This is a genomic window from Caldimonas hydrothermalis (assembly GCF_056746695.1).
This window is the reverse complement of record NZ_JBWQXA010000002.1, coordinates 1-54,580: the sequence shown is the minus strand read 5'-3', so window position 1 is coordinate 54,580 and position 54,580 is coordinate 1. Positions and strand designations below refer to the sequence as shown.

At 67.9% G+C, this 54,580-nt stretch carries 58 protein-coding genes (1 of these 58 cut by a window edge); 20 read left to right on the top strand and 38 right to left on the bottom strand.

Translation table 11 applies throughout. The annotated features are described in order from the left end of the window. Together AC1ECW_RS03545 and AC1ECW_RS03540 are read left to right on the top strand one after the other, a co-directional pair. Positions 1-263: the end of an NADP-dependent malic enzyme gene (locus AC1ECW_RS03545; RefSeq protein ID WP_409707650.1), read on the top strand. 2,038 nt of this gene lie to the left of the window's left edge; only the last 263 of its 2,301 coding nucleotides appear in the window; the start codon falls outside the window, past its left edge; the stop codon is at positions 261-263. A 68-nt stretch (positions 264-331) separates the two neighbouring features. Next, entirely contained in the window at positions 332-1,969 is a 1,638-nt protein-coding gene (locus AC1ECW_RS03540) for an MFS transporter (protein ID WP_409707647.1), read from the top strand. 45 nt (positions 1,970-2,014) lie between these two features. Here AC1ECW_RS03540 and AC1ECW_RS03535 read toward each other — a convergent pair whose 3' ends face one another. Both AC1ECW_RS03535 and AC1ECW_RS03530 read right to left on the bottom strand, forming a co-directional pair. Beyond that, positions 2,015-3,160, bottom strand: coding sequence for an ABC transporter substrate-binding protein (locus AC1ECW_RS03535; RefSeq protein WP_481201320.1), 1,146 nt, complete (start codon positions 3,158-3,160; stop codon positions 2,015-2,017). 167 nt (positions 3,161-3,327) lie between these two features. Further along, a complete protein-coding gene (locus tag AC1ECW_RS03530; protein ID WP_409707644.1) occupies positions 3,328-4,077 on the bottom strand; it encodes a Nif3-like dinuclear metal center hexameric protein in 750 nt (249 codons plus the stop codon). A gap of 108 nt (positions 4,078-4,185) precedes the next feature. Between AC1ECW_RS03530 and AC1ECW_RS03525 the strand changes: the two genes are divergently transcribed. Beyond that, positions 4,186-5,340 carry a trypsin-like peptidase domain-containing protein gene (locus tag AC1ECW_RS03525; RefSeq protein ID WP_409707641.1) on the top strand — a complete coding sequence of 385 codons (1,155 nt, stop codon included), beginning with the start codon at positions 4,186-4,188 and terminating at the stop codon, positions 5,338-5,340. A 10-nt stretch (positions 5,341-5,350) separates the two neighbouring features. On the opposite strand, the gene AC1ECW_RS03520 is transcribed toward AC1ECW_RS03525, so the two are convergent. The 19 genes from AC1ECW_RS03520 to AC1ECW_RS03430 form a co-directional block, all read right to left on the bottom strand. Then, complete coding sequence (locus AC1ECW_RS03520) at positions 5,351-6,520, bottom strand: carbohydrate porin (RefSeq protein WP_481201218.1); 1,170 nt, start codon at positions 6,518-6,520, stop codon at positions 5,351-5,353. A 235-nt stretch (positions 6,521-6,755) separates the two neighbouring features. Continuing rightward, on the bottom strand, positions 6,756-7,553 hold the full coding sequence (gene tatC, locus AC1ECW_RS03515) for a twin-arginine translocase subunit TatC (RefSeq protein WP_481201217.1): 798 nt from the start codon (positions 7,551-7,553) through the stop codon (positions 6,756-6,758). Further along, on the bottom strand, positions 7,550-8,038 hold the full coding sequence (gene tatB / locus AC1ECW_RS03510) for a Sec-independent protein translocase protein TatB (protein WP_409708370.1): 489 nt from the start codon (positions 8,036-8,038) through the stop codon (positions 7,550-7,552). The genes tatC and tatB overlap by 4 nt, the downstream gene beginning before the upstream one ends. A gap of 34 nt (positions 8,039-8,072) precedes the next feature. Next, positions 8,073-8,312, bottom strand: a complete 240-nt coding sequence (tatA, locus tag AC1ECW_RS03505; RefSeq protein WP_409708367.1) for a Sec-independent protein translocase subunit TatA — start codon at positions 8,310-8,312, stop codon at positions 8,073-8,075. Positions 8,313-8,376: 64 nt separating this feature from the next. Next, complete coding sequence (locus AC1ECW_RS03500) at positions 8,377-8,724, bottom strand: histidine triad nucleotide-binding protein (RefSeq protein ID WP_409708364.1); 348 nt, start codon at positions 8,722-8,724, stop codon at positions 8,377-8,379. 4 nt (positions 8,725-8,728) lie between these two features. Then, the gene (locus AC1ECW_RS03495; protein WP_409708361.1) at positions 8,729-9,151 is read right to left on the bottom strand and encodes a DUF4870 family protein; all 423 of its coding nucleotides are present in this window, start codon (positions 9,149-9,151) and stop codon (positions 8,729-8,731) included. Next, positions 9,148-9,522: a phosphoribosyl-ATP diphosphatase gene (locus AC1ECW_RS03490; RefSeq protein ID WP_481201216.1), complete on the bottom strand. Its 375-nt coding sequence runs from the start codon at positions 9,520-9,522 to the stop codon at positions 9,148-9,150. Before AC1ECW_RS03490 ends, AC1ECW_RS03495 begins: the two co-directional genes overlap by 4 nt. Next, positions 9,519-9,908 carry a phosphoribosyl-AMP cyclohydrolase gene (gene hisI / locus AC1ECW_RS03485; RefSeq protein WP_409708355.1) on the bottom strand — a complete coding sequence of 130 codons (390 nt, stop codon included), beginning with the start codon at positions 9,906-9,908 and terminating at the stop codon, positions 9,519-9,521. Before hisI ends, AC1ECW_RS03490 begins: the two co-directional genes overlap by 4 nt. A 41-nt stretch (positions 9,909-9,949) precedes the next feature. Continuing rightward, complete coding sequence (gene hisF, locus AC1ECW_RS03480) at positions 9,950-10,711, bottom strand: imidazole glycerol phosphate synthase subunit HisF (RefSeq protein WP_409708352.1); 762 nt, start codon at positions 10,709-10,711, stop codon at positions 9,950-9,952. Between the two features lie 9 nt (positions 10,712-10,720). Further along, a complete protein-coding gene (hisA, locus tag AC1ECW_RS03475) occupies positions 10,721-11,467 on the bottom strand; it encodes a 1-(5-phosphoribosyl)-5-[(5-phosphoribosylamino)methylideneamino]imidazole-4-carboxamide isomerase (RefSeq protein WP_409708349.1) in 747 nt (248 codons plus the stop codon). A gap of 94 nt (positions 11,468-11,561) precedes the next feature. Then, positions 11,562-12,206 (bottom strand): imidazole glycerol phosphate synthase subunit HisH, encoded by a 645-nt coding sequence (gene hisH, locus AC1ECW_RS03470; protein WP_409708346.1) that lies wholly within the window; start codon positions 12,204-12,206, stop codon positions 11,562-11,564. An 11-nt stretch (positions 12,207-12,217) separates the two neighbouring features. After that, the gene (gene hisB, locus AC1ECW_RS03465) at positions 12,218-12,823 is read right to left on the bottom strand and encodes an imidazoleglycerol-phosphate dehydratase HisB (RefSeq protein ID WP_409708343.1); all 606 of its coding nucleotides are present in this window, start codon (positions 12,821-12,823) and stop codon (positions 12,218-12,220) included. A gap of 3 nt (positions 12,824-12,826) precedes the next feature. Further along, entirely contained in the window at positions 12,827-13,903 is a 1,077-nt protein-coding gene (gene hisC / locus AC1ECW_RS03460) for a histidinol-phosphate transaminase (protein WP_409708340.1), read from the bottom strand. Next, the gene (gene hisD, locus AC1ECW_RS03455) at positions 13,900-15,222 is read right to left on the bottom strand and encodes a histidinol dehydrogenase (RefSeq protein WP_481201215.1); all 1,323 of its coding nucleotides are present in this window, start codon (positions 15,220-15,222) and stop codon (positions 13,900-13,902) included. The genes hisC and hisD overlap by 4 nt, the downstream gene beginning before the upstream one ends. 3 nt (positions 15,223-15,225) lie before the next feature. Beyond that, positions 15,226-15,897 (bottom strand): ATP phosphoribosyltransferase, encoded by a 672-nt coding sequence (gene hisG, locus AC1ECW_RS03450; RefSeq protein WP_409709166.1) that lies wholly within the window; start codon positions 15,895-15,897, stop codon positions 15,226-15,228. Further along, positions 15,894-17,159, bottom strand: a complete 1,266-nt coding sequence (gene murA / locus AC1ECW_RS03445; RefSeq protein ID WP_409709169.1) for a UDP-N-acetylglucosamine 1-carboxyvinyltransferase — start codon at positions 17,157-17,159, stop codon at positions 15,894-15,896. Before murA ends, hisG begins: the two co-directional genes overlap by 4 nt. 107 nt (positions 17,160-17,266) lie before the next feature. Next, positions 17,267-17,530 carry a BolA family protein gene (locus tag AC1ECW_RS03440; protein ID WP_409709172.1) on the bottom strand — a complete coding sequence of 88 codons (264 nt, stop codon included), beginning with the start codon at positions 17,528-17,530 and terminating at the stop codon, positions 17,267-17,269. 24 nt (positions 17,531-17,554) lie between these two features. Beyond that, positions 17,555-18,310, bottom strand: coding sequence for an ABC transporter permease (locus tag AC1ECW_RS03435; protein ID WP_409709181.1), 756 nt, complete (start codon positions 18,308-18,310; stop codon positions 17,555-17,557). 29 nt (positions 18,311-18,339) lie between these two features. Beyond that, on the bottom strand, positions 18,340-19,293 hold the full coding sequence (locus tag AC1ECW_RS03430) for an ABC transporter ATP-binding protein (protein WP_409709175.1): 954 nt from the start codon (positions 19,291-19,293) through the stop codon (positions 18,340-18,342). Positions 19,294-19,426: 133 nt separating this feature from the next. Here AC1ECW_RS03430 and AC1ECW_RS03425 point away from each other — a divergent pair, with 133 nt between their 5' ends. Genes AC1ECW_RS03425 through AC1ECW_RS03415 form a run of 3 tightly spaced genes read left to right on the top strand, consistent with a single transcriptional unit; the run spans position 19,427 to position 21,742 of the window. Continuing rightward, positions 19,427-20,083, top strand: coding sequence for a TetR/AcrR family transcriptional regulator (locus AC1ECW_RS03425; RefSeq protein ID WP_409709178.1), 657 nt, complete (start codon positions 19,427-19,429; stop codon positions 20,081-20,083). A gap of 13 nt (positions 20,084-20,096) precedes the next feature. Next, positions 20,097-20,870 (top strand): tetratricopeptide repeat protein, encoded by a 774-nt coding sequence (locus AC1ECW_RS03420; RefSeq protein WP_409704039.1) that lies wholly within the window; start codon positions 20,097-20,099, stop codon positions 20,868-20,870. Positions 20,871-20,920: 50 nt separating this feature from the next. Further along, the gene (locus tag AC1ECW_RS03415; RefSeq protein WP_409704037.1) at positions 20,921-21,742 is read left to right on the top strand and encodes a glycosyl transferase; all 822 of its coding nucleotides are present in this window, start codon (positions 20,921-20,923) and stop codon (positions 21,740-21,742) included. Position 21,743: 1 nt separating this feature from the next. Here AC1ECW_RS03415 and AC1ECW_RS03410 read toward each other — a convergent pair whose 3' ends face one another. The 9 genes from AC1ECW_RS03410 to AC1ECW_RS03370 all read right to left on the bottom strand — a co-directional run bounded on the left by AC1ECW_RS03410 (position 21,744) and on the right by AC1ECW_RS03370 (position 31,237). Further along, on the bottom strand, positions 21,744-22,016 hold the full coding sequence (locus tag AC1ECW_RS03410) for a hypothetical protein (protein ID WP_409704035.1): 273 nt from the start codon (positions 22,014-22,016) through the stop codon (positions 21,744-21,746). Positions 22,017-22,056: 40 nt separating this feature from the next. After that, positions 22,057-22,917, bottom strand: a complete 861-nt coding sequence (locus tag AC1ECW_RS03405; RefSeq protein WP_409704033.1) for an alpha/beta fold hydrolase — start codon at positions 22,915-22,917, stop codon at positions 22,057-22,059. A gap of 24 nt (positions 22,918-22,941) precedes the next feature. Further along, positions 22,942-24,021 (bottom strand): branched-chain amino acid ABC transporter permease, encoded by a 1,080-nt coding sequence (locus tag AC1ECW_RS03400; RefSeq protein WP_409704031.1) that lies wholly within the window; start codon positions 24,019-24,021, stop codon positions 22,942-22,944. 10 nt (positions 24,022-24,031) lie between these two features. Beyond that, positions 24,032-25,078, bottom strand: coding sequence for a branched-chain amino acid ABC transporter permease (locus AC1ECW_RS03395; protein ID WP_409704029.1), 1,047 nt, complete (start codon positions 25,076-25,078; stop codon positions 24,032-24,034). Between the two features lie 14 nt (positions 25,079-25,092). Continuing rightward, positions 25,093-25,848: an ABC transporter ATP-binding protein gene (locus AC1ECW_RS03390; RefSeq protein ID WP_409704027.1), complete on the bottom strand. Its 756-nt coding sequence runs from the start codon at positions 25,846-25,848 to the stop codon at positions 25,093-25,095. Next, on the bottom strand, positions 25,845-26,603 hold the full coding sequence (locus tag AC1ECW_RS03385) for an ABC transporter ATP-binding protein (RefSeq protein ID WP_409704041.1): 759 nt from the start codon (positions 26,601-26,603) through the stop codon (positions 25,845-25,847). Before AC1ECW_RS03385 ends, AC1ECW_RS03390 begins: the two co-directional genes overlap by 4 nt. Before the next feature lie 48 nt (positions 26,604-26,651). Beyond that, positions 26,652-28,139: an extracellular catalytic domain type 2 short-chain-length polyhydroxyalkanoate depolymerase gene (locus AC1ECW_RS03380; protein WP_409704025.1), complete on the bottom strand. Its 1,488-nt coding sequence runs from the start codon at positions 28,137-28,139 to the stop codon at positions 26,652-26,654. Positions 28,140-28,260: 121 nt separating this feature from the next. Continuing rightward, positions 28,261-29,463, bottom strand: coding sequence for a substrate-binding domain-containing protein (locus tag AC1ECW_RS03375; protein ID WP_409704023.1), 1,203 nt, complete (start codon positions 29,461-29,463; stop codon positions 28,261-28,263). Between the two features lie 250 nt (positions 29,464-29,713). Beyond that, positions 29,714-31,237: a sigma-54 interaction domain-containing protein gene (locus AC1ECW_RS03370; RefSeq protein WP_409704021.1), complete on the bottom strand. Its 1,524-nt coding sequence runs from the start codon at positions 31,235-31,237 to the stop codon at positions 29,714-29,716. Between the two features lie 134 nt (positions 31,238-31,371). Between AC1ECW_RS03370 and AC1ECW_RS03365 the strand changes: the two genes are divergently transcribed. The 5 genes from AC1ECW_RS03365 (at position 31,372) to AC1ECW_RS03345 (ending at position 35,636) form a co-directional block, all read left to right on the top strand. Next, positions 31,372-31,809, top strand: coding sequence for an Hsp20/alpha crystallin family protein (locus AC1ECW_RS03365; protein WP_409704019.1), 438 nt, complete (start codon positions 31,372-31,374; stop codon positions 31,807-31,809). 17 nt (positions 31,810-31,826) lie between these two features. Then, positions 31,827-32,228 carry an Hsp20/alpha crystallin family protein gene (locus AC1ECW_RS03360; protein ID WP_409704017.1) on the top strand — a complete coding sequence of 134 codons (402 nt, stop codon included), beginning with the start codon at positions 31,827-31,829 and terminating at the stop codon, positions 32,226-32,228. A gap of 35 nt (positions 32,229-32,263) precedes the next feature. Beyond that, positions 32,264-32,770 carry an Hsp20/alpha crystallin family protein gene (locus tag AC1ECW_RS03355; protein ID WP_409704015.1) on the top strand — a complete coding sequence of 169 codons (507 nt, stop codon included), beginning with the start codon at positions 32,264-32,266 and terminating at the stop codon, positions 32,768-32,770. Positions 32,771-32,896: 126 nt separating this feature from the next. Then, entirely contained in the window at positions 32,897-34,021 is a 1,125-nt protein-coding gene (locus tag AC1ECW_RS03350) for an LLM class flavin-dependent oxidoreductase (RefSeq protein ID WP_409704013.1), read from the top strand. Between the two features lie 64 nt (positions 34,022-34,085). Beyond that, positions 34,086-35,636 (top strand): acyl CoA:acetate/3-ketoacid CoA transferase, encoded by a 1,551-nt coding sequence (locus tag AC1ECW_RS03345; protein ID WP_409704011.1) that lies wholly within the window; start codon positions 34,086-34,088, stop codon positions 35,634-35,636. 18 nt (positions 35,637-35,654) lie between these two features. On the opposite strand, the gene AC1ECW_RS03340 is transcribed toward AC1ECW_RS03345, so the two are convergent. Continuing rightward, positions 35,655-36,548: a methyltransferase domain-containing protein gene (locus AC1ECW_RS03340; RefSeq protein WP_409704009.1), complete on the bottom strand. Its 894-nt coding sequence runs from the start codon at positions 36,546-36,548 to the stop codon at positions 35,655-35,657. A gap of 212 nt (positions 36,549-36,760) precedes the next feature. Here AC1ECW_RS03340 and fusA point away from each other — a divergent pair, with 212 nt between their 5' ends. Then, positions 36,761-38,812 (top strand): elongation factor G, encoded by a 2,052-nt coding sequence (fusA, locus tag AC1ECW_RS03335; protein ID WP_481201214.1) that lies wholly within the window; start codon positions 36,761-36,763, stop codon positions 38,810-38,812. Here fusA and AC1ECW_RS03330 read toward each other — a convergent pair. Together AC1ECW_RS03330 and AC1ECW_RS03325 are read right to left on the bottom strand one after the other, a co-directional pair. Beyond that, positions 38,781-39,974 carry an MFS transporter gene (locus AC1ECW_RS03330; RefSeq protein ID WP_481201213.1) on the bottom strand — a complete coding sequence of 398 codons (1,194 nt, stop codon included), beginning with the start codon at positions 39,972-39,974 and terminating at the stop codon, positions 38,781-38,783. The two genes, fusA and AC1ECW_RS03330, sit on opposite strands and share 32 nt — an antisense overlap. A gap of 25 nt (positions 39,975-39,999) precedes the next feature. Then, positions 40,000-40,737, bottom strand: coding sequence for a hypothetical protein (locus tag AC1ECW_RS03325; protein WP_409704003.1), 738 nt, complete (start codon positions 40,735-40,737; stop codon positions 40,000-40,002). A 157-nt stretch (positions 40,738-40,894) separates the two neighbouring features. Between AC1ECW_RS03325 and AC1ECW_RS03320 the strand changes: the two genes are divergently transcribed. Then, positions 40,895-41,737, top strand: coding sequence for an HDOD domain-containing protein (locus tag AC1ECW_RS03320; RefSeq protein ID WP_409704001.1), 843 nt, complete (start codon positions 40,895-40,897; stop codon positions 41,735-41,737). A gap of 14 nt (positions 41,738-41,751) precedes the next feature. Here the strand turns inward: AC1ECW_RS03320 and AC1ECW_RS03315 are convergent, their stop codons facing one another. Both AC1ECW_RS03315 and AC1ECW_RS03310 read right to left on the bottom strand, forming a co-directional pair. Continuing rightward, complete coding sequence (locus tag AC1ECW_RS03315) at positions 41,752-43,164, bottom strand: alpha/beta hydrolase family protein (RefSeq protein ID WP_409703999.1); 1,413 nt, start codon at positions 43,162-43,164, stop codon at positions 41,752-41,754. A gap of 116 nt (positions 43,165-43,280) precedes the next feature. Next, positions 43,281-43,763 carry an Lrp/AsnC family transcriptional regulator gene (locus AC1ECW_RS03310; RefSeq protein ID WP_409703997.1) on the bottom strand — a complete coding sequence of 161 codons (483 nt, stop codon included), beginning with the start codon at positions 43,761-43,763 and terminating at the stop codon, positions 43,281-43,283. A gap of 141 nt (positions 43,764-43,904) precedes the next feature. On the opposite strand from AC1ECW_RS03310, the gene hppD reads away from it, so the two are divergent. The 4 genes from hppD to AC1ECW_RS03290 all read left to right on the top strand — a co-directional run bounded on the left by hppD (position 43,905) and on the right by AC1ECW_RS03290 (position 47,806). After that, positions 43,905-45,011, top strand: a complete 1,107-nt coding sequence (gene hppD / locus AC1ECW_RS03305; RefSeq protein ID WP_409703995.1) for a 4-hydroxyphenylpyruvate dioxygenase — start codon at positions 43,905-43,907, stop codon at positions 45,009-45,011. Between the two features lie 23 nt (positions 45,012-45,034). Further along, positions 45,035-45,934, top strand: a complete 900-nt coding sequence (phhA, locus tag AC1ECW_RS03300; RefSeq protein WP_409703993.1) for a phenylalanine 4-monooxygenase — start codon at positions 45,035-45,037, stop codon at positions 45,932-45,934. Positions 45,935-46,032: 98 nt separating this feature from the next. Then, positions 46,033-47,157, top strand: a complete 1,125-nt coding sequence (locus AC1ECW_RS03295; protein ID WP_481201212.1) for a glycosyltransferase — start codon at positions 46,033-46,035, stop codon at positions 47,155-47,157. Positions 47,158-47,170: 13 nt separating this feature from the next. Then, on the top strand, positions 47,171-47,806 hold the full coding sequence (locus tag AC1ECW_RS03290) for a class I SAM-dependent methyltransferase (RefSeq protein ID WP_409709688.1): 636 nt from the start codon (positions 47,171-47,173) through the stop codon (positions 47,804-47,806). On the opposite strand, the gene AC1ECW_RS03285 is transcribed toward AC1ECW_RS03290, so the two are convergent. From AC1ECW_RS03285 to AC1ECW_RS03275, 3 genes are read right to left on the bottom strand one after another with little or no spacing between them, the layout of a single operon-like run. Further along, complete coding sequence (locus tag AC1ECW_RS03285; protein ID WP_409709685.1) at positions 47,767-48,756, bottom strand: esterase/lipase family protein; 990 nt, start codon at positions 48,754-48,756, stop codon at positions 47,767-47,769. The genes AC1ECW_RS03290 and AC1ECW_RS03285 overlap by 40 nt on opposite strands. A gap of 13 nt (positions 48,757-48,769) precedes the next feature. Next, the gene (locus AC1ECW_RS03280) at positions 48,770-50,386 is read right to left on the bottom strand and encodes a GMC family oxidoreductase N-terminal domain-containing protein (RefSeq protein ID WP_409709682.1); all 1,617 of its coding nucleotides are present in this window, start codon (positions 50,384-50,386) and stop codon (positions 48,770-48,772) included. A 12-nt stretch (positions 50,387-50,398) separates the two neighbouring features. After that, positions 50,399-50,905 (bottom strand): hypothetical protein, encoded by a 507-nt coding sequence (locus AC1ECW_RS03275; protein ID WP_409709679.1) that lies wholly within the window; start codon positions 50,903-50,905, stop codon positions 50,399-50,401. A gap of 85 nt (positions 50,906-50,990) precedes the next feature. Between AC1ECW_RS03275 and AC1ECW_RS03270 the strand changes: the two genes are divergently transcribed. Genes AC1ECW_RS03270 through AC1ECW_RS03260 form a run of 3 tightly spaced genes read left to right on the top strand, consistent with a single transcriptional unit; the run spans position 50,991 to position 54,421 of the window. Beyond that, the gene (locus AC1ECW_RS03270; protein ID WP_481201211.1) at positions 50,991-51,731 is read left to right on the top strand and encodes a DUF8198 family protein; all 741 of its coding nucleotides are present in this window, start codon (positions 50,991-50,993) and stop codon (positions 51,729-51,731) included. Between the two features lie 49 nt (positions 51,732-51,780). After that, a complete protein-coding gene (locus tag AC1ECW_RS03265) occupies positions 51,781-53,484 on the top strand; it encodes a long-chain-fatty-acid--CoA ligase (RefSeq protein WP_409710090.1) in 1,704 nt (567 codons plus the stop codon). A gap of 19 nt (positions 53,485-53,503) precedes the next feature. Further along, complete coding sequence (locus tag AC1ECW_RS03260; protein ID WP_409710087.1) at positions 53,504-54,421, top strand: MBL fold metallo-hydrolase; 918 nt, start codon at positions 53,504-53,506, stop codon at positions 54,419-54,421. The last annotated feature ends 159 nt before the right edge of the window (positions 54,422-54,580 follow it).

Below are 54,580 nucleotides of genomic sequence, written 5' to 3'. Positions count from 1 at the left end.
CGGCCCTGAGCGAGGCGGTGCGCGAGACCTACCTGCCCGGCTCGACCCTGCGCGGCGCGGCCAATGTGCTGGTGCTGCCCAACCTGGATGCCGCCAACATCCTTTTCAACGTGCTGAAGATGACCGGCGGCCAGGGCGTGACGGTCGGCCCCATCCTGCTGGGCGCGGCCGCACCGGCGCACATCCTGACGCCCTCGGCCACCGTGAGACGCATCGTCAACATCACCGCGCTGGCCGTGGCCGACGCCAACGCGCTCGGCTGAATCTAGACTGAACGCCGCCTTCGCCGCGCGCGCACGCTCGGCGGGTTTGAGGCATCATCGAGGTTGCCTTGAACCCATCCGAGCCTTCTGCCTCCCCTGCCCCAGCGCCCGCCGCGAAAGCGGCGTCGGCCTCGGCCTGGGCCCCGCTCGCCCAGCCGGTGTTCCGCATGCTCTGGCTCACCTGGCTGGCGGCCAACACCTGCATGTGGATGAACGATGTGGCCGCCGCCTGGCTGATGACCACGCTGACGACCTCGCCGGCGCTGGTCGCCCTGGTGCAGACGGCCTCGATGCTGCCCGTCTTCCTGCTGGGGTTGCCCAGCGGGGCCCTGGCCGACATCCTCGACCGGCGGCTCTTTTTCGTCGTCACGCAGTTCTGGGTGGCCGCCGTGGCGGTGGTGACCTGCGTGCTCGTGCTGGCCCAGCTCATCACACCGGCTTTGCTGCTGGCCCTGACCTTCGCCAACGGCATCGGCTTGGCCATGCGCTGGCCGGTGTTCGCCGCCATCGTGCCCGAGCTGGTGCCGCGCCTGCAATTGCCTGCCGCCCTGGCGCTCAACGGGATTGCGATGAACGCTTCGCGCATCATCGGCCCGCTGCTGGCCGGCGCCATCATCGCCAGCCTGGGCAGCGCCTATGTCTTCGTGCTCAATGCCGTGCTGTCGGTGGCCGCGGGCTTCGTGATCCTGCGCTGGAAGCGCGAGCGCACCGTCAGCGCCCTGCCCGGCGAGCGCTTCGTCGGCGCCATCCGCGTGGGCTGGCAGTATGTGCGCCAGTCCACACGGATGCACGCCGTGCTGGTGCGCATCGCACTGTTCTTCTTGCAGTCCACCGCCGTGCTGGCCCTGCTGCCGGTGATCGCGCGCGGCCTGGACGGCGGCGGCGCGGGCACCTTCACCCTGCTGCTGGCGGCCATGGGCAGCGGCGCCGTGGTGGCGGCAGCCCAGTTGCCCAGGCTGCGCGCGCGCTACACCCGTGACCAGCTCGTCAACGGCGGTTCGGTGCTGCAGGCGGCCATGACCGTCGTCGTGGCCTTTGCGCCCCAGGCCTGGCTGGCTGTGCCGGCCATGTTCGTCAGCGGCATGGCCTGGATCACCGTGGCCAACACCCTCACAGTGGCCGCCCAGCTCGCCCTGCCCGACTGGGTGCGCGCACGCGGCATGTCGATCTACCAGATGGCCCTGATGGGCAGCGCCGGACTCTCGGCGGCGCTGTGGGGCAAGGTGGCCAGCCTCGCCAGTGTGCCCGCCAGCCTGCTGGCCGCGGCCGCCACCGGGATGCTGCTGCTCCTGTGGGCGCGGCGCATGGTGGTCGACGGCGGGGCCGAGGAAGACCTCACGCCCTCGCAGGCCTGGAAGCCCCCAGTGACCGCCACGCCGGTCGATCCCGATGCCGGGCCGGTGCTCGTCACGATCGAATACCGCATCGACCCGGCGCAGGCTGCCGCCTTCCGTGAGGTGATGCAGGAAAGCCGGCGCAGCCGCCTGCGCCAGGGCGCCCTGGCCTGGGAGCTGTTCCGCGACGTCAACGACCCGGGCCTGTACACCGAGTACTTCATCGACGAGTCCTGGGTCGAGCACTTGCGGCGCTTCGACCGCGTGACCGCCGCCGACGTGCACCTGCGTGAGCGCCGCCTGGCCTTCCACATCGGCGACCGCCCCCCGGTGGTGACGCGACGCATCGCCGAACCGGTGGATCCCCGTTGAACAACTGAAGGCCCGCCTCGGGCACTCGCGGTGCCCACGGGCTGATCATTGCACCAGCTTGCCGCCCGATCCGATCATGGCAAAGTCGACATACCGGGACCCTGTGCGCCCTTGTTGACTGAAGTCCAGCACATAGCCACCCACATCCAGGTTGCGCAGGCTGCTCAGGGTGGCACTGACCGCCTCTGGCGTCCAACGCGGTGCACGCTCCAACGCATGGACCAGCGCTTTGGCAGCGATGAATCCCTCGATCGAACGCGCCGACAAATCCGGATCTTTGGACTTTTCACGCAAGGCGAGGTACTCACGCACCACGGCACGGTCTTGGCGGTTGTGCAAGGGCAAGACCACTGAGAAAGCATAGCCCCGCGCGCGCTCAGGCCCCAGCGCTTTGAGCAAAGCGTCCGTGTCGATGATCGACATGCCATACATCGTTGCCTGACCGCCAGCCTCTGCGTAACGGCGCACAAACTCGATGGCTGCAGCCGTCGTGGCCCCCAGGAAGATCACCTGAGGATTGGCTTGCACCAGCTGGTTCACCGCAGGCATCACCTCGGTGGTGTTGCGTGGATAGGGCGCCTGCGCGACCAGGGTGATGCCATGCGCTTGTGCCGCCACCTGTGCCCCCGTACGAACATCCTGCCCCAACCCGTCATCTTGATAGAGCAAGCCGACACGGCGCACACCCATCTGGGACAACTGCCGAAACAAACGGCCGATCTCATCGTGATAGCTGGCCTTGACGACATAAATGTTCTGCGCTTTGGCCACCGAGGCTGCGCCCGATACAGCGCCCACCATGGATACTCGATGGGTGAGCAACACCCCATCCTGAACCAACGCCTCCAAATTGGTCGTGCCAACCGTACCGATCAAGGCCACCGGCGAGTCCTCGGCCATCATCGCCTTGACCTGACGCACCGTTTCGTCAGCCTTTTGCGCATCATCGCGGGTCACGAAGCGAATCCGCTGCCCCTTGACACCCCCCTGGGCGTTGACGGCTTCGAAATACAGTTTGGCTCCTGCGTGAATGGCCCGCCCCGTCACCGCCTGCGGGCCACTGAAGGGCGCCACCTGCCCCACCACGATTTGCGCTTGGCTCAGCGCGGCAAACGCGCAAGCCCCCAGCGCGACCAAGCCGCGCGCCACCCATGATGTGGTTTTCATCAAGCTCTCCCCGGTCAGGATCATCCACACGAGCCGCTCGTAGCGAGCTCGCCGCGCGGATTGTAGGGACGAACCAAGGGTAAACCCTGAATACAGGTGCGATTGACGAACATCAACGCAGATCCATGCGCGCCGCGCCAACTCGTTCACACGAGCGCGGAGGGCTTCAGGCGGCAGGTGCGCGCAGCCCCTCAGGCTGGGTTGTCGATGTCGATGAACCGGTGTTCCAGGCCGAAGCGCTCGGCCAGATGGGCCCCCAAGGCTGCCGCCCCGAAGCGTTCGGTGGCATGGTGGCCGCAGGCGAAGTAGGCCACCCCGGTCTCGCGGGCGTAGTGGGCCTGGGGCTCGGAGATCTCGCCGGTCAGGAAGGCGTCGGCCCCGGCCGCGATGGCCGCCTCGAAATAGCCCTGGGCACCGCCGGTGCACCAGGCCAGTCGCCGCAGCGGCCGGCCGTCGCCCTCCACCACCACCGGGACACGGCCCAACCGGTACTGCAGCAAGGCCGTCAGAGCGGCCACAGTGAGCGGCTGGGCCGGCACCCCCAGGAAGCCCAGGTCCTGGTCACCAAAGCGCCCCTGCACCGACAGCCTGAGCTTTTGCCCCAGTTGGGCATTGTTGCCCCATTGCGGATGGGCATCCAGCGGCAGGTGGTAGGCATACAGGTTGATCTCGTGGGCCAGCAGCACCTGCAGGCGCCGCTTCATCCAGCCCGTCACCCGGCCGTCCTGCCCGCGCCAGAACAGTCCATGATGGACGAGGATCGCGTCGGCCCCCTCGAGGGCCGCCGCTTCGATCAGGGCCAGGCTGGCCGTCACACCGCTGACCAGCTTGCGGATCTCGGCTCGGCCCTCGACTTGCAGACCGTTCGGCCCATAATCACGGAAGCGATCCGCCTCCAGCAAGGCGTGCACCTGCGCGCCGAATTCATCGCGGTGGATCATGCCTCAGGCCTCCCCCATGCCGCCCGGGACCAGGCTTGCAGCGTGCGGGCCCCGGCGGGGCCGGTGCCGGATTGCAGGCAGCTCATCGGGCGTCCTTTCACTCACTGTATGCGCAGAACCTGGCTGATTTTCTCGCAAGCCGTCACGGTCGCGGTGGCGGTGCTCTTCGTCGTGGCCACGCTCAAGCCTGAATGGCTGCGCCGCGCCCCCGGCAGCGTGATCCCGACCCTCACGATCACCGAGACGCCCATCTTGCTCAGCCAGGACCATCCCCCCGGCAGCCTGGCACCGGCGGCCAAGCGGGCCTCGCCCGCGGTGGTCAACATCGCCACCAGCAAGGCCCCAGTGGGCAACCCGCATTTCAACGATCCCTGGTTCCGCTTCTTCTTCGGCGACCCGGCGGATGACCAGCCCCAGACCGGCCTGGGCTCAGGCGTCATCGTCGCGCCCGAGGGCTACCTGCTCACCAACAACCACGTGATCGAGGGTGCCGACGACATCGAGGTCAGCCTGGTAGATGGCCGCAAGGCCAGCGCCCAGGTGGTGGGCACCGACCCCGAGACCGATCTGGCCGTGCTCAAGATCGACCTACCCGACCTGCCCGCCATCAGCTTCGGTGACGCTGCCACGCTGCAGGTGGGCGACGTAGTGCTGGCCATCGGCAATCCCTTCGGCGTGGGCCAGACCGTCACCGCGGGCATCGTCAGTGCCCTGGGACGCAACCAGTTGGGCATCAACACCTTCGAGAATTTCATCCAGACCGATGCGGCCATCAATCCCGGCAACTCCGGCGGCGCCCTGGTGGATGTGGCCGGCAACCTGATGGGGATCAACACGGCCATCTACTCGCGCTCGGGCGGCAGCATGGGCATCGGCTTCGCGATCCCGGCCACCACGGCACGCCAGGTGATGGAAAGCCTGATCCGCGACGGCCGGGTCACGCGAGGCTGGATCGGGGTGGAGCCCCAGGACCTCACGCCCGAACTCGCCCAGACCTTCAACCTGCCGATCCGCGAGGGCGTGCTGATCACCGGGGTGCTGCAAGGCGGCCCGGCGCAGGAGGCCGGTATCCGGCCCGGCGATGTGGTCGTGCAGGTGCAAGACCAGCCGGTGACCAGCACCGTGCAGTTGCTCAATGCCGTGGCAGCGCTGCGCCCCGAAAGCACGGCCACGATCACGGTGCAGCGCGCCAACGAGCGCCTCGGGCTGCAGGTGCAGGTCGCCCAGCGGCCTGCCCAGCAGCGCACCCGCGGCGCGCGCTGAAGCGCTCAGGTCACCACCACACCTCGACCTGGGCGCCAAAGCTGGTGCCCGAGGTCTTGCCGTCCCCGAGGCCCGTGACGCCGCCCGCACCGGCCGCTGCATTGGCCGCATCATTCCACTTGGCAGTGGTGACATACAGGCGCAGCTCCGGACGGGTCCAGAACCCGGGGCCGGTGCTCAGAGTGGGCGCCAGCGTGAACTTCGTGAGCTTCTGGGCCGCCCCGCCGTCGGGCTTGCGCTGGGAATGCCCCAGCTCTGCCACCATCTTGAAGTGCCGGGTCAGGGCATAAGATGCCCGGCCGCCCAGCGAGAGGCTGTTGACCTTGTCGCCGCCCTCGAGGCGATCCGTCTGCCACAGAGCCATCGCCTGCCCGCCAAAGGCGCCGCGCTGCCAGGTGATGGCATCGACGATTCGGAAACCCTTGTGGCCCGAACCTGCCAAGAGGTTGCCGAAGCCGGTGTTGAGGTTGGCCGAGCCCTGGGCGTACTGCAGCCACAGGGTGTTGCCCCCTCCCAGGCCCAGGAAGTTCTCCTGGTTGTGCTGCACCGTAAGGGCCACACCGTCCTGGCCGCCGGAGAAGCTGCCGTTGGTGTAGGTGCCCACCAGACGCAGCTTGCCACCGGCACTGATGGGCAGGTCATACCACTCGGCGCTCACGCGGTGGCCCGGCTGGTCGCCCGCGGTGCCGCTCACACCGTCGTCGGTGCGGAAGTAGGCCAGCGAAAACTTGCCCGGCCCTGCCGAGAGGCCGCGCATGCCGGCGCCCACGCCATCCTGGATCGTGAAGAAAGTGTCGACGATGTGCACGTCGGCGCGGGCGTGGTAGCGCTTGCCCACCCAGAAGCTGGCCTCGGGCGCGATGTCGAAACCCTTGCCCTCCACGAACATCTCGGCCAGGCCGAGCTTGGCGTCATTGGTGTCGGTGCCCGCGTTGTAGAGGTTGGGCGTGAACTGGATTTTGGTGTCGACATCACCGGCCTTGAAGTTTTCGCTGAGGAAGAACTCGCCATAGAAGTCGCACTCGTTGCCCAGCCGGTACTTCAGGCCCGGGCCCTGCAGGCCGTAACAGGCGCGAGCGGCATCCTTCTTCGTGGCCCCGGGGCCAGCGCGGAAATAGCCGTGGCTCTCCAGGGCCAAGGCCTGGGGCGCCGCGAAACCGGCCGCAGCGGCCAGGGCCATGCACCTCGCCAGATGGCGAACATGTTTATCCATTGTTAAGACTCCTCGTGCTTCTACTTGCTTTGGTTGGGAAACCTTCGGGCAGGATCGCCCTGGGGGCCGGCACGATTATTTAATTAATCTTAAAGTCTTAATACATGGTTAATACCGATGGGCGAACAGGCGCGCGCGAGTGCGCCGGCGCGCACTGCAGGCGGCCAGCGCAGAACGTCGTCTGAGCAGGGGGAGTGCGGCGCTACTTGGCCGCGAGGTCTTCTTCCGCGTCGGGGGCGCGGGTGTGCTTGGCAAACACCTGGGCCGCCCACAGGCCGGCCTCATAGAGCAGGCACATCGGGATGGCCAGGGCGAGCTGCGAGATCACGTCGGGCGGCGTGACGACGGCCGCGATGATGAAGGCCAGCACGATGAAGTAGCTGCGGAAGCTGCGCAGCTTGTCGATGCTGACCACCCCCATGCGCACCAGCACCACCACGACGATGGGCACCTCGAAGGTCAGGCCGAAGGCCAGGAACATGGTCAGCACGAAGCTGAGATAGGCCTCGATGTCGGGCGCGGCCGTGATGCTCTTGGGTGCAAAGCTCTGGATGAAGCTGAAGACCTGGCCGAAGACGAAGAAGTAGCAGAAGGCCACCCCGAGCAGGAAGAGGATGGTGCTGGAGATCACCAGCGGCAGCACCAGCCTCTTCTCGTGCGAGTACAGTCCCGGCGCGACAAAGGCCCAGACCTGGTAGAGCACATAGGGCAGTGCGATCAGGAAGGCCGTCATCATCGTGATCTTCAGCGGCACGATGAAGGGCGAGATCACGTTGGTGGCGATCATCGTCGAGCCCTGCGGCAGGTGGGCCACCAGGGGCGCGGCCAGCAGGTCGTACAGGCCCGAGGGGCTGGGCCACAAGAACAGCAGGCCGAAGACGATGCCCACCGCGATCAGCGACCGGATCAGGCGGTCACGCAACTCGATCAGGTGGGAGACGAAGGGCTGCTCGGTGCCGTCCAGTTCGTCCGGACGGTCTTGCTTGGGATCCTGGCTCACGGACGGGCCTTGGAGGAGACTCTGGGGGGGCGAAAACGCGCCACCCGCGCGGCCCCGGACTGCACCCTGGAGCGCACACCGTGGCGCTGGCGGTACCACTGAGGCACGGCACTGCGCTTGATGCGCCAGTTCTTGCGAGGAGGCTTGTACACCGGCGGCGGCTCCCAGGAGCCACCGGAGGACGAGGGCAGGCCCGCGGTGACCTCAGACCAGGCCTTGTCGAAGTCGCTGGAGACGGCGTTGACCTCCTGCGAGACCGTCTGCTCGACGTTGCGGGCGGCGTCTTCGAACTGCGTCTTCATCTTCTTGAGCTCTTCGAGCTCGATGGAGCGGTTGACCTCGGCCTTGACGTCGGCCACGTAGCGCTGCGCCTTGCCCAGCAGGTGGCCCACCGTGCGGGCGACCTTGGGCAGCCGCTCGGGGCCGATGACGATGAGCGCCACCGCCCCGATCAGGGCCAGCTTGTCGAAGCCGAAGTCGATCATGGACGCACCGTCAGAGGCCGGCAGGCGCCGGCCTTCAGGACTTGGTCTTGGCTTCGACGTCGATCGTGGTACCGGCGCCCTGGGTCTTCTCGGCGGTGACCTGCTGCGCCGGTGCGGCGGTCTCGCCGCTGCTGGAGCCGTCGCGCATGCCATCCTTGAAGCCCTTGACGGCGCTGCCGAGGTCCGAGCCGATGTTCTTGAGCTTCTTGGTGCCAAACACCAGCACGACGATCAACAGCACGACCAACCAGTGCCAGATGCTGAAGGTACCCATGATGTACTCCTAGAAGGAAAATCGATTCTACGGCTTTGTTGCCCCCCCTCACGGGGCCGGTGCCTCATCCGACGCGCCAGGGGCGTGGCCCTCCGATGACATGGACATGGAGGTGATACACCTCCTGACCGCCGTCCGCACCGGTGTTGATCAGGGTTTTGAAGCCATTGCCCGCCCCTTGTTCCAGGGCCAGGCGTGGTGCCAGCGTGAGCATGCGCCCCAGCAGGGCCTGGTGCTCGGGCCCCACCTCCCACAGCGAGGGCACATGCAGCTTGGGGATGATCAGGAAATGGACAGGCGCGTGCGGCCGGATGTCGTGGAAGGCCAGCACTTCCTCGTCTTCGTAGACCTTCTTCGAGGGAATCTGGCCGGCAACGATCTTGCAGAAGATGCAGTTCGGGTCGTGGCTCATGAGGTCAGGTCGGCAAAGGCATGGGTTTGCGGTCGTTCAGGGCCAGCCAGCCGCGCACCACGCGGTAGAGGAACCAGATCGAGATCACACACCAGGCGATCCAGCCCGGCACGATGAGCAGGAACCACAGCGGCAGCGTGAGGAGGTACAGGCCGGCCGCCCACAGCACGCTGCGGATGCGCCAGCGGAAGTGGGACTCGTGCCAGGTGCCGGCCGCATCGTTGCGCTTGATCAGGTCGAGGATGAAGGCCGCCACCAGCAGCAGCACGCTGGGCTGGAAGGACGGGATCACCGCCCCCACGGCAACGATGGCATGCAGGGCGTAGCTGATGTGGCCGATGGTGCGCAGCGAGTCCTCGCCGCGTCCGCCCGGGCCGAAAATCTCGCTCACCGGCGAGTGTTCACGGGGGTCGGACGGGGCGCTCATGCACCGGACTCCCGTCGTTCACGGGCCGTTCGGGCGGCAAACTCCTCCAGCCCGGACAGGCCCTCGCGGCGCTGCAACTCGGCCAGCACGTCCGACGGCTTGAGCCCGAACTGCGCCAGCGCGACCATCGAGTGGAACCACAGGTCGGCCACCTCGTAGACGATCTTGCGCCGGTCCCCGTCCTTGGCAGCCATCACGGTCTCGGTGGCTTCCTCGCCCACCTTCTTCAGGATGGCGTCAGTGCCCTTGTGGAAGAGCCGGGCCACGTAGGAGGTCTGAGGATCGCCGCCCTTGCGCGACTCGATGACCTCGGCCAGGCGGGCCAGAACGTCCTGGGACAAAGGGGCGGGCGGGGCATCCATCCGACTCATCCGTAGATGCGCTGCGGGTCTTTCAGGACCGGATCGACCGTGACCCACTGCCCGTCGCGCAGAACCTGGAAGAAACACGAATGCCGGCCGGTATGGCAGGCGATGCCCGGCTCGTGGCCGAGCTGCGTGACGCTGAGCAGCACCACATCGGCGTCGCAATCCAGGCGGATCTCGTGCACCTTCTGGATGTGGCCGGACTCCTCCCCCTTGTGCCACAGGCGGCCCCTCGAGCGGCTCCAGTAGACGGCCTCGCCGCGGCGGGCCGTCTCAGCCAGCGCCTCGCGGTTCATGTAGGCGAACATCAGGACGTCCTTGGTGTGCGCCTCCTGGGCAATCACCGGCACCAGGCCGTCCGCGTCCCATTTCACATCGTCGAGCCAGCTCATCGGCACAGTGTAGCAACCATGGGTGACAACCCCATGCGGCCTCAAGCCCGCACCGGGATTCCCCTCGACGCCATCAGGGCCTTGGCCTGCCCGACGGTGTATTCGCCGTAGTGGAAGATGCTGGCGGCCAGCACGGCGTCAGCCCCGCCCTTCTGGATGCCGTCGGCCAGGTGCTCGAGGCTGCCCACACCGCCGGAGGCGATCACCGGCACGCTCACCGCGTCGCTGACCGCCCGAGTGAGCGCCAGGTCGAAGCCGCTCTTGGTGCCGTCACGGTCCATGCTGGTGAGCAGGATCTCGCCGGCCCCGTGCTCGGCCATCTGCCGGGCCCAGGCCACGGCATCCAGGCCGGTGTTCTTGCGCCCGCCATGGGTGTAGACATCCCAGCCGCTGCCGTCGCCGCGGGCCTTGGCGTCGATGGCCACCACGATGCACTGTGCGCCGTACTTGGCCGAGGCCTCGCGGATGACCTGCGGGTTGGCCACCGCCGCCGAGTTGAAGCTCACCTTGTCGGCCCCGGCGTTGAGCAGGCGGCGCACATCGTCCACCGTGCGCACGCCACCGCCCACGGTCAGCGGGATGAAGACCTGGGAGGCCACCGCCTCGATGATGGGCAGGATCAGGTCGCGCCCGTCACTGGTGGCGGTGATGTCCAGAAACGTGAGCTCGTCGGCGCCCTGGTCGTTGTAGCGCGCGGCAATCTCGACCGGATCGCCGGCATCGCGCAGCTCGACGAAGTTGACGCCCTTGACGACACGGCCGCCGGTGACGTCCAGGCAGGGGATGATGCGTTTGGCGAGCATGGATCTGCGTCAGGCGCCGCCGTTGAGCTCGTCGGCGCGCTTCTGGGCCTGGGCGAAGTCCAGCGCGCCGGTGTAGATGGCGCGGCCGCAGATCACGCCCTCGACCCCCTCGTCCTCCACCGCACACAGCTTCTCGATGTCGGCCAGGCCGCTCAAACCGCCCGAGGCGATCACCGGGATGCTCAGGGCCTGGGCCAACTTCACGGTGGCGTCGATGTTGATGCCGGTGAGCATGCCGTCGCGGCCGATGTCGGTGTAGATCACGGCCTCGACACCGTAGTCCTCGAATTTCTTGGCGAGGTCGATCACTTCGTGGCCCGAGAGCTTGGACCAGCCGTCGGTGGCCACCTTGCCGTCCTTGGCGTCCAGGCCCACGATGATGTGGCCGCCAAAAGCGCTGCAGGCGTCTTTCAGGAAGCCCGGATTCTTCACCGCGGCCGTGCCGATGATGATGTAGCTCAGGCCATCGTCGAGGTAGCGCTCGATGGTGTCGAGGTCGCGGATGCCCCCGCCGAGCTGCACGGGGATTTCGTCGCCCACTTCGGCCAGGATGGCCTTGATCGCCGACTCGTTCACCGGCTTGCCGGCGAAGGCCCCGTTGAGATCGACCAGGTGCAGGCGGCGCGCCCCGGCATCAACCCAGCGGCGCGCCATCGCAGCCGGGTCTTCGCCGAAGGTGGTGGAGTCGTTCATGTCGCCCTGCTTGAGGCGCACGCACTGGCCGTCTTTGAGATCGATGGCGGGGATCAGCAACATAGCCGAAGTCGAGTGGGTGGGATGGAGGCGGGATGGCGGAAGGCTCGGGCACCTCAGCGGTGCACGGGAGGGAGGGCGACGGTCTCGGGCGGTGTCAGGGCTTCCAGCTCAGGAAGTTGCGATACAGGGCCAAGCCGTGATCGGCGCTTTTCTCGGGGTGGAATTGCGTCGCGAAAATATTATCCCGGGCCACTGCACAGGTAAAGCGCACACCGTACTCGGTTTCCCCGGTGCCGTGGGCCGCATCGGCCACCCGCGCATAGAAGCTGTGCACGAAATAGAACCAGGCGCCATCGGGCACGCCGGCCCACATCGGGTGCGGCCGGGCCTGCCAGACCTGGTTCCAACCCATCTGCGGCACCTTGTAGCGGCTGCCGTCGGGCTGGATCCGGCCTTCGAGCTGGAAGCGCACCACCTCGCCGGGAATCAACCCCAGAGCGTCGGTGGGCCCCTCCTCGCTGCGTGAGAGCAGCATCTGCATGCCCACGCACACGCCCATCAGCGGCTTGTTCGCCGCCGCGTGCAGCACGGCCTCCTGCAGGCCGGAGTCGCGCAGCTCGCGCATGCAGTCGGGCATGGCGCCCTGCCCCGGCAGCACGATGCGCTCGGCGGCCAACACCTCCTCGGGGCGCGAGGTGACGATCACCTCCAGGCCCGAACCCTGCGCCACATGGCGCACGGCCTGCGACACCGATCGCAGGTTGCCCATGCCGTAGTCGACAACAGCCACAGTCGCCATGGTGCCGGTGCTCAGAGCGAGCCCTTGGTGGACGGGATGACGCCGACGCTGCGCGGGTCGAGTTCCAGTGCAGCGCGCAGGGCGCGGGCGAAGGCCTTGAAGACCGTCTCGCACTGGTGGTGCGCGTTCACGCCCTTGAGGTTGTCGATGTGCAGCGTCACCAGGGCATGGTTGGCAAAGCCCTGGAAGAACTCGAAGGTGAGCTGGGTGTCGAAGCTGCCGATCATGCCGGCCGTGAAGGGCACGTCCATGTGCAGGCCCGGCCGGCCCGAAAAGTCGATCACCACGCGCGACAGCGCCTCGTCCAGCGGCACATAGGCATGGCCGTAGCGGCGGATGCCCCTCTTGTCGCCCACGGCCTTGGCAACGGCCTGGCCCAGGGTGATGCCCACGTCCTCCACCGTGTGGTGGCCGTCGATGTGCAAGTCACCCTGGCACTCGATCTCCAGGTCGATCAGCCCGTGGCGGGCGATCTGGTCGAGCATGTGATCGAAGAAGCCGATGCCGGTGTGCAGCCTGGCCTGGCCGCTGCCGTCGAGATTGACGGCCACACGGATCTTCGTTTCGTTGGTGTTGCGCGTGACGTCGGCCACACGCGGCGTGGCAGTGGTGCTCATGGCTTACAGGCTTTCCCGCAGGGCGGCGATCAGGCGCTGGTTCTCGTCGGGCGTGCCCACGGTCAGGCGCAGGCAGGCAGCGAGCAAGGAATGCATTCTAGAAACGTTCTTCACCAGCACGCCGCGCTGCTTCAGGCCGGCAAAGGCGCGGTCGGCATCGGGCACGCGCACGAGCACCATGTTGGCCTCGCTGGGGAAGGGAGTCACGCCGGGCAGGCTCTTCAGGGCCTCGATCAACCGGGCGCGCTCCTCGCGCAGCACCGCGGCCTGGCGGGCGAACTCGTCGGCATGCTCCAGCGCGAACAGCGCGGCCTCGGCGTTGAGCACGCTCACGTTGTAGGGCGGGCGCACTTTGTCGATCTGGGCGATCAGCCGGGCAGCGCCCATCATGTAGCCGATGCGCACGCCGGCCAGGCCGAACTTGCTCATCGTGCGCATCAGCAGCACGTGCTCGTGGCGGGCCAGGCGGTCGATGTAGCTGCGGCTGGCAAAGGGCTGGTAGGCCTCGTCGATGATCACCAGACCCGGCGCGGCGTCGATCAGGCGCTCGACGATGCGGTCGTCGAAGAGGTTGGCCGTGGGGTTGTTCGGGTAGGCGATGTAGAGCAACGCCGGCTGGTGTGCTTCCAATGCGGCCAGCATCGCCGCCTCGTCGAGCTCGAACGTGGCCGTGAGCGGCACGCCGACGAACTTCAGGCCCTGCAACTGGGCCGACATCTGGTACATCACGAAACCGGGCACCGGGGCCACGACGGTGGCGCCCGGCACGTCGCAGGCCATGGCCAGCAGGCTGATGAGCTCGTCCGAGCCGTTGCCCAGCATCAGCGCGCAGCCTTCGGGCAGGCCGGCGTGGCGCGCCAGCGTCTCGCGCAGCGTGTCGATGCGTGCGCCGGGGTAGCGGTTGATCGCCACGGCGCCCAGGCGTTCGCCCAGGGCCTGCTGCAACGCAGGCGGCAGGCGAAAGGGGTTCTCCATCGCGTCGAGCTTGATCATGCCGGTGCTGTCCTGCACGGCATAGGCGTGCATGCCCTGCACGTCCTGGCGCAGCCAGCGCGCCATCACGGTGTCGAGGCGGCTCATCGCGCCCCTCCCTTCAGGCGGAACTCGGCGGCTTGCGCGTGCGCCTGCAGACCTTCCCCATAGGCCAGTTCGGCGGCGATCGTCCCCAGCACCTGGGCGCCTAGCTCGCTCACCTCGATCAGGCTGGAGCGCTTCTGGAAGTCGTACACGCCCAGCGGCGACGAAAAGCGGGCGGTGCCCGAGGTGGGCAGCACGTGGTTGGGGCCGGCGCAGTAGTCGCCCAGGCTTTCGCTGGTGTAGGCGCCCAGGAAGATGGCCCCGGCGTGACGCAGCAGCGGCTCCCAGCGGCCGGGCTCCTGCGACGACACCTCCAGGTGCTCGGGGGCGATACGGTTGCTGATCTCGCAGGCTTCTTCCATGCTGCGCGTGAGAATCAAGGCGCCGCGGCCTTCGAGCGAGGCGCGGATGACCTCCTTGCGCGGCATGCCAGGCAGCAGACGGTCGATCGCGGCCTTGACCTGCGCGATGTAGCCGGCGTCAGGGCACAGCAGGATGCTCTGGGCCAGTTCGTCGTGCTCGGCCTGGCTGAAGAGGTCCATGGCCACCCAGTCAGGCGGCGTGCTGCCGTCGGCCAGCACCAGGATCTCGCTGGGCCCGGCAATCATGTCGATGCCCACGGTGCCGAAGACATGCTTCTTGGCGCTGGCCACGTAGGCATTGCCCGGGCCGGTGATCTTGTCCACCTTCGGGATCGTGGCCGTGCCATAGGCCAGGGCGGCCACGGCCTGGGCCCCGCCCACGGTGAAGGCGCGGCTCACGCCGGCCGCGTGGGCGGCAGCCAGCACGAGCGGGTTCTTCTCGCCCTTCGGCGTGGGCACCACCATGATGATCTCCCCCACCCCGGCCACATGGGCCGGAATGGCGTTCATCAGCACCGACGAGGGATAGGCCGCCTTGCCGCCGGGCACATAGATGCCCACGCGGTCGAGCGGCGTGACCTTCTGGCCCAGCAGGGTGCCGTCCTCGTCACGGTAGGACCAGGAGCGGCCGCAGGCCTCGAGCTGGCGCTCGTGGTAGGCCCGCACGCGCTGCGCAGCGGCCTGCAGGGCCTCACGCTGGGCCGCCGGGATGGCTTCGAAGGCGGCCTTCAGCTCGGCCGGGCTGAGCTCCAGCGCGGCCACCGATGCCGCGTTCAGCCCGTCGAAGCGAGCGGTGTACTCCAGCACGGCCGCGTCACCGCGGCTGCGCACGTCGGCCAGGATCTCGGCCACACGGGTCTCGATCGCATGATCCGTCTGCGCCGCCCAATGCAGCACGCGCTGGAACTCGGCTTCGAAGTCCGGCGCGGTGGTGGCGAGCTGGCGGATCTGGACGGACATCATTCACTCCTTGGCGAGGTTGACGTTGGTGGCGGCGGCAAAGGCGTCGATGAGGGCGCGCAGCGTCGAGCGCTTGAGCTTGAGCGCGGCCTGGTTGACGACGAGGCGTGAGGAGATCGGCATGATGTGCTCGACCTCGACGAGGTGGTTGGCCTTGAGGGTGCTGCCGGTGGACACGAGGTCGACGATGGCGTCGGCCAGGCCGGTGAGCGGGGCCAGCTCCATCGAGCCGTAGAGCTTGATGAGATCGACGTGCACGCCCTTGTCGGCAAAGTGCTGGCGCGCCACCGTCGTGTACTTGGTGGCCACGCGGATGCGCGAGCCCTGCTTCACCGCGGCGGCGTAGTCGAAGTCGTCGCGCACGGCCACGCTCATGCGGCAGCGCGCGATGTTCAGATCCAGAGGCTGGTACAGGCCCTGGCCGCCGTGCTCGAGCAACACGTCCTTGCCCGCCACGCCCAGGTCGGCGCCGCCGTACTGCACATAGGTGGGCACGTCGGTGGCTCGCACCAGCACCACCCGCACGTCGGGCCGGTTGGTGGCCAGGATGAGCTTGCGTGACTTTTCAGGGTCTTCCGCGACCTCGATGCCCGCGGCCTTCAGCAGCGGCAGGGTCTCGTCGAAGATGCGGCCCTTGGACAGCGCCAGCGTGATCAGGGAGGCGTCGCGCGTCATTGGATTCTTTCGATGTCGGCACCCACCGCGCGCAGCTTGGCTTCCATGTGGTCGTAGCCGCGGTCGAGGTGGTAGATGCGGTCGACCACCGTCTCGCCTTCGGCCACCAGGCCGGCAATCACCAGGCTGGCCGAAGCGCGCAGGTCGGTGGCCATCACGGTGGCGCCCGAGAGCTTCTCGACCCCCTGCACCACCGCGGTGTGCCCGTCCACCTCGATGCGCGCGCCCAGGCGCACGAGTTCGTTGACGTGCATGAAGCGGTTCTCGAAGATGGTCTCGGTGATCCTGGCCGTGCCCTCGGCCACGCAGTCCAGCGCCATGAACTGGGCCTGCATGTCGGTAGGAAAGGCGGGGTATTCGCTGGTGCGGAAGGACTGGGCCTTCAGGCGCCCCGAGGCCGCCACGCGGATCCAGTCGGGGCCGGCTTCGATGCGCGCCCCGGCCTCGCGCAGCTTGTCGATCACGGCGTCCAGGTGGTCGGCACGCGCCTGGCGCAGCAGCACCTCGCCGCCGGCCGCGGCCACCGCGCACAGGAAGGTGCCGGTCTCGATGCGGTCTGGAATCGTCCGATGCGTCACACCGCCCAGGCGCTCGACGCCCTGGATGCGGATCTTGCTTGTCCCATGACCTTCGATCTTCGCGCCCATCGCGATCAGCATCTCGGCCAGGTCGGGGATCTCGGGTTCCTGCGCGGCGTTTTCCAGCACCGTTTCACCCCGGGCCAGCACGGCGGCCATCATCAGGTTCTCGGTGCCGGTGACAGTCACCATGTCGGTGGTGATGCGCGCGCCGCGCAGGCCACCGGCCGGCGCCTTGGCCAGGATGTAGCCATGCTCGACGCGGATGTCTGCACCCATGGCCTGCAGGCCCTTGATGTGCTGGTCCACCGGGCGCGAGCCGATCGCGCAACCGCCGGGCAGCGAGACCGTGGCCTCGCCGAAACGCGCCAACAGCGGCCCCAGGGCCAGGATGGACGCCCGCATGGTCTTGACCAGGTCGTAGGGAGCCTCGGGCGAGGTGACGGCACTGGCGTCCAGTCGGATCCGGTGCGGGCGGTCGGCATCGCGTTCGGCCCTCACACCCATGTTGCGCAGCAGTTTGAGCATGGTCGTCACGTCCTGCAGCACCGGCACGTTGTCCAGCGTGACGGGTTCTGCCGTGAGCAGGGCCGCGCAAAGTTCGGGCAGGGCGGCATTCTTGGCCCCCGAAATCGTGATCTCGCCCGAGAGGGGGCGGCCGCCGCGGATGAGGAGTTTGTCCATGCGTGGGCTTCTTCAGGCCCCCGCGCCGCGCCGGTCCCGGCAGTCCCCGTTTGCACGCCAACCGCGCCCAGGGGCCTGCCACCCGTGCCGCGGCAGCGGGTTGCCGATCAATGGTGGTGGGGGGAAGCCGAGGTGGCGGACCACTCGGCCGGGGTGAGCGTCTTCATCGACAGGGCGTGGATTTGCTCGCGCATTCTATCGCCCAGCGCGCGGTAGACGCGCTGATGACGTGCCACGCGGGACAGCCCCTCGAATTCGGCCGACACGATGGTGGCGAAGAAATGGCGGCCGTCACCATCCACCTCCAGGTGCTCGCAGGCGAGCCCCTGGGCAATGTAGGTGCGCACTTCCTGGGGGGTCGGATCGGCCATGGTGGACGAATTATCCCGGATTCCTCAATGCCGGATCTTGTAGCCGGTCTTGAGCAGGTGCAGGGCCACCGCCGCCACCACGGCGAAGCTGCTGCCCACGACGGCCAGGCTGAGCCAGGGCGAGACATCGCTGACGCCGAAGAAGCCCCGGCGAAAGCCGTCGATCATGTAGAAAAAGGGGTTGAGGTGGCTGACCGCCTGCCAGAAGGCCGGCAGCGAATGCACCGAATAGAACACCCCGGCCAGGAAGGTCATCGGCATGATCAGGAAGTTCTGGAAGGCGGCCATCTGGTCGAACTTCTCGGCCCACAGACCGGCGATCAGGCCGAGCGCGCCCAGCATGCCGGCGCCCAGCACGGCGAACACCAGGATCCACCCCGGCTGCGCAAAGGGCGGCACGGCAAAGCCGAGCGTGACCACGAAGACCCCCAGACCCACCAGCAGACCACGGATCACCGAGGCGCCGACATAAGCAAGAAACCAGTCGCGGTGCGACAGCGGGGTGACCAGCAGAAAGACCAGGTTGCCGGTGATCTTGCTCTGGATCAAGGACGAAGAGCTGTTGGCAAAGGCGTTCTGCAGCACGCTCATCATCACCAGGCCCGGCACCAAGAAGGCGGTGTAGCTGACGCCGTCGTAGACCTGGACGTGCTCCTCGAGCACGTGGCCGAAGATCAGCAGGTAGAGCACCGCCGTGAGCACGGGCGCGGCCACGGTCTGGAAGCTCACCTTCCAGAAGCGCAGCACTTCCTTGTAGAGCAGGGTGCGCACACCGGTCATCGGTGTGACGGTCGCGGGGTCGAGCGGCTTCAAGAGGGCACCTCCTCGAGCGGGCTCGGATGGTCGAGGAAGACCGGTGCGGTGTCGGCCTGCATGATCTCCAGGAACACGTCCTCGAGATCGGCCCGGCCGATCTCGAGATCCTCTGCGGCCACGCCATGCAGGCGCAAGGTGGACAGGATCTCCTCGACCTCCAGGGCATCGTGGGCCTTGATCTGCACGACGCGGCCGGTCACGCGCGCCACGTCGGCCAGCGAGGCCGGCAGCGGGTCGTCGGTCTTGAAGCGCAGCATGGTGCTGGCCCGCCCTGACAGCAGGGCCGAGGTGCGGTCCAGCGCCACCACCTGGCCCGCCTTGAGCATGGCGATGCGGTGACACAGGGCCTCGGCCTCTTCCAGGTAGTGCGTGGTCAGCAGTACCGTGTGGCCTTCGCGGTTCAGGCGGGCGATGAACTGCCACAGGGTCTGGCGCAGCTCCACATCCACGCCGGCCGTGGGCTCGTCGAGCACGATCACCGGCGGGCGGTGCACCAGGGCCTGGGCCACCAGCACCCGGCGCTTCATGCCGCCCGAGAGCTGGCGCATGTTGGCGTTGGCCTTGTCGGCCAGACCCAGGTTGGCCAGCAGTTCGTCGATCCAGTCGTCGTTGTGGCGCACGCCGAAGTAGCCCGACTGGATGCGCAGGGCCTCGCGCACGCTGAAAAAGGGGTCGAAGACCAGTTCCTGCGGCACGATGCCCAGCTGGCGGCGCGCCATCGCATAGTCGTCCACCACGTCGTGGCCATGCACGGTCACGCGCCCGCCGCTGGCCCGGCTCAGGCCCGCGAGGATGCTGATCAGGGTGGTCTTGCCCGCCCCGTTGGGCCCCAGCAGGCCGAAGAACTCGCCCGGCTCGATGTTGAAGCTCACCTCGCGCAGGGCCTGCACAGGGCCCCGGGTGGTGCGGTAGGTCTTGCTGACCTGCTGGAAACTGACGGCGGACATAAGGCGCCCGATTGTAGGCAGGGCGGCCCTGGCGTGCAGGCCGTGGGACAGACCCCGCTTGCGGCCCCGACCGGATTTGCTAGATTGGCGGCGGGCATGCAGGCGCACGGGGCGCCGGTGCCCCGGAGCCACCATGCAAGCCAAAAAGCCGCGCCGCACGGCCGAGCGCATCCTGGAAGTCACGCTCGATCTCTTCAACCGCTTCGGCGAGCCCAATGTCTCGACCACACTGATCTCGGCCGAACTGAACATCAGCCCGGGCAACCTCTATTACCACTATCCGGCCAAGGATGAGTTGATCAATGCCCTGTTCGACCGCTATGAGCGCGCGCTCAACGAGCTGCTGCATGCGGCCGACAATGTGCGCAATGTGGAAGACGCCTGGCTCTTCTTCCACATGCTGTTCGAGCTGATCTGGCAGTACCGCTTCCTCTATCGGGACCTCAACGACCTCCTGAGCAAGAACCGCCGGCTCGAAACGCACTTCCAGTTCGTGCTGAAGAACAAGTCGCGCGCGGTGCGCACGGTGCTCGACGCCCTGTCGCGCCACCAGTCCCTGCGCATGGACGGCCGCGAGGCCGAGTCGGTGTCCACCGCGATGGTGGTGGTGCTCACCTACTGGCTGAGCTACGAGTACGTGCGCGACCCGCGCCATGCCCTCGAACCGGAGAGCGCCGGCGCCGCCCTGCTGCGAGGTGCCTTCCATGTGCTGAGCCTGCTGCTGCCCTACCTCGAGCCCGACCAGAAAGCCCACCTGCTGGGCCTGGTGGGGCGCTACAACACCCCCTGACCGGAGACACCCCATGGCCCAATGGACTGCCTTCCCCTACGACAACGCCGCCTACGTCTACGACCTGACGGCGCTGAAGAAGCACTGGGCGCGGCTGCACGCCGGCGATGCCGAACCCTGGCCCAAAGACAAGGCCGTGCAGGAGGCCTGGGCGCTCTTCCACGCCGGCGAGTTCCACAAGGCGCGCGACGCCGGCCTGAAGGCCGGTGGTGCCGGCATCACGGTGGCCCACAAGGCCCAGGCCATCTACGCCACCTATCTGGAGAAGAACGAGAAGACCCGCCTGGCCCTGTTCATGGAAGTGGCCGAACGGGCGCAGGCCCAGCAGGCGGCCGAGCCTGACAACCCGGCGGGCTGGTACTGGCAGGCCTATGCCCTGGGCCGCTACGGCCAGGGCATCAGCGTGGCCAAGGCGCTGGCGCAGGGCCTGGGGGTGAAGGTCAAGACCGCCCTGGAAACCACCCTCCAATTGCAGCCCAAGCATGCCGACGCCCACATCGCCCTGGGCACCTTCCATGCCGAGGTCATCGACAAGGTGGGCAACCTGCTGGCGCGCACACAAGGCGCCAGCAAGGACGTCGGCCTGAAGATGTTCAAGGAGGGCCTGAAGCTCAACCCCCACTCGGCGATCGCCCGTGTGGAGTACGCCAACGGCCTGGTGATGCTCGAAGGCGAGAAGAAGATGAAGGAGGCCGAAAAACTCTATGCCGAGGCCGCCGCCTGCGAGCCCATGGACGCGATGGAGCGGCTCGACGTGGAGATGGCCAAAGCCGAACTCGAAGAGTGAGCCCGCGGCCGCCCCGTTAAGATGCGCGGCCTTGCCCTTTCCAGCCCCCCATGACGACCGCACTCAAGCAAATCATCTGCGTGAAGTGGGGCACCGCCTACGGCCCGGAATACGTCAACCGGCTCTACGGCATGGTGTCCCGACACATCACGGGCCCCTTCCGGGTGGTGTGCTTCACCGATGACCGGCGCGGCATCCGCCCGGAGGTGGACACCTTCGACCTGCCGGAACTGGGGTGTCCTCATCCGCAGCGCACGATGGGCAAGTGGCGCAAGGTGGTGCTGTGGGGCGAGACCTTGGGCGATCTGAGCGGCCCGGCGCTCTTCGTCGACCTGGACTCCGTGATCGTCGGCTCGCTGGACGACTACTTCAGCTACGGCGATCCCGAGGACGTGATCCTCGCGCGCAACTGGGCCAAGCCCCTGCAGCGCCTGGGCCAGACCTCGGTGTTCCGCTTCCCCGTGGGCCGCTACCCGCACATCCTGGCCAACTTTCGCGCCGACCCGCAGGGTGTGGCCGACCGCCACCGCTTCGAGCAGCACTACATCACCAGTTCCGTGCCCGGCGGCATCAAGCTCTGGCCCGAAGGCTGGACAAGGCATTTCCGCCTGCACTGCCTGCCGCCCTTCCCGCTGCGCTACGTCATGGCGGCACGGCTGCCTCGGGGCGCGCGCATCGTGACGTTCCCCGGCGGCCCCAACCCTGGTGACGTGGCCGTGGGCCGCTGGACCCCCGACGCCCCGGAGTACCCCTCCCCGCTGGACCATCTGCACGGGGCCCTGCGCCCCGGCCTGAGCCTCAAGCAGCGCTGGCGCCATGCCACCCGCTATGTCAAGCCCGTGCCGTGGATCGCGGAGCACTGGCGCGAGTGACTCAGACGTCCTGCGTTTCGTACTCGATGCCGCCCACCCAGCCGGCCACCTGGTTGTAGACCCAGCACGCCAGCGCCGTGCCGAGATAGCCAAACACCAGGTAGAACAGAGGCATCCCCACGGCCATCATCAAGGAGGGCCGGCCTGCATGCGGCATGCCACCCCAGAAGAGCAAGGTCAGGGGCACCAGGACGATCAGCGACACGAGCGCCATCGTGATCGCGGCGACCTTGCCGTTTTGGTGCGGGGACAGGCGTTGGATGCGTCGTTTCATGGGCTCCTCCTGCAGCCCAGGATACCGCAAGGAGGGCGAGTCAGGCTGGGCTGGCCCGCGCATCGCCGGCGGCAAAGAAGCGTTCGACCAGTTCCCACTGGTCCGGCACGTTCAGGGCCGGCGCGTGACCGCAGCCGGGGATGGTGACGACGACGGCCCGTGGGCCACGGGTGCGCATCTCCTCGGCCGTCTCGGGCAGCAGCAGATCGGAGCTTTCGCCCCGCAGGCACAGCACGGGAATGTCCAGGCTGTCGTAGGCCTCCCACAGGTCGTAGTCATTCGGGTGGTGCACGAACTGCTGGGCCATGGCCGGGTCGTAGTGGGTGGTGATCCGGCCGTCGGGCAGGCGACGCGCCGAGGTTTCGGCCATGCGCCGCCACTGCGCATCGGACAGCCAGCCATAGGGCTGGTAGACCACCCGCAGGAAGGCTTCGAGGTCGGTCATGCGCTCGAAGGCCGGGGGCTGGCCGGCGTAAGCGCGGATGCGCTCGAGGGCCGGCTCGGCCAGCTTGGGTCCGTTGTCGTTGAGGATCAGGCGCCGGATGCGGCCGCGCAGCGTGGTGGCCGCCGCCAGCGTGCCGATCGCTCCCCCCATCGAGGTGCCCAGCCAGTGGAAACGTTCCAGGCCGAGCTGGTCGACCAAGGCGGTGGCGATCTCCACGTAGAACGAGAGCTTGTACTCGTTGACCGGATCGGGGCTCCATTGCGAGAGCCCGCGGCCCAGGGTGTCGGGGCAGATGACGCGGTAGCGCGCGGACAGGTGCTCGGCCACCTCGTCCATGTCGCGGCCGGTGCGCGCCAGGCCGTGCCAGGCGATCACGGTCTCGCGGTGCTGAGAGCCCCATTCGGTGTAGTGGATCTCGCGGCCGGCGCAGCTCAGGTAGTGGGAAGTGAACGGCATGGGGATCTCGCTTGCTTCTCCGAATCAGGTGCGTGGGGCCTGCTGCAGGGCGCGCTGACGCAGCCTGCCCACGATGCCGGAGGGGAAGTGATAGACGCACAGCACGAACAGCACGCCCAGCCACAGCAGCCAGCGATCGGGCGAGACGAGCTCGGAGACGACCGGAATGCCACCGACCGCGCCCTCGCCCAGGCGCATCAGGTCCTGCAGGTAGTTCTGAGCCAGCACGAAGAGCACCGCACCGACCACCGCGCCGTAGATCGTGCCCATGCCGCCGATCACGACGATGAGCAAGATGTCCAGCATGATCTCGAAGCTCAGCGAGGTGTCGGGGCCGTTGTAGCGCAGCCAGACGGCCAGCATCGCGCCCGCCAGCGTGGCAAACAGGGCCGACAGCACGTTCGACAGCGTGCGGTAGACCACCGTGCGGTAGCCGATGGCTTCGGCGCGGAAGTCGTTCTCGCGGATGGCCTGCAGCACGCGGCCGAAGGGCGAGTTGACGATGCGCAGCATCAAGCCCAGCAGCAACAGGGTGAGCAGGAAAAGGCCGTAGTAGCTGATGATGCGCCCGTCGATGAGCACCCCGAAGAACTCATTCTCGAAGGGCTCGAAGCTCGGGCTCAGCCATTCGGGCATGCGGAAGGTCAGGCCGTCCTCGCCACCGGTGATCTCCGAGAGCTGCGAGGCCAGCGTCTGGAAGGCCGAGGCCACCGCAAGCGTGATCATCGCGTAGAAGATGGCCTTCACGCGCAGGCTGAACAGACCGATGACGAAGGACAGCACCAGCGACAAGGCCAGCGCGCAGACGATGCCCACCGCCAGCGCATCCCAGCCGGCACCCATGCGGCTGGAGGCGATGGCCACGCCGTAGGCGCCGATGCCGAAGAACATGGTGTGGGCAAAGCTCACGATGCCGGTGTAGCCCAGCAGCAGATCGTAGCTGGCCACCAGCACCATGAAGATGAGGATCTTGGCCGCCACGTTGAGCGACTTGCTGCCCGGAAAGATGAAGGGCGTGAGGAAGAGTCCGGCGAGGATGACGATCAAGGCCAGCGCGAGCCAGCGGCTGCGGGGCAGGTCGTGGGACAGCAGACGTTGGAGCATGGTCGGACCCTCAGCGGTTCGTGACCGGGTACAGGCCCTGGGGGCGCCACAGCAAGATGGCAACCATCAGGCCGATGTTGGAAAAGAGCGCGACCTTGGGCGCGAGAAAGCCGGTGTAGTTGGCCATCAGCCCCACCAGCAGCGCCCCGACGAAGCAGCCCAGTGTGGAGCCCAGGCCGCCGATGATGATCACGATGAAGAGCAGCACGTTGATCTGCGCGCCCATCTGCGGGATCACCATCTGCTGGTACAGGCCCCAGAGCACGCCGCCCAGGCCGGCCAGGGCCGAGCCCACGACGAACACGCCGATGAACAGGCGCCGGATGCGGTAACCCAGGCTCTCGACCATCTCGCGGTCTTGCACGCCGGCGCGGATCAGCAGGCCGATCTTGGTGCGGTTGAGCACAAAGAGCATGGCCGCCAGCACGATGACGCCAATGATCACCGCAAACAGCCGGTACTTCTCGATGGCCGCATCGCCCAGCAACACCGAGCCGCGCAGGCCTTCGGGCAGCGGCAGCGGGATTTGCAGCGGCCCCCAGATCACCTTGATGATCTCCTCGCCGATGATCATGCCGCCCATCGTGATGAGGATCTGCTTCAGGTGCTGGCCGTACACCGGCCGCACGACCACGCGCTCGAAAGCGTAGCCCACGGCGCCGGCCACGCTCATGGCCACCACCATCGCCAGGAAGATGGCCGTGAGGTTACGGAACAGGGAGTCGCTGGCCGTCCAGTCGCCCATTCCGCCCAGCACCGAGGTGGCCACGAAGGCCCCCAGCGCGATGAAGACGCCATGGCCGAAGTTGAGCACGTCCATCAGGCCGAAGACGAGCGTGAGGCCCGAGGCGATGATGAAGATGATCATGCCCATGGCCAGGCCGGCAATCGTGAGCGTGAGCCAGGTGGGCACCGAGCCGATGAGCGGCAGGGCCGCGCCGGCCAGTGCCAGCACCAGGGCCAGGGGGATGAGGTCGAAACGGGCGCGCGGCACGGCGGCGCTGTCATTGGCATTTGTCGCGGCTGCTGCGGCAGCAGGGGTGGTCGTGGTGGTCATCGCAGATCTCGTGTTCACTGGTGGGCCGCCAGCGACAGGCCCAGCAGGCGTTGCTGGAGTGCTTCGTCCTGGGCAAGTTCGGCCATGGTGCCGCGGTGCACGACGCGGCCGTCGTCCATCACCGCCACCTGGTCGCCCAGGGCCTTGGCCATCGCGAAGTTCTGCTCGACGAGCAAGATGGTGGTGCGCGTGGATTTCAGCTCGCGCAGGGCACCGATGAGGTTCTGGATGATGGCCGGGGCCAGGCCCTTGCTGGGCTCGTCGATGAGCAGCAGCTCGCGCGGCTCGACGATGGCACGCGCCACGGCCAGCATCTGCTTCTGCCCGCCCGAGAGCTTGCCGGCGGGGTAGAGCCAGAACTTCTTCAGCGCAGGAAAGAGCGCGAAGATCCATTCCAGGCGCTGCGTGTCGAGGTCGTCCACCGTCTGCGCGCCACGCGCGGCCAGCAGCAGGTTTTCCTTGACGCTGAGGTCGCTGAAGATGCCCATGCTCTCGGGCACGTAGGCGATGCCGCGCTGCGCGATGTCGGGGGTGCCCAGCTTCACGCCGGGGCCGCCGATGGCCTCGCCCTTGAAGCGGATGCCGCCCTGTTGGGCCGACCACAGGCCCATGATGGTGCGCAGCGTGGTGGTCTTGCCCGCGCCATTGCGGCCCAGCAGCATGGTGACCTGCCCGGCAGGCACCTCGAAGTCCACGCCGTGCAGGATGTGGTATGCGCCGATGTGGGTGTGCACGCCCGACAGGCTGAGCACGATGTCGTTGGGGTTCATGCAGCCTCCGTCATGTCGGCCGTGCCCATGTACGCGCTTTGCACGATGGGCAGGTTCATCACGTGGGCCGGTTCGCCGTCGGCCAGGAGCTGGCCGTTGTGCAGCACGATGATGCGGTCGGCCAGCTCGCGCACCACGTCCATCTTGTGTTCGACGAGCAAGATGGTCTTGTCGCGCCGCTCCTTGAGCGATCGGATCAGTTCGAGCACCACCGGCACCTCGTCCACGCTCATGCCGGCGGTGGGTTCGTCGAACATGTAGACCTTGGGGTCCAGCGCCATCATCAGCGCCACCTCCAGCTTGCGCTGGTCGCCATGCGGCAGGCTGGACGCAGTGGCATGGGCCTTGTCGGCCAACCGAACCGCTTCCAGCCGGGCATGGGCTTCGTCGATGTAGTCCTTCTGATCGAGCCACACGCGCAGCAGTTGCAGCGCACCGCCATGGCGCGACTGCACGGCCAGGCGCACGTTCTCCAGCACCGTGAGGTTGGGAAACAGCTGCGTGAGCTGGAAGGCGCGCCCGAGCCCGCGCCGGGTGCGCAACGGCGCGGGCAGATGACCGATCTCCTCCCCGTCGAGCCGCACGCTGCCGCTTGTCGCCTTGAGCTGCCCGGAAATGAGGTTGAAATAGGTCGTCTTGCCCGCGCCGTTGGGCCCGACGATGGCCGTCAGCGTGCCGGGCTGGAAGGCACAGCTGACGCGGTCCACGGCCACGTGTCCGCCGAAGCGGATCGTGAGATCCTGGGTTTCGAGCACGCCGCTCATTGCTGCTTCACTTTCTGTGTCGATGAATCGAAGAGGCCCTCAGGGACAGGTGCCGATGACGTAGTGGTTGGGCCCCGTCTGCTTCAGGGTCGTGGTGGTGTAGATGTTCCACAAGCCCATGTACTGGTTGGAGCCGTTCGCATAGGTGTATCCCCAGGCCGCATACGCCCGGCCTGCGGTGGTGTGGGCATAGTTGCTGGCCGTGTAGCAGGTGGCCGGGGGCGGGGCGGTGCCCGTGGTGGTGCCACTGGCCGGCGCGGATGGGGCGCTTTCCGCCCCGTTGCCATCGACGGCCGTGACCGTCCACTGGTAGGTGGTGGCCGGGGCGAGCCCGGTGTCGGTATAGCTGGTGCCGGTGACTGCACTGGTGGTCTTCTTCTCACCGTTGCGATAGACGTGGTAGCCCGCCGCCCCCTGCACCGAGGCCCAGGAGATCACCATCGAGGTGTCGGTGGCACCCGAGGTGCTCACACCGGTGGGCGCGGGCAGCGAGGACGTGGGCGCGCCGCTGGCGAGGTGATCCACCATGGCCTTGATGGCGCTGATCTGGGACCCGCCTTTCTGGGCGAAGTGGCTGCCGTACCAGCCGATCCAGTCCCAGCAGGCGTTGGGGTTGGCGAGCGAGCCGCTGGCGGCCGTGCTGCGGCTGGTGTTGTCCACCTTCGTCTGCGGGAAGAGCACGACGATGCGGTTGGTGTCGGCCCAGCGGGTGTAGCCGGTGTTCTTGATGAACTTGTCGCCGATCTGCGAATAGCTCTGCAGGCAGCCGTGCAGGGCCACGTGCAGCTTGCACTGGGCGCCACCGGCACAGTCGGCCGGCACGTAGACCCAGCCGGTGGAGGCCATGCCGGGGTTGCTGGTGAAGCTGCTCTGGCTGAACTCGATGTAGTTGCTGGCCGCCGGGCTGTTGTTGCGGGGGTTGAGCGTGCCGTAGATCCGCGTCAGCACGGCCTTGGCACCGTCGTAGCCACAGTTGCTGATGTAGGGGGAGGACGTGCTGCTGCAACTGTTGTTGCCGGTGGCGTCGAAGTCGGTGGGAAAGACGTGGGCCGTGCCGCTGCGCTTGACGTATTCGACATTGCCCGAGGGCACCGCGTTGTTGGTGTACTGCTTGCGCAAGGCGTCCATGGGGTTGGGGCCGATCGTGCTGTCGCTCGTGCCCACGAACATGTAGATCCTCTGGTTGGCGATACCGGCCTTGTTGTCGATCTGCGAGCCGCTCCAGTTGTTGATGCTCGACTGCATCGCCGAGAGCTGGCTGTCGCTGATCGTGGCGTTGTACATGCAGGCGGTGTAGTTGTTGAGCCCCGCACACATGTAGGGTCCGGCGGCGAACACACCCACCCCCATGAAGGTGGACGAGTACGCCACACCGAGCTGGTTGGCCATGAATCCGCCGGAGGACAGGCCGGACACGCTGATCTTGCTCTTGTCGATGTTGAGCTTGGGCAGGGCCTGCACGGCCAGGGCCGGGCCTGCCAGCAAGGCGGCTGCCGCCGCCCACCAATGAACCATCCTGAACTTCATCGTCTTGTCTCCTCGTTGTATGGGTGGGTGAGTCCCCCCCTGCCCCGTGTGTCCGGGGTCCTTCGGAACGATGCTGCTTGTGTCGAGTCGCGGGCTGCGGCATGCCGCGGCCCGCGCAGGCTCAGCGCTTGTTGCGGATGGGCACCTGCATCTCGATGGGCCGGATCTCGCGCACGAGTTCCGGCACACCCCAGGCAAAGGCCGGGTCGTCCTTGATGCGGAAGTGGTACATGCTCTGCATGGCCTGGTGGTCTTCCTTGCGGAAGGTCATCGGGCCCTTGGGCGTGTCGAAGCTCATGCCTTCCATCGTGGCAATGAGCTTGTTGGTGCTGGTGTCGCCGCCGGTCTTCTTCAGCGCGGTGACGATGGCCATGGCCGCCGAGAAGCCGCCGGCGGTGAAGAAGTCGGGCGGGCTCTTGAACTTGCTGTAGTGGTTGGCCACCAGCCACTCGTTGACCGGGTTCTTCGGGATGCCAAAGTAGTAGTAAGTGGCGCCTTCCATGCCCGGGAACTGCTTGTAGGCCGCCATGGCCGGCAGGATGTTGCCGCCGGTGGCGATCTCGATGCCGTAGCGCTTGAGGTCGAGGTCGGCGATCTTGAAGGGGTTGCCCGCACCGGCCCAGATGATGAAGATCACCTTGCGGCCGGGCTGGTCCTTGAGCTTGTCGATCAGGCGCTGCGCCCCGGCGGTGAAGTCGGTGGTGTTGGTGGGCAGGTACTCCTCATGGACGATCTTGGCCTTGCGGATCGCCCCCTTGAAGGCGGCCACGCCGTCGCGACCGAAGGCATAGTCCTGGGCCAGCGTGGCGATCACGGTGCCTTCCTTGTCCAGCGCCACAGCGTTGGAGATGGCGTCTTGCGAGCTGTTGCGGCCGGTGCGGAAGATGTACTTGTTCCACTTCTCGCCGGTGATGGAGTCGGCCACAGCGGGCTCGACCAGCAGGATCTTCTTGTACTCCTCGGCCACCGGCAGCATGGCCAGGGCCACGCCGGAGGAGGTGGGGCCCACGGCCAAGTCGACCTTGTCGTCAGCATAGGCGGCGGCCAGCAGCGACTTGCCCACGTCGGGCTTGCCCTGATCGTCCTTCTCGATCACCACGATCTTGCGGCCCGCCACCTGCATGGTGCCGCCGGTGGCGTACTCCAGGCCCAGCATCAGGCCGGTCTGGGTCTGCTTGCCATAGGCCTCCAGCGGACCGGTCTTGCTGTAGACATGGGCAATGCGGATGTCCTTGCCCTGGGCCTGGGCAAGGCCCGTGCCGGGTGCGGCCAGCGCCGCAACGGCCAGGGCGAGGAAGGCGCGACGAATGGGATGCGCGGTCATGGTGTGGTGTCTCCTGAAGTTGTCGTGGCGGATCCCTCCGCCACCTAGCCACCGCCCCGGAGGATTCGGGCCGGACACCCGGATTTCGCAAGGCGCGTGCCTGGTCCGGGCCACTCCCCCAAGCCTTTGTCATCATTGAGATTTCCAATCAATATCAGGGTTTACCCGAAACTTTTCTGAGACGGCGCCGTCTGGAAATCAGACAGCGTTTCCCCGAAGGGATTGGATGGATTCCGGACAGTGTCTGATTTCAGGACAGCTGGCGCAGCTCGGGCCAGGCGGCCAGTTTTTCGTAGAGCGTGGCGCGCGAGATGCGCAACAGGCGGGCAGCTGCGAGCTTGTTGCCACCGGTGGCGCGCAGGGCCTCGGCGATGGCGCGGCGCTCGAGCTCGGCCACGGCCTCGGCCAGCGGGCGCACGCGGGGGGCCTGCCGCTCCAGGGCCGCCGCGCGGGCCTCGCCCGCGCCTTCACCGGCCGCGGCAGAGACGGCCGGGGCGTCCCCGGGTGAGAGCACACGCATGAAATGGCGCGCCTCCAGGCGCAGGTCGTCGGTGAGCAGGCTCACCTGCTCGAGCACATTGCGCAGCTCGCGGATGTTGCCCCGCCAGGGGTGACGACGCAGGATCTCCAGGGCAGCGGGCGTCACCTCCCGGTGGGGCATGCCGCTGCGCCGGGCGATGTCCTCCTCGAGCGCCTCGACCAGGGCCTCCAGGTCGCCCAGGCGCTCGCGCAGGGCCGGAATGCGGATGGGCACCACGTTGAGCCGGTAATAGAGGTCTTCGCGGAACCGGCCCTGGGCCACCAGCGCCGGCAGGTCGCGGCTGGTGGCGGCGATGACCCGCACGTCGATCTTGATCACCTGGTTGGAGCCCAGGGGCTCGATCTCCTGCTCCTGCAGCGCACGCAGCAGCTTGGCCTGCAGCGATGCGGGCATGTCGCCGATCTCATCGAGAAAGAGCGTGCCGCCGTCGGCGAGCTTGAACTTGCCGTCGCGGCCCTTGCGGTCGGCCCCGGTGTAGGCGCCAGGGGCCACGCCGAAGAACTCGGCCTCCAGCAGGGTCTCGGGCACGGCAGCGATGTTCACGCCGATGAAAGGCCGCCGCGAGCGCGACGACGCAGCATGGATCGCATGCGCCAGCAGCTCCTTGCCGGTACCGGTCTCGCCCAGCAGCAGCACAGTGCTGTCGGTGCCGGCCACGCGACGGGCCTGGCGCTTGACCTCCATGGCCTCGGGGCTGGTGCCGATGAAGCTGGCAAAGGTGTACTTGGGCCGCCGCTGCTCGGCCAGCTGTTTGCGCGCATCGTCGAGATCGCGCTGCAGCATCGCGAACTTCTTCATCAGTGGCTGCATCGTGCTCTCGGGATGCGCCATCAACACCAGGCCGAGCGCACCGATCACCTCGCCCGCCTCGTCGCGCAGCGGGATGCGGCTGACGAGGAAGGTGCCCGCCTTGTTGGTGAGCAGGTCCACCAGGATGGGCCGTCCGGTGGCGATCACCTCGTGCATCAGCGTGTTGGGCACCACCTCTTCGACCGGGTGCCCGACGAAGTCGGCTTCGTCCTTCAGACCCAGGGCCGGCAGGAACTGCTTGTAGCCCTCGCTGATCCAGACCACACGGCCACTGCGATCCACGACCATCATGCCCTCGGCCGTCTCGGCGAAGAGCTGGAACATCGAGCGTGCGGCCATCTCCAGCACGCTGCGGGCATCACGCGGCAGGTCGCTGGCGGCGTCCAGGGGGTCGAGCACTCGGGAAGCAGACATCACGCGCATGCTACCCGCTCGGGCCGGCTCTGAGGCTGCGGGCTTTGCCGGGGCCGCACCGCCACACCCTTGAAACGCCGCGGCGCCATCCCTACATCGGAGGCAGGGTCTCAAGGCCCATCCCGATTGACGGAGGACACACCATGTATCGCTCGCTTTTTCCACGCGACCTGTTCGCCGAATTGGATCGCCTGCAGCGTGAGATGCAGCAGGTCTTCGATCTGTCGCCCAGCATCCGCGGCTTCGGCCGTGGGGGCTTTCCTGCGCTCAACATCGGCAGCACGCCCGCGTCGGTCGAGGTCTACGCCTTTGCGCCCGGCCTGGATCCGGCGCGCATCGAGGTCAGCCTCGACCGGGGCGTGCTGACGCTGGCCGGCGAGCGTGCGCCCCTGGCCGGTGCCAGCGACGAGAAGCAGACGCTGCACATCAATGAGCGCTTCGACGGACGCTTCCGCCGCGTGATCAGCCTGCCCGACGACATCGACCCGGCCGGCGTGAATGCCAGCTACCGCGATGGCGTGCTGCAGGTCAGCATCCCGCGCAAGGCCAGCGCCCAGCCGCGGCGCATTGAAGTTCAATGAACGCAAGGAGTGACGCCATGAACACGACCACTGCCGTGACCACCCCCGGCGACACCGCCGTGCGCAGCGCCGGCAACGACCGCAGCGAGCCCGCGCTCGTGCCGCCGGTGGACGTGATCGAGGACAGCACCGGCATCACGCTGTACGCCGACCTGCCGGGCGTGCCCAGGGATCGCCTGAACCTGCGGGTGGAGGGTGACACACTCAGCCTGGAAGGTGAGATGCAGCTTCCCCTGCCGCAGCAGATGACGCCCAGCCATGCCGAGGTGCAGCTCTCGCGCTTCCGCCGCACCTTCACGCTGAGCAAGGAGCTCGACCCCGACAAGGTCAGCGCCGAGCTCACCCACGGCGTGCTGCGGGTGCGCATCCCCAAGGCCGAGCACGCCCAGCCGCGCCGCGTCGAGGTGCGCGTGGCCTGAGCTGCGGCCCGTCCGACATCGAATGGAGGCCCGACATGACGATGAAAGACATCCGTGAAGGCTTCGACTCGCTGTGGGACAGCCTTTCCGAGGGGTGGTCGCGCCTGCGCGACTCCGCGCGTGGCGCCCTCACCCGGTTCCGCGCCGGCGACGAAGCCCACCTGCCCGACCGCAGCCGCGTCGACGACACCAGCTTCATCGCCTCGCACGGCTGGGCGTTGATCGGCGGCGACGTCTTCGAGGACGAACGCCGCCTGGTCGTGCGCCTGGAGGTGCCAGGCATGGACAAGAAGGACTTCGACATCGAGGTGCGTGACGACGTGCTCGTCGTGCGCGGCGAGAAGCGCTTCGAGCAGGAGTCCAGCGATGGCCGCTGGCGCGTGCTGCAGTGTGCCTATGGCAGCTTCGAGCGCACGGTGCCGCTGCCCGTGCCGGTGAAGGCCGAGCAGGCCCAGGCCCGCTACCGGGACGGCGTGCTGCGTATCGAGCTGCCCAAGGCCCGTCCCGGCAGCGCCCGGCGCATCCAGCTCCAGGTGAGCTGACCCCGGCGGCGACCCGCCTGCCCCCGCGCGAATCGGGGGGGCGGGTCGGCGACCTTTGCCCTGCATCAACCCCGGGGCGTGAGGGCGCTGGTGTGATCGGCCTGACCGATCCCCGGAGCCGCTGCCATGCCCTCACCCCATCCCGATGCAGCCGACCGCCCGCTCAAGCACAGCCTGTACTACTTCGCCAGCGACGAAGGCGGCGCCAGTGCGGCGGACAAGCGACGCCTGCTCTTCGACAGTGCCCGCTTTGCCGACCACCACGGCTTTTGCGCCGTGTGGGCTCCCGAGCGCCACTTCCACGCCTTTGGCGGACTCTCGCCCAACCCCTCGGTCACGGCGGCTGCGCTCGCTGCGATCACCTCGAACGTTCGCATCCGCTCGGGCAGCGTGGTACTGCCTCTGCACCCCGTCGCCCGCGTGGCCGAGGAATGGGCGCTGGTGGACGTGCTCTCGGGCGGGCGGGTGGACCTGGGGCTGGCCTCGGGCTGGTTCCCCAACGACTTCGTGCTGGCCCCGCCAGGCAGCTACGAACGCCGCGGCCCACTGCTGTTCGAGCGCCTGGAAGAACTGCGCCGCCTGTGGCGCGGTGAGCCCTTCGAGGCGGTGAACCCGCTGGGCGACACCGTGAGCCTGCGCACCCTGCCCCGCCCCGTGCAGCCCGAACTGCCGGTGTGGATCACCGCGGCCGGCAACCCCGACACCTTCGCCCGCGCCGGCCGCCTGGGTGTGAACGTACTGACCCACCTGCTGGGCCAGAGCCTGGAGGCGCTGGCCGGGAAGATCGCCATCTACCGCCAGGCCTGGGCCGAGGCCGGCCACCCCGGGCGCGGCGAGATCGCGCTGATGCTGCACGCCTACGTGGGCGACGATGACGACGCCGTGCGCCGCACCGTGCGCGCGCCCATGCTGCACTACCTGGCCAGCTCGGCCCAGCTCGTGGGCCACTACACGGCTTCGGTGCCCTTCTTCCAGCAACGCTGCGCCGTGGACACTGGCGCCCTCACGGCGCAGGACGTGGACGACGCGCTGGCCTTCTCGTTCGAGCGCTACTACCAGACCAGCTCGCTGCTGGGCACGGTGGACGACTGCCTGGACCGCCTGGACCGCATGCGCGCCATCGGCGTGGACGAGATCGCCTGCCTGATCGACTTCGGCGTGCCCACCGACGATGTGCTCGCCGCCCTGCCGCGGCTGGCCGAGCTCTTCGAGTTGGCCAACGTCAGCGAAGCGGAGCTGGCGGCCGTCTAGGTCAATGACCGCTGCCGGCTGGCGTGATACTTGGAGGCTGTGCTGCTTCTCGAGTCCACGCGCCATGCAAGTCATCACCGCGGCCCAGGCCGCTGCCCTGATCCAGGACCGCTGGACGGTCGCCACCGCCGGCTTCGTCGGCGCCGGCCATGCCGAGGCCGTCAGCGCGGCGATCGAACGCCGCTTTGAGGCCGAAGGCGCTCCGCGCGATCTCACCTTGCTGTACGCCGCGGGCCAAGGCGACCGCGGCCGGCGCGGCGTCAACCACTTCGGCCATGCGGGGCTGGTGCGGCGTGTCATCGGCGGGCACTGGATCTCGGCACCGCGCCTGGGCGACCTGGTGGAGCGCAACGAGATCGAGGCCTACAACTGGCCGCAAGGGGTGATCGCCCACCTCTTCCGCGCGATTGCCGGCGGCAAGCCGGGGGTCATCACGCGCATCGGATTGCACACCTTCGTCGATCCGCGCCACGATGGCGGCCGGCTCACGCCGCGCACCACCGAGAACCTCGTGCAACTGCTCAGCCTCAACGGCGAGGAGCAACTGCTCTACCCCAGCTTCCCGATCCACTGCGGCCTCATCCGCGCCACCACCGCCGACGAGCGCGGCAATCTCACCACCGAGCACGAGCCCTTCCACCAAGACCTGCTGGCCATCGCCCAAGCCGCGCGCAACTGCGGCGGCATCGTGATCGCCCAGGTCAAGCGCCTGACCCGTGCGGGCAGCATGAACCCCAACCTCGTGCGCGTGCCGGGCATCCTGGTGGACTACGTCGTGGTCACCGAAGACCCGGCCGACCACTGGATGACCTTCGGTGAGGCCTACAACCCCGCCTACACCGGCGAGGTGCGCGAGCCCGAACACGCTTTCGAGCCTGCGCCGCTGGATCTGCGCAAGATCGTGCAGCGCCGCGCCTTCCTCGAACTGAAGAAGCTGCGCAAACCCGTCGTGAACCTCGGCGTGGGCATGCCCGCGGGCCTCGGGGTGATCGCCCGCGAGGAAGGCCACAGCGACTTCACCCTCACGGTGGAAGCCGGCCCGGTGGGCGGCACGCCGGCGCAGCTCTTGAGCTTTGGCGCGAGCACCAACCCCGAGGCCATCATCGACCATGCGGCAATGTTCGACTTCTACGATGGCGGCGGCATCGACATCGCCTTCCTGGGTCTGGCCGAACTCGACCCGAAGGGTAACGTCAACGTCAGCCGCTTCGGCCGCCGCATCGCGGGTGTGGGCGGCTTCATCAACATCACCCAGACCGCGCGGCGCGTGGTGCTGATGGGCACGCTCACCGCCGAGGGGCTGGAGGTCGAAGCCGGCGGCGGGCGGCTGCGCATTGTGCGCGAAGGGCGTGTGAAGAAGCTGGTGCCGCAGGTGGGCCATCTCAGCTTCAACGGGCCCTATGTGCGCAGCCTCGGGCGCGACATCCTCTACGTCACCGAACGCGCCGTTTTCGAGCTGCGCGAGGGCGGCCTCACGCTCACCGAAATCGCCCCGGGGCTGGACCTGCAACGCGACGTGCTCGACGCCTGCGGCGCCCCGGTGGCCGTGGCCGAGGACCTGCGCCCCATGGACCCGCGCATCTTCACCGACGCGCCGATGCGCCATGCGGGTTGACCGGCGGCGGGTCCGTCTTCAGGACCGGGTCGCAGAGAAGGGCCGGCGCTGGCCGCTGGGGTCGATCACCGTGCCGCTCATGCGGCCGTCGTGACCGGCCCGGCCCTCGAAACGATGGCGGCGGCCCTGCCCATCCACGGCCGTGAAGCGGATGGCCCCGCCACGCAGCTCGGGCTGGTCGAGCGGCGCCTCGCGCCCTCCCCAGATCATGCGGCCCTGGATCTTCTGGTAGGTCTGCGACAGGCTCAGCTTCAGCGTCTCGCCCATCGTGCCGCTGCCGACCTGCACCGACCAGTCCCCCGCCACCTTGGCTGGCACCACCCAGAACAGTGCCCGGCGACCGTCCAGCTCGCGCACCTCATCGGGTGGCCAGTCGCCCATGTCGAACTGGTGCGAGGTCACGCGCGTGCCCGGCTTCATCTCCAGCAGGATCGGACGCAGCTTCTCGTTCAGCGACGGCAGCAGGTACAGCGTGATCACGTCGGCGTCGCGGAAGTCCGACTCGAAAATGTCGCCCTGCATGAAGGTGACGTTCTTCACCCCGGCGCGCTGGGCATTGCGCCTGGACAGCGCCACCAAGTCCGGGTTGTACTCGATGCCCAGGGCCCGTGCGCCCCGTCGGGCCGCGGCGATCGCGATCTTGCCGTCGCCCGAGCCCAGATCCACCACATAGTCCTTCTGGGTGACCTTGGCCATGTCCAGCATCGCCTGCACCACCTCGTCCGGCGTGGGCACCCACACCACGTCCTTGCCGGGCTGGCCCACTTCGGGCTGGTAGGCCTCGTCGCCATGCCGCAATTGGGCCAGCGCGACGACAGGGGTCAGGCCCAGCAGCAAGGCGGCGCCGCCTGCCGTCCAGACGACACGCCGGCGGGCGATCGGTTCGTTCAAAGCACAGGCCACAGGGTTCATGCTTCCTCCTGAGCGTTGGGACGATGCCTTGAGAACGCGACGGCCCGGGTCGAGTTCCGGCCGGCCGTGCGGCGAACGCACCCATGCGTGGCATGGCCGCCCCCTTGCCGGCTCAGGGACGATCCCTTACGCTGTGTCCGTCCGGTCGGCCCGTCATGGCCGGCGGCCGAGACCGCCTCGCGGCGGGCGGTACGCCCTAGGAGGAAAGCGCCATGCCCACGACACCGTCCCCCAGGACCGCCACGATCCGCAACCTGGCCCTGGTGGGGCAAAGCGCGTCGGGCAAAACCAGCCTCGTCGAAGCCCTGCTGCACCGCGCCGGCCGCATCAATGCCCCCGGCAGCCTGGAGCGCGGGACCACCGTGTCCGACTTCGACCCGCTGGAACGCAAGTTCCAGCACTCCCTCAACACCAGTATCGTCAGCCTCGAGCACGGCGGCTCGCTGATCCAGTTGCTCGACACCCCGGGGCTGCCCGACTTCCTCGGCCAGGCGCTGCCCGCGCTCGAGGCGGTGGAGACCGCCGCCATCGTCCTCAACGCGGCCGCCGGCATCGAGCCCCTGGCCACTCGCATGATGGACTGGGCCCGCCAGCGCGAGCTGTGCCGGCTGATCGTCGTCAACAAGATCGACGCCGAACGTGTCGACCTGCCGGGTGTGCTCGCGCAGATCCAGGAAGCCTTCGGCAAGGAGTGCCTGCCGCTCAACCTGCCGGCCGGCGGCGGCACCCGGGTGGTCGACTGCTTCTTCAATCCGTCCGGCGAGGCGGATTTTTCGTCGGTGGAGGCCGCGCATCGCGCGCTGGTCGAGCAGGTGGTGGAAGTCGATCCCGACTTCGTCGAGCGCTACCTCAACGACGGCGACGTCGACCCGCGCGAGCTGCACGCCCCGCTGGAGCAGGCCCTGCGCGAAGGCCACCTCATTCCGGTGTGCTTCACCTCGGCGCGCAACGGGGCTGGCGTGGCCGAGCTGCTCGACGTGATGGCCGCCTTGATGCCGCACCCCGGCGAAGGCAATCCGCCGCACTTCCTCGAAGGCGAAGGGCCCCAGGCCCGGCGCGTGCGGGCCGAGCCCGACGCCAGCCGCCACGTGCTGGCCCATGTGTTCAAGGTGGTCAGCGACCCCTATGTCGGCAAGCTTGGCCTCTTCCGCGTGCACCAGGGCACCGTCACCCGCGACAGCCTGCTCTATGTGGGCGACGGCCGCAAGCCCTTCAAGGTCGGCCACCTCTTTGCCGTGCATGGCAAAGACCACGTCGAGATCCCCAGCGCCGGCCCGGGCGAGATCGCTGCCGTGGCCAAGGTCGACGAGATCCACTACGACGCCGTGCTGCACGACGCCGCCGAGGACAGCCGCATCCACCTCGAACCCTTGCCCTTCCCGGTGCCCGTGCATGGCCTGGCCATCGAGCCCAGACGCCGCGGCGACGAGCAGCGCATGTGGGAAGTGCTGCAAAAGCTCGTCGAGGAAGACCCCTGCCTGAAGGTCGAGCACGTGGCCGCCACCAACGAAACCGTGGTGTACGGCCTGGGCGAGATGCACCTGCGCGTGCTGCTCGAACGCATGACCGAGTTCTACAAATGCGAGGTCGTCACGCGGCCGCCGCGCATCGCCTACCGCGAAACCATCACCCAGGCCGCCGAGGGCCACCACCGCCACAAGAAGCAGACCGGCGGGGCCGGCCAGTTCGGCGAAGTCTTCCTGCGCATCGAACCCCTGCCGCGCGGGGCCGGCTTCGAGTTCGTCGACGAGGTCAAGGGAGGAGCCATCCCCGGCGTCTTCATTCCGGCGGTCCAGAAGGGCGTGCGCCAGGCCATGGACGGCGGCGTCATCGCCGGCTACCCGGTGCAAGACGTGCGCGTGGTCGTGTACGACGGCAAGCACCACTCGGTCGACTCCAAGGAGATCGCCTTCATCACCGCCGGCCGCAAGGCCTTCATCGATGCGATGCTCAAGGCCGGCCCCATCGTGCTGGAGCCCATCGTCAAACTCGAGGTGGCCGCCCCCGAGGCCCACATCGGCGACATCACCGGCGATCTGGCCACCAAGCGCGGCCAGATCAACGGCACCCGCGCCCTCTCACCGGGCACCCTGGCCGTGCTGGGCCAGGCCCCGCTGTCCGAGCTCAACGGCTACCAGGCCCGGTTGCACGCCCTCACCGCCGGCCACGGCAGCTACATCGCCGAGTTCTCACACTACGAGCCCGTGCCCCCGGCGGTGCAGCAACAACTCGTCAGTCAGTTCCGGCCGCGCGAGGACGAGTGAGCCCGCGCATCATCCACAGGCCCAGCGCCGGCCCCAGGGCCAGCCAGGGCAGCAGTGCGGCCACATCGACGCGCGAGGCCAGCATCGCAAAGAGCTGGATGCTGACGATGGAGACCGCAAAGCCGATGCTGTTGACCAGCGTGAGCAGGCTGCCCACCGCTTCGCGCGGGGCGTTTTGCGCCGTCAGCGTCGAAAACTGCGGGGAGTCGCCCACCACCGTGATGCCCCACACGGCCAGCCACAGGGTAAAGACTGGGCCGGGAGCGTTCAGCATCCACGGCGCCAGCAGGCAGCACAGGCCGCTGGCGGCAAGCTGCACGCTGGCCACGCGGGCACTGCCGACGCGGCGCGCCAGCAGCCCGCCGCCCACGCAGCCCAGGGTGCCCAGCGCGATCACGGCAAAGGCCGCGGCCGAGGCGGGTGCGCCCGCCAGCCGGGTGCCGACGATGGCTGGCAGCAGCACCCAGAAGGTGTAGAGCTCCCACATGTGGCCGAAGTAGCCGAAGGCCGAGGCCCGCACCGGGCGGTGCGTCCACAAGGCCCCCAGGGCGCGCCATTGCAGGCGGGCCGACCGCGGCAGGTGCGGCCCGTCGGGCACGGTGGCCGCCAGCAGCAAGCCGCCGGCCAGCGCCAGCAGCGACACCACGTCCATCACCTGCTGCCAGGGCCAGTCCGTACCCAGCGCGCGCAGCAGGTGCGGGCTGGCCGTGCCCAGCACCAGCGCGCCCACCAGCCAGCCCAGGGCGGCGCCAAGGCCTTGCGGATACCAGCTCGCCGCGATCTTCATGCCCACCGGGTAGATGCCGGCCAGGAAGAAGCCGGTGGCAAACCGCAGCCCCAGCAAGACCTCGAGCGAGCCGGCGGCATGCGCCCCCAGGGCATTGCAGACGGCCCCCGCCACCGCGCAGGCCAGGAACACCCACCGCGGCGAGAAACGGTCGGCCACCGACAGCACCGCGAACACCAGGGTGCCCGTGATGAAGCCCAGTTGCACCGCCGAAGTGAGCGTGCCCGCCGCCGCAGGCCCCAGCGCCCAGTCGCGCTGCAGGTCGGGCATCACGGCATTGACGGCAAACCACAGCGAGGTGCCGGCGAACTGGGCCAGCACGATGACGGGCAGCACATGGGCCGGCGCGGCCGCCGGCAAGGACGATGCGGACATGCCCCGCACGATACGCCACCACCGCTCAAGGCTGCAGACGCTCCAAACCCGCCAGGTCCAGATCGTCGAGCGCAGCGCGCAGGGTCTTCAAATCCATGCCGTCGGCCAGCGCCTCCACCGCCACCCCGTTGGCCAGCACCCAATGCACCTGTGCCGGCATGGCATCGGCCGCCTCCACCTCGCGCCGCACGCGCCCTTGCTCGAAGCGCACCGTCTCTTGGCGCCCGGCCCGTTGCGCATCGGCGGCGGCGCGTTGCCACTCGGCCATCACCGCCCATACCGACAGCCCCCCCGTGTCGCTGACCGACAGCGCGATACGGCGCGACGCATCCACACCGTACTGCGTGCTCACCGACACGCTGGCCGCCCCCAAAGACTCGTCCCCAAAGGTGTCGCTCGGTTGCCGCGGCAAGCCGCCCAATTGCAACGGCAGCACCGCCTCGATCTGCTGTGGCCGCAGCGTGGGCCTCGTCCCCAGCCCCATGACCTCGTTGAGCGCACGCTGGGCCTGCGCCGCCGCCTCGTCGCGGCCCTCGCGCAAAGCCTGGTCTCGCTCGCGCAAGGCTTGCTCCAGGCGCTGACGGGCAGCCTCCAACGCCGCCTGCTGCTGCGGCGCCAGCGCCGGCACCTGGGCAGTCGGGACAGGCCCGTCCAGCCCAGAACGGCTCCACCAGAACCCTGCCGCCAACACGCCGCCCAGCATGACCACCACCCCGAGGGCCTTGAGCCCGTGCCCCCCGCTGGCCCTCCACCATGAGCCCATGCCCCGCCTCCTCGATCACGGCATCCTCGAAGCCGGCATTGTGCGCCGGGGGGACCACACCGCGGTGGTGCCCAGGAGACATCTCGCCCGGAACTTGCGGGTTTGTCCCATTCAAGCGTTCCGGCCCCTGTGCCGATATCCCCCCAGGAGTGTTCGTATGCTCACCCGCCCCTTGCCCACCCTGGACGCCTGGACGGCCCACTTCGCTGCGGCCACCATCCCGGTGCTGCCGCGCACGGCCGAGGCGATGGACTGGCTCGCCACCCGGCAAGACGACCTGGACGCTCACAGCATCGCCGAGTTTCTCGCCGGCGATCCCTTGATGACCCTCAAACTGTTCAGTCACGTGGCCACCTTGCGGCGGCCATCGGCTGGCGACGACGACCACGAAGTCTTGGCCGAAACCCTCACCGCCGCCTTGGTTTACCTGGGCGTGGAACCCTTCTTCCGCGCCTTCCCAACGCTGCAGACCACCGAAGACCTGCTGCATGCGCACCCCGAGGCGCGTGACGGCCTGCACGAAGTGCTCGCACGCGCCGCCCGTGCTGCCGTGTTTGCCCTGGGCTTTGCCGTGCACCGCATGGACAGCGACGCGCCGACGCTCTATCACGCCGCCTTGCTGCACGATTTCGCCGAAATGCTGCTGTGGTGCCATGCCCCCGACCTGGCGCTGGAGATCCGCCACCGCCAGCGGCGCGACCCGGCTCTGCGCTCGGCCCAGGCCCAGGTGGACGTGCTGCACATCCGCCTGGCCGATCTCGAACAGGCCTTGATGCGCACCTGGCGCCTGCCGCGCGTGTGGCGCCGGCTCACCGACGAACACGCGGCGGCCCACGACCTGCAGGCCCGCAGCGTGACGCTGGCGATCCGCCTGGCCCGTCACACCCAGCACGGCTGGGACAACGCCGCCTTGCCGGACGACATCGCCGACATCGCCGCCTTGCTCAACCTCTCGCCCGAGGCCACGCTGCGCAAGGTGCGTGACCTGGACGAGGGCTGAGACCGCAGGGCCGTTCAGGGGGTCGGGCAGGCCGGCATCAGCGTGCGCACGGTCACCGTGGTGGGGTTGTCATACGGCCCGCCGGCATTGACCGTGAAGCGGCAGCCATAGGCCGGATCGGCCACGACCGCGGCGTCCAGCACCTCGTCCCCCTCGGGCCGCGTGCCGTTCTGCTCCCATGCCACCATGTCGTCGAAGGCCGCCACCTGTTCGGCCACCGTGAAATCACAATGGCTGGGGGCGCGGATGGCACGCTGCACCAGCCAGCCCCCCGAGCCATTGGCGTCGGCGCGGCGCTTGTAGATCTGCTGCATGCTGAACGGCACGTACATGTCACCCAGCGTGTGCAGCGACACCACCGGGATGCTGAACTGTCCGTTGACCTTCGGGATCCAGCGCAAGCCGTCGCGGCGCAAGCGGTTGGCATCGGGCACCGGCGTGACGCGCAGCAAGCGCTGGTTGAGCAAGGTCTCCTCCTCACTGAGCGCCGGGTCGCTGTCGATCTGCAAGACCATGTTGCGCGTGTCCAGCACACTGGCATTGAGGATGCCGTTGATCGTGCCGTCGCCACCGAAGGTGCCCCAAACCACCTGCTGCAGTCCCGCATTCGCGAAACCCTGCTCGAAGATCGGCCGGTTGCCGCCGGTGAGGTTCATCACCACGCCCTTGAGCTTCTCGCCGTCGGCCGTGGGCGTGATCACCGAGCTGCTGAATGTCGTGAACAGCCGGCTGCGTACCAAGGCGTTGATGTCGGCCCAGGCCGTGGTCGGGTACAGCGGCACCCCGGCAAAGTACTGCGCCGCCGTCTGGTAGGCCGAGAAGTAGTCGAACAGCTCGGTGTCGCCCATCACGCCGCACATCGGCACGGCCCCGTGGTAACGCACCTTGTGATTGGCCGTGCGGAAGGTCTCCTCCTCGATCGCCGCGCCCGTGATATGCCCGCCCATCGAATGGCCGATGATGTAGCGCCGTGTCGGCTCGGCCAGGCCGGTGAGGCGCGAAAACGCCAACGCCAGCGCGTTGGTGTCCTCCACGCCGGCACGCACGTCGTAGTAGTTCTTGCTGTAGCTCGACGCCGCCCAGGCATAGCCGTTGGCGATCAGATGGGCGCGGATCGGCGGGTTGCTCACCGTCAGCGGCACATTGGTGCCGCGGTAGCCGTGGGCGTACATCACGAGGCGGCCATTCCAGTTCTGCGGCACCTCGATGCGGTAGCCTGCCCCGTTGAGCACGCCGTGGAAACGCGTGGTCGTGGTCCCCGGCAAGGCCTCGAAGGCCAGCGCGGTCTCGTCGAGCGGGAAGGTGCGCGCATCGTGCGGGCGCACCTCTTCCGGTTCAGGTGTACTGTCACCTCCGCCACCGCCGCACGCCACCAGCACGACGACGCTGCCCACCGCAGCGGCCCATTTAGAACGCCAAAACTGCATGCCTGTCTCCTGTTGAGTTCTGCACTGCAAAATGCACGGTCGTGCAAATTTGCAGTCCGATTGTGGAGACTCGAGGCCTCGTTTCTGTCGCCAACGCGACAGAGACCGCCTAGGGATTACACCGGCACGGCCGTCGTGTTTTTCACCCGATCGAGCACGAAACTGGTCTTGCAGTCCTCGACACTCGGATGCTTGAGCAGGGTGTCCATGATGAAGCGCGAGTAGTGGGCCATGTCCTGCACCACCACGCGCAGCAGGTAGTCCATCTCACCCGTGAGGGCCACGCACTCCACCACCTCGGGCCAGCTCTGTACTGCCGCACGGAACAGATCCATGGGATTGCGCTTGTGGCTCTCGGTGTGCTTTTCCAAGCGCACGTTGATGTAGGCCGTCAGCCCCAGCCCCACCCGCTCGGGCGGGACGATGGCCACATAGCCGGCAATCGCCCCGGCCTCCTCCAGACGCTTGACGCGGCGCAGCGCGGCCGAGGGCGACAGGCTCACCTGCCCGGCCAGTTCGTCGTACGTCATGCGGCCATTGGTCTGCAGCGCGCGAAGGATGCGCCGATCGATGGCGTCGAGCGTTATCGCTGTGTCCATAGAGAAATTCTCGCACTTTTATTGCGTTTTTGTAGCCTTTCCGCTCAAAAATGCAGAAAAACTGCGCCCCACGCCGCCTACAGTCTTGACACAGCTCAACATGCGGGCGCTACGGCGTCTGCCCACGCTTTGGAGACCGGCATGCAATTCACCCCCTGGGACAACCCGATGGGCACCGATGGCTTCGAATTCATCGAATACGCCGCCCCCGATCCTGCCGCGATGGGCCAGCTCTTCGAGCGCATGGGCTTCAAGGCCATCGCGCGCCACCGCCACAAGAACGTGACGCTGTACCGCCAGGGCGAGATCAATTTCATCCTCAACGCCGAACCCGACTCCTTCGCCCAGCGCTTCGCCCGGCTGCACGGCCCCAGCGTGTGCGCCATCGCCTTTCGCGTGCGCGACGCCAAGGCGGCCTACGAGCGCGCCATCGACCTGGGCGCCTGGGGCTACGCCAACCAGGCCGGCCCGGGCGAGCTGAACATCCCGGCCATCAAAGGCATCGGCGACTCGCTGATCTATCTGGTCGACAAGTGGCGCGGCAAGAATGGCGCCAAAGAAGGCGACATCGGCAACATCGGCTTTTACGACGTCGATTTCGAGCCGCTGCCCGGGGCCGAATTGAACCCGGTGGGCCATGGCCTGACCTACATCGACCACCTCACCCACAACGTGCACCGCGGCCGCATGGCCGAGTGGGCCGAGTTCTACGAACGCATCTTCAACTTCCGCGAGGTGCGCTACTTCGACATCGAGGGCCAGGCCACCGGCGTGAAGAGCAAGGCCATGACCAGCCCCTGCGGCAAGATCCGCATCCCCATCAACGAGGAAGGCAACGAAAAGGCCGGACAGATCCAGGAATACCTCGACCGCTACCACGGCGAAGGCATCCAGCACATCGCGCTGGGTTCGACCAACCTCTACGACACCGTGGACGCGTTGCAGATGTCGGGCATCAAGCTGCTGACCACCAGCGCCACCTACTACGAGCTGCTGCCCAAGCGCATCCCCAACCACGGCGAGGACCTCGAAGGCCTGAAGGCCCGCAACATCCTGGTCGACGGCCAGCCCGGCGAGCTGCTGCTGCAGATCTTCAGCGAGAACCAGCTCGGCCCCATCTTCTTCGAGTTCATCCAGCGCAAGGGCAACCAGGGTTTCGGCGAAGGCAACTTCAAGGCACTCTTCGAAACCATGGAACTGGACCAGATGCGCCGCGGCGTCCTGAAGACCGACGCCACCGCGGCCTGAGCATCCCGCACGAGGAGCGCGCCATGACGGCCCCTTCCACCGCCATCGATTTCCACAGCGGCGTCAACCAGGGCGTGGCGCCCGTCACCTACGGCGAAGGAGAGCGGCCCCCGCGCGGCAACTACGCCCGCGCCCGCGCCGACTACACCTGTGAGCAGGACTGGGCCGCCTACACCCCGGCCCAGCACGACCTTTACCGCCGCCTCTACGAACGCCAGGCGGCCCAGTTGCCGGGCCTGGCTTGCAAGGAGTTCGTCGAGGCCGTGACCCACCTGGGCGAGCCCGACCGGATCCCACGCTTCGACGAGTTGAGCGAACGCCTGATGCGCGCCACCGGCTGGCAGGTCGTGGCCGTGCCCGGCCTCATCCCCGAGGAGGCCTTCTTCAAGCTGCTGTCCGAGCGCCGCTTCCCGGTCACGGAGTGGATCCGCGAGCCCGAGGAGTTCGACTACGTCGTCGAGCCCGACGTCTTCCACGACCTCTTCGGCCACGTGCCCTTGCTGTTCAACCCGGTCTTCGCCGACTACATGCAGGCCTACGGCGCCGGCGGCCTGAAGGCCAGCCGGCTCGATGCCTGCGAGCTGTTGGCGCGCCTGTACTGGTACACGGTCGAGTTCGGCCTCATCGCCACCCCCGAGGGCCTGCGCGCCTACGGTGCCGGCATCCTGTCGTCCACCGGCGAGCTGCGCTACAGCGTCACCTCGCCCGAGCCCAAGCGCGTGGGCTTCGACGTCGAGCGCATCATGCGCACGCGCTACAAGATCGACACCTACCAGCGCACCTACTTCGTGATCGACAGCTTCGAGCAGCTCTTCCAGGCCACCGCCCCCGACTTCACGCCGATCTACGCGCGCGTGCGCCAACTGCCCCCGCTGGAAGCCGGCGAGTTGCTGCCTGGAGAACCGCGCTTCCCGCCCGCCTGAATTTAGGCATCGCGGGCGGCAGGCGACTACACTGTGCCCGGCGGTAGCGCCCGAGGGGCACCGCCGCCGCAGCCCTGTGGCGTCCTTGCGCCCTCACCATGGATTCGACATCACCCTCCCCCGGCAGCGGGCGGCAAGGCCCGTCCGTCACCAACCGCCCGCGCCTGCGGTTCTGGCCCCATTCGAGCGACCCCCTGGTCGCCAGCACCCGGATCCGCTGCCTGCAAGTCATCGAAGGCTTGCGCTTGGCCGGCCGGGACGCGGGCCTGTACGTCGAGCACGAACCCGCCCCGCATGTCCTCGTCCTGGGCAAACGTTATGACGAAGCCTCCCTGAACCAGGCCCTGGACCTGCGCCGCCGGCATGGAACCTGCCTGATCCTCGATCTGTGCGACAACCATTTCTACGCCAAGGACGACGCTCCTCGGTGGCGCGCGCGCGCCGCCTGCCTGCGCCGTGCCGTGCAAGAGGTCGACTTGGTGGTCGCCTCCACGCCCGCCTTGGCCGAGGTGATTCACCAGGAGACTGGCGGCGACCGGCCGATCCAGGTCATCGGCGATCCGCTTGACACGGCACTGCCGGTGGGGGGCGTCACGCTGCAGCAGCGCTGGCACGCCTGGCGTCTGCGGCGCTTCCTGGCATCACGCGACATCGCGCCCGGCCGCCGCTTGCTGTGGTTCGGCAACCATGGAGCAAGCTACGCCGACGGCGGGCTGCAGGATCTGACCCGCATCGAGCGCTCGCTACATGCGCACCATCGCACCCAGGCTGTGAGCCTGACCGTGCTGAGCAACAGCGAGGACGCCTTTCGCCGCCACCTGAGCCATTGGACATTGCCGACCCTCTATATTCCCTGGTCGCCCGCCGTGTTCCGACAGGCCCTGGCCGGTCACGCGATCGCGATCATCCCGGCCCAGATCAACCCCTTCACACGCTGCAAGACCCCCAACCGACTGGCCACAGCCTTCTACAATGGCCTGGCTGTGGCGGCCGACCGCATCCCTTCCTACGAGGAGTTCGAGGACTGGGCCGTCCTGGACGACTGGGACGAGGGCCTGGGTCGCCTGATGGCCGATGCCGGCGAACGCGAACGCCGTGTGCAGGCAGCCCGTCAGCGGTTGCTGCAGCACCACGACCTGGGCACCATCTGTCGGGCCTGGGATGCAGCACTCGCGCAACTGCTGCACCCTGCGCCCACTGCGCAGTCCGTGCATTCGACATGAACCGGGAACAGGCTTGAAGACCGAACGACTGATCGACCCGTCCACGCCGGCGCCGCCCCCCTCGGACGGCCTGCGGCTCAACCTGGGCTGCGGCTCCAAACGCATCCCAGGATTCATCGGCATCGACATCGGCGAAGGCAGTGCGGTGGACGTCCGCATGGACGTGATGGAGTACCTGCGCAGCCTGCCGGATCACAGCGTACAGGACGTCTACACGCGCCACTTTCTCGAACATGTGGACGGCCACCACCTGCGACCGATGCTGCTGGAGATCGATCGGGTCTTGCGCCCTGGAGGTAGCCTGCACATCATCGTGCCGCACTACTCCAACCCATACTTCTACTCCGATCCCACCCACCGCCTCTTCTTCGGCGTCCACACCTTCAGCTACTTCTGCGAACGTTCCTGCCTGCACCGGACCGTGCCACGCTATGCCACGATCCCCGGCTGGTCCCTCGACCAGGTGCGCGTGGGCTTCAAGCCCTATGCGCGTCCTCGCCTGCTGGGTGTGCGCGTGCCCATGCTCAGCGGCCTGCTCAACCGCGTGGTCAACCGCAGCACGCTCGGCATCGAGCTCTTCGAGCGTTACCTGTGCGGGCTCTTCTCGATCTACGAAGTGGAGTACCGCATCCGCAAGCGCGGCTCGTGAAGCGCCTGCGGCGGCTGGGCGTCTCCGCCCTCCCCGACGGACAACCAGCGCATCGCCTCGTCCCACACTGCCGGGTGAAAGGCCATGTGCACATGGGCCGTGGCCTCGAGATGCCGGTTGTCCGCGCCGGCCAGGGTGGCGGTCGATGCCGGGAAGACAATGTTGTCGCAATGCCCGTAGAAGCAGGTGAAACGCCGGTGGCATGACGGCGGCTCCTCGCTCGCCAGCGCCTCGAGCCAGGCGTTGGCCAGACGCATCTGGCGGGTGTTGCGCGCCAGGCCGAAGCGTGCCAGCCAGGTGCCGTGGTGAGGCGTGCCGATCGTGATCACGCGGTGCACGCGCCCCTGGGAGCGCCAGCGCCGCAACCAGGCTCGCGCCGCCAGCCCTCCCATGCTGTGGCACACCAGCACCGGCGGCAGTCCCGTGGCCGACTCCAGCCGGCTCACCGCCGCTTCGATGGTGTCCACATAGTCCTCGATCGAGCCGAACACCGGCTCGAGGTTGACGGCCAGGAAGGGATGCCCCTGTCGCGTCAGTTCGCGCAGCCACGGCGTCCACAGGCCCCGGTTGCACACGAAGCCATGCACAAGCACCAGGCCGCGCCGTCCGGGCCTGCCGTCCGGCCGATCGGGCACGGCATCCCAGAAGAAGGGCTGGCGCCAACAGAAGACCACGGGCGCCGTCGTCACCTCGCCCCACCAGGCGCGCAGCAACTGGCCAGCCGTCGCCCGCGGCGCCGCATCACCATCATGCAGGCAGGCCACCAGCACGAACTCCAGCGCCATCACCAGCACATACCCGGCCAAGACCATCAATGCGCCCAGTGGCATCCACGCCGGCCGCCCCAGGGCCCAGGCCGCAGCCGCCCAGCCCAGCACGAAGACCCCCAGGCCCAGCGTGAGCGCCTGCTGCAAGCGAGCCAGGCGGCTCGTCGTCCCAGCGGCACTCACGGCCCGCCCCCGCTCATGCCAGCACCGGGGTCCGCCCGGTCAGCTGCGTGGCCAGGCCGGTGGCCAGCCGGTTCGCAAAACCGTAGACCGACAACTGCGGGTTCGCCCCGATGCTGGTCGGGAAGATCGAACCGTCGATCACGCTGAGGTTCTCGAGCTGCCAATGCCGACCATCGGGCCGCACCACCCCCTGGGCTTCGCCCGCAGCCATCGCGCAACCGCCCATCACGTGGGCGCTCACCACCCGCGTGAGCAGCGGCTTCATCGGCAGCGTTTCCAGCGCCTGACGGGCCTCCTGCCAGGTGGTGTAAGGCCGGGCCATCTCGTGCACCGGAATCACCTGCCGGGCCCCGGCCGCGAACTGGATCTCGGCCATGCTCAACAGCGCCCGGCGGGCCCCGTCCATCACGAAGTCGTTGAGCGGATAGTCCAGCACCGGTGAGCCGTCATCACGCAGCACGACGCGCCCGCCCGGCGAGTCCGGATGGAAACCGTCGCGCAGCAGCGCCAGCAGGGCATGAGTGTGGGCGAACTGAGCCAGCAGCTCGGCCTGCGACCGACCGAACCCCGACAGCGTCGTGGCGAAGACCACCGGATGCAGCGGTGGCGCCTCCAGCTTGTAGCCCATCGGGCCATCGATCGGGTGGACGTCCAGGAAATGGTCCGTGTAGATCGTCTGAGGCGCCCCTTGCCACCCCTGCACACGCTGATCGAAACGGGCCGCCGAAATGACCACCGGATGCAAGAAGGTGCGACGCCCCAGCAAGCCGTGCGGATCCGGGGCCTTCGACCGCAACAACAGGGCCGGTGAGTTGATCGCACCGCCAGCCACCACATAGTGCCGCGCCTGGATGCGCGTGCCCGGCCGGCCCGTGGCCACATCGCCGTTGGGCTGCACCGGGACGCACAGCAGGCCCGAGACCCGCCCCTGATCGTGCTCAAAGCGCAGCGCGCGCGTCTCCACCAGCAAGCGAGCACCGCGCTCCAGCGCCGCCGGGATCGTGGTCACCAGCATCGACTGCTTGGCATTGGTCGGGCAGCCCATGCCGCAAGAGCCCAGGTTCCAGCAGTCCTTCACATTGCGCAAGATGGCCGGCGCGGCGATGCCGAGGCGGGCCGCGCCGCGCCGCAGCAGGTCGTTGTTCTCGTTGGGCGGCACCAGCCAGGCACCGATGTGCAGCCGCCGCTCGGCCTGCGCGAACCAGGGGCTCATCGTCAGCGGGTCCACATCGCGCAGGCCGAAGTGCTCCTGCCAATAAGCCAGCGTGGCATCGGGTGTGCGGAAGGAGCTCGTCCAGTTCACCGTCGTGGACCCTCCCACGCAGCGCCCCTGCAGGATGTTGATCGCTTTGTCCGCCGTCTTGCGCGCCGCGCTCTCCTGGTAAAGCTGCGGATAGGCCTCACTTTCGAGCTGGCGGAAGTCGCGGCTGCTGCGCAGCGGCCCCTCCTCGACGATCACCACGTCCAGCCCCACCTGCGTCAGCAGCTCGGCCGTGATGCCCGCACCCGCCCCGCTGCCCACGATCACCACGTCGCAGCCCATGCGCTCGGGGGGCTGGGCATGCCCCCCTCCCAGCACTCGCCAGCCCCGCAACAGGCCTTCGGCCACCGGATCGGGACGCCGGCTCATCGAGGCTGCCCCTCAAAGATCGGCCGGGCCGGGATAGCCCAGTGCCGGCCAATGGGCCGGTTCGGAAAAGTAGGTGCCATTGATCATGTCCCGCAGTGCGTGATAGGCCTGACGGCGCACGGCCAGCGAGGACAGCCGCATGTCCTGCAGCCCCTTCTGCACCTGCGCCACCGAGGCCTCGGCCCAGTCCGGCGCCACCCCTGCCAACCAGCGCCGCCCCGGTGGCAGGGCCAGCAACCCCAGCAACTGCCCCAGTTCGTCGCGGGTGGCCGCGGGCAGCCCGGCCGCAAAAGCCTCGAGCCGAACGATCTGCGCCTGCAGGGCCGCCTCGCGGGCCATGGGGGCCTCCGGCAGGTTGCCCTCGAGCACCGCCTCGCACAGGCGAACGAGCACCCGTCGCGTCGCCGACGTGAACCGCCCGTGCTCCAGCCCCGGGCGCCACCAAGTCAGGCCCGCGCCCAAGGCCCCCAGCACCAAGGCCGAGCCCAGCCCTAAGCGAAGGAAGGTCCGTCTCTGCATCGGCGCCAGTGTGGCACCCACCATGCCCTCTGGCCTAGGGTCCCCCCACTAACCGGCCCCCAGGCAAACCCCGACAATCCCGGCCATGCCCGTCCAGGCCGAAGACATCCTGCACGAACTGCGCGAAGTGGCCCGCCAGCGCGCCCTGCGCGCTGGCGACCCGGCCCTCGGTACACGCGTCGAGGCCCTGAAGCGCTACCAGCAGGCCCGTTTCCGCCGGACCTACGCCGACCTGCTCGCCAGCCCCCGCCATGGCCCGCCGGCCCGCTTTTTCCTCGACGAACTCTACGGCCCGGGCGACTTCAGCCTGCGCGACGCCCAGTTCGCCCGCATCGTGCCGACCCTGGTGCGCCTGTTCCCGCGGCACATCGTCGAGACCGTGCTGCGCCTGGCGCGCGTGCACGCCCTGTCCGAACGGCTGGACACACGGATGGCGCAGGCCTTGAACGGCCTGCCCCTCGATCCAGGCCGCTACGTGCGGGCCTGGCAGACCTGTGGCGAACCCGACCAGCGTCGCCTGCAGCTCGAGCTCACGCTGGCCGTCGGCCGCTCGCTCGACGGCTACGCCCGCCAGCCCATGCTGCGCGCCAGCCTGCACATGATGCGCGGCCCCGCCAAGGCCGCCGGCTTGGGCGACCTGCAGCGCTTCCTCGAAGCCGGCTTCGACACCTTCCGCGCCATGGGCGGTGCTGAGGAGTTCCTGCATTGCATCGAGACCCGCGAGCGCGAACTGATCGAGCGCCTGTTCGCACCCGATGCTGTCGCCTTGGCGACAGGCCCGGGACGAGCGAACGACCGTGCGTTAGTGCAATTACCGTTGGCATGAGTCGGCCAGCCTCCAAGAATCGGGGACGTTTCCTCGATCTGGAGTCACCGTGTCTGCCGTATCCATCGCGCTCGAGACCAAGCCCTGGCTGAAGCACTACCCCCCCGGCGTGCCGGCCGAGGTCGAGGTCGACGTCTATCAGTCCCTGCCCGAGCTGCTGGAGGAGGCCTTCCGCAAGCACGCCTCACGCCGTGCCGCCATGTGCATGGACGTGGCCATCACCTACCGCGACATCGACGAGATGTCCGCCGCGCTGGGCGCCTGGCTGCAATCCAAGGGACTGCAGCGCGGTGACCGCGTTGCCCTGATGATGCCCAACGTGCTGCAGTACACCGTGGCCATCGCAGCCGTGCTGCGGGCAGGCTTCGCGGTGGTCAACGTCAACCCGCTCTACACCCCGCGTGAACTCGAGCATCAGCTCAAGGACTCCGGCGCCAAAGCCATCATCCTCCTCGAAAACTTCGCCACCACGTTGCAGGAAGTGATCGACCGCACTTCCGTGCAGCATGTCGTGCTGGCCGCGATGGGCGACATGCTCGGCTTCTGGAAGGGCCTGCTCGTCAACTTCGTCGTGCGCCACGTGCGCAAGATGGTGCCCGAGTTCAAACTGCCGATGGACCGGGGGCGCACCGTCACCCGCTTCAACATGGCCCTGGCCGAAGGCCATCGCATGAGCCTGCAGCGAGCGCCGATGTCGCCCAGCGACGTCGCCTTCCTCCAGTACACCGGCGGTACCACCGGCGTCTCCAAAGGCGCCACGCTCACCCACCGCAACGTCATCGCCAACATCCTGCAGACCGAAGCCTGGTTCAAGCCCATGCTCGACAAGCTGGGCGACAAGCCGCTCACCGTCGTGTGCGCGCTGCCGCTCTATCACATCTTCGCGCTGACGATCTGCTACATGATGGGCGCGCGCCTGGGCTCGATGAACCTGCTCATCCCCAACCCGCGGGACATCCCCGGCTTCATCAAGACACTGCAGAAGCACCGTGTCAACATGTTCCCGGCGGTCAACACCCTCTTCAACGCCCTGGCCAACGAACCGGACTTCGCCCGTCTGGACTTCTCCGAGCTGGTGGTCAGCAACGGCGGCGGCATGGCCGTGCAGAAGGCCACCGCCGACAAATGGCTGAAGATCACCGGCTGCCCCGTCGTCGAAGGCTACGGCCTGTCCGAGACCTCGCCCGTGGCCACCAGCAACCGCCTGGACCTCAAGGAATTCACCGGCACGATCGGCCTGCCCATCCCCTCCACCGACATCGCGATCCGTGACGACGACGGCCGGGACCTGCCCTTCGGGCAGCCGGGCGAAATCTGCATCCGTGGCCCGCAGGTCATGGCCGGCTACTGGAACCGTCCTGACGAGACCGCCAAGGTGATGACCCCCGACGGCTTCTTCCGCTCCGGAGACATCGGCGTGATGGACGAGCGAGGCTACGTGAAGATCGTGGATCGCAAGAAGGACATGATCCTGGTCTCGGGCTTCAACGTCTATCCCAACGAAATCGAGCAGGTCGTCAACCTGCATCCGGGCGTGCTCGAATGTGCGGCGGTCGGTGTGCCCGACGCCAAGTCCGGCGAAGCCGTCAAGCTCTTCGTTGTCAAGAAGGATCCGACCCTCGTCGAGGAAGACCTGATCGAGTACTGCAAGCAGAACTTCACCGCCTACAAACGCCCGAAGTACATCGAGTTCCGCGACGAGTTGCCCAAGTCCAACGTCGGCAAGATCCTGCGCCGCGAACTGCGCGGCTGAAGCCGGCGCTGCGCTGCCCATGGGGCCGCTTCCCGACGACATCCGCGTCCTCGAGCGAGGCTGGCTGTCGTCGAACAACATCCTGCTCCTCGACGACGACCCCGACGGCACCCTCCTCGTCGACACCGGCTACGTGAGCCATGCCGATCAGACGCTTGCGCTGGTCGAGCAGGCCCTGCAGGGGCGACGGTTGCGCGCGATCGTCAACACCCATCTGCACTCGGACCACTGCGGCGGCAACGCCGCCTTGGCCCGCCGCCATGGCACCCCGATCTGGGTGCCTCAGGCCGAGTACCAGGCAGCCCTGGCCTGGGATCCCGAGCACCTCAGCTTCCAGGCCACCGGCCAGCGCTGTGAGCGTTTCGTTCCCGATGCGGCGCTCCAGCCGGGCGACACCCTGCGTCACGGCCGGCGCAGTTGGAACGTGATCGCCGCCCCGGGCCACGATCCCCATGCCCTGATGCTGTTCGATGCCCAGGACGGCCTGCTCATTTCGGCCGATGCTTTGTGGGAGAACGGCTTCGGTGTGGTCTTTCCCGAGCTGGTCGGTCAGCCAGGTTTTGACGACGTGCACGCCACGCTGGCGCTGATCCGCAGCCTGGGGGCACGCCGGGTTCTTCCCGGTCACGGCCGCGCGTTCGACGACGTCGAGGCGGCCATCGATCGCGCCCTAGCGAAGTTGGCCGGCTTCAGAGCGGACCCCTTGCGTCATGCCTGGTATGCCGCCAAGGTGCTGGTGAAGTTCCACCTGCTCGAAGTACGCCGTCAGACCTGGCCTGAACTGCTTGCCTGGCTCGATGCCACCCCCTACGTCCGCCTGCTTCATCAGCACTACTTCTTCAGCCAGCCCTGGCCGGCTTGGCAAGTGGCCATCGTGGACGCCTTGTGCGCTTCCGGCGCCTTACGGCGCGACAGCGACACGATCGTCGATGCCTGACCGTGGGTTGTTGGGCTGGGGATTGGAGAGGGTCCTGATCAAAAACAAACCCCCACCGCCTTGGTAGGTGGTGGGGGTTGGAGGGATGTAGCCTGACGATGACCTACTTTCACACGGGAGACCGCACTATCATCGGCGCTGAGGCGTTTCACTGTCCTG

Bases quoted from the DNA above. Each gene is read 5' to 3' on its own strand.
- AC1ECW_RS03535 (WP_481201320.1), bottom strand. From the start codon at position 3,160: ATGATCCTGACCGGGGAGAGCTTGATGAAAACCACATCATGGGTGGCG.
- AC1ECW_RS03530 (WP_409707644.1), bottom strand. From the start codon at position 4,077: ATGATCCACCGCGATGAATTCGGCGCGCAGGTGCACGCCTTGCTGGAG.
- AC1ECW_RS03525 (WP_409707641.1), top strand. From the start codon at position 4,186: ATGCGCAGAACCTGGCTGATTTTCTCGCAAGCCGTCACGGTCGCGGTG.
- AC1ECW_RS03520 (WP_481201218.1), bottom strand. From the start codon at position 6,520: ATGGCCCTGGCCGCTGCGGCCGGTTTCGCGGCGCCCCAGGCCTTGGCC.
- tatB (WP_409708370.1), bottom strand. From the start codon at position 8,038: ATGATCGACTTCGGCTTCGACAAGCTGGCCCTGATCGGGGCGGTGGCG.
- tatA (WP_409708367.1), bottom strand. From the start codon at position 8,312: ATGGGTACCTTCAGCATCTGGCACTGGTTGGTCGTGCTGTTGATCGTC.
- AC1ECW_RS03500 (WP_409708364.1), bottom strand. From the start codon at position 8,724: ATGAGCCACGACCCGAACTGCATCTTCTGCAAGATCGTTGCCGGCCAG.
- AC1ECW_RS03495 (WP_409708361.1), bottom strand. From the start codon at position 9,151: ATGAGCGCCCCGTCCGACCCCCGTGAACACTCGCCGGTGAGCGAGATT.
- AC1ECW_RS03490 (WP_481201216.1), bottom strand. From the start codon at position 9,522: ATGAGTCGGATGGATGCCCCGCCCGCCCCTTTGTCCCAGGACGTTCTG.
- hisI (WP_409708355.1), bottom strand. From the start codon at position 9,908: ATGAGCTGGCTCGACGATGTGAAATGGGACGCGGACGGCCTGGTGCCG.
- hisF (WP_409708352.1), bottom strand. From the start codon at position 10,711: ATGCTCGCCAAACGCATCATCCCCTGCCTGGACGTCACCGGCGGCCGT.
- hisA (WP_409708349.1), bottom strand. From the start codon at position 11,467: ATGTTGCTGATCCCCGCCATCGATCTCAAAGACGGCCAGTGCGTGCGC.
- hisH (WP_409708346.1), bottom strand. From the start codon at position 12,206: ATGGCGACTGTGGCTGTTGTCGACTACGGCATGGGCAACCTGCGATCG.
- hisB (WP_409708343.1), bottom strand. From the start codon at position 12,823: ATGAGCACCACTGCCACGCCGCGTGTGGCCGACGTCACGCGCAACACC.
- hisC (WP_409708340.1), bottom strand. From the start codon at position 13,903: ATGAGCCGCCTCGACACCGTGATGGCGCGCTGGCTGCGCCAGGACGTG.
- hisD (WP_481201215.1), bottom strand. From the start codon at position 15,222: ATGTCCGTCCAGATCCGCCAGCTCGCCACCACCGCGCCGGACTTCGAA.
- hisG (WP_409709166.1), bottom strand. From the start codon at position 15,897: ATGACGCGCGACGCCTCCCTGATCACGCTGGCGCTGTCCAAGGGCCGC.
- murA (WP_409709169.1), bottom strand. From the start codon at position 17,159: ATGGACAAACTCCTCATCCGCGGCGGCCGCCCCCTCTCGGGCGAGATC.
- AC1ECW_RS03440 (WP_409709172.1), bottom strand. From the start codon at position 17,530: ATGGCCGATCCGACCCCCCAGGAAGTGCGCACCTACATTGCCCAGGGG.
- AC1ECW_RS03435 (WP_409709181.1), bottom strand. From the start codon at position 18,310: ATGACCGGTGTGCGCACCCTGCTCTACAAGGAAGTGCTGCGCTTCTGG.
- AC1ECW_RS03430 (WP_409709175.1), bottom strand. From the start codon at position 19,293: ATGTCCGCCGTCAGTTTCCAGCAGGTCAGCAAGACCTACCGCACCACC.
- AC1ECW_RS03425 (WP_409709178.1), top strand. From the start codon at position 19,427: ATGCAAGCCAAAAAGCCGCGCCGCACGGCCGAGCGCATCCTGGAAGTC.
- AC1ECW_RS03420 (WP_409704039.1), top strand. From the start codon at position 20,097: ATGGCCCAATGGACTGCCTTCCCCTACGACAACGCCGCCTACGTCTAC.
- AC1ECW_RS03415 (WP_409704037.1), top strand. From the start codon at position 20,921: ATGACGACCGCACTCAAGCAAATCATCTGCGTGAAGTGGGGCACCGCC.
- AC1ECW_RS03410 (WP_409704035.1), bottom strand. From the start codon at position 22,016: ATGAAACGACGCATCCAACGCCTGTCCCCGCACCAAAACGGCAAGGTC.
- AC1ECW_RS03405 (WP_409704033.1), bottom strand. From the start codon at position 22,917: ATGCCGTTCACTTCCCACTACCTGAGCTGCGCCGGCCGCGAGATCCAC.
- AC1ECW_RS03400 (WP_409704031.1), bottom strand. From the start codon at position 24,021: ATGCTCCAACGTCTGCTGTCCCACGACCTGCCCCGCAGCCGCTGGCTC.
- AC1ECW_RS03395 (WP_409704029.1), bottom strand. From the start codon at position 25,078: ATGACCACCACGACCACCCCTGCTGCCGCAGCAGCCGCGACAAATGCC.
- AC1ECW_RS03390 (WP_409704027.1), bottom strand. From the start codon at position 25,848: ATGAACCCCAACGACATCGTGCTCAGCCTGTCGGGCGTGCACACCCAC.
- AC1ECW_RS03380 (WP_409704025.1), bottom strand. From the start codon at position 28,139: ATGAAGTTCAGGATGGTTCATTGGTGGGCGGCGGCAGCCGCCTTGCTG.
- AC1ECW_RS03375 (WP_409704023.1), bottom strand. From the start codon at position 29,463: ATGACCGCGCATCCCATTCGTCGCGCCTTCCTCGCCCTGGCCGTTGCG.
- AC1ECW_RS03370 (WP_409704021.1), bottom strand. From the start codon at position 31,237: ATGCGCGTGATGTCTGCTTCCCGAGTGCTCGACCCCCTGGACGCCGCC.
- AC1ECW_RS03365 (WP_409704019.1), top strand. From the start codon at position 31,372: ATGTATCGCTCGCTTTTTCCACGCGACCTGTTCGCCGAATTGGATCGC.
- AC1ECW_RS03360 (WP_409704017.1), top strand. From the start codon at position 31,827: ATGAACACGACCACTGCCGTGACCACCCCCGGCGACACCGCCGTGCGC.
- AC1ECW_RS03355 (WP_409704015.1), top strand. From the start codon at position 32,264: ATGACGATGAAAGACATCCGTGAAGGCTTCGACTCGCTGTGGGACAGC.
- AC1ECW_RS03350 (WP_409704013.1), top strand. From the start codon at position 32,897: ATGCCCTCACCCCATCCCGATGCAGCCGACCGCCCGCTCAAGCACAGC.
- AC1ECW_RS03345 (WP_409704011.1), top strand. From the start codon at position 34,086: ATGCAAGTCATCACCGCGGCCCAGGCCGCTGCCCTGATCCAGGACCGC.
- AC1ECW_RS03340 (WP_409704009.1), bottom strand. From the start codon at position 36,548: ATGAACCCTGTGGCCTGTGCTTTGAACGAACCGATCGCCCGCCGGCGT.
- fusA (WP_481201214.1), top strand. From the start codon at position 36,761: ATGCCCACGACACCGTCCCCCAGGACCGCCACGATCCGCAACCTGGCC.
- AC1ECW_RS03330 (WP_481201213.1), bottom strand. From the start codon at position 39,974: ATGTCCGCATCGTCCTTGCCGGCGGCCGCGCCGGCCCATGTGCTGCCC.
- AC1ECW_RS03325 (WP_409704003.1), bottom strand. From the start codon at position 40,737: ATGGGCTCATGGTGGAGGGCCAGCGGGGGGCACGGGCTCAAGGCCCTC.
- AC1ECW_RS03320 (WP_409704001.1), top strand. From the start codon at position 40,895: ATGCTCACCCGCCCCTTGCCCACCCTGGACGCCTGGACGGCCCACTTC.
- AC1ECW_RS03315 (WP_409703999.1), bottom strand. From the start codon at position 43,164: ATGCAGTTTTGGCGTTCTAAATGGGCCGCTGCGGTGGGCAGCGTCGTC.
- AC1ECW_RS03310 (WP_409703997.1), bottom strand. From the start codon at position 43,763: ATGGACACAGCGATAACGCTCGACGCCATCGATCGGCGCATCCTTCGC.
- hppD (WP_409703995.1), top strand. From the start codon at position 43,905: ATGCAATTCACCCCCTGGGACAACCCGATGGGCACCGATGGCTTCGAA.
- phhA (WP_409703993.1), top strand. From the start codon at position 45,035: ATGACGGCCCCTTCCACCGCCATCGATTTCCACAGCGGCGTCAACCAG.
- AC1ECW_RS03295 (WP_481201212.1), top strand. From the start codon at position 46,033: ATGGATTCGACATCACCCTCCCCCGGCAGCGGGCGGCAAGGCCCGTCC.
- AC1ECW_RS03280 (WP_409709682.1), bottom strand. From the start codon at position 50,386: ATGAGCCGGCGTCCCGATCCGGTGGCCGAAGGCCTGTTGCGGGGCTGG.
- AC1ECW_RS03275 (WP_409709679.1), bottom strand. From the start codon at position 50,905: ATGCAGAGACGGACCTTCCTTCGCTTAGGGCTGGGCTCGGCCTTGGTG.
- AC1ECW_RS03270 (WP_481201211.1), top strand. From the start codon at position 50,991: ATGCCCGTCCAGGCCGAAGACATCCTGCACGAACTGCGCGAAGTGGCC.
- AC1ECW_RS03260 (WP_409710087.1), top strand. From the start codon at position 53,504: ATGGGGCCGCTTCCCGACGACATCCGCGTCCTCGAGCGAGGCTGGCTG.